Annotated in this window: 52 protein-coding genes and 2 pseudogenes; 35 read left to right on the top strand and 19 right to left on the bottom strand. The window is 70.6% G+C overall.

Going from position 1 to position 56,958, the window contains the following annotated elements:
• Nucleotides 1–392: 392 nt before the first annotated feature.
• The 3 genes from ABIA38_RS40490 to ABIA38_RS40500 form a co-directional block, all read right to left on the bottom strand.
• On the bottom strand, nt 393–1,061 hold the full coding sequence (locus ABIA38_RS40490; RefSeq protein ID WP_424643994.1) for an NAD(P)/FAD-dependent oxidoreductase: 669 nt from the start codon (nt 1,059–1,061) through the stop codon (nt 393–395).
• 196 nt (nt 1,062–1,257) lie between these two features.
• Nucleotides 1,258–1,743: a hypothetical protein gene (locus ABIA38_RS40495; RefSeq protein WP_424643995.1), complete on the bottom strand. Its 486-nt coding sequence runs from the start codon at nt 1,741–1,743 to the stop codon at nt 1,258–1,260.
• A gap of 314 nt (nt 1,744–2,057) precedes the next feature.
• Nucleotides 2,058–2,696: a TetR/AcrR family transcriptional regulator gene (locus ABIA38_RS40500; protein WP_424643996.1), complete on the bottom strand. Its 639-nt coding sequence runs from the start codon at nt 2,694–2,696 to the stop codon at nt 2,058–2,060.
• Between the two features lie 78 nt (nt 2,697–2,774).
• Between ABIA38_RS40500 and ABIA38_RS40505 the strand changes: the two genes are divergently transcribed.
• The gene (locus ABIA38_RS40505; protein ID WP_424643997.1) at nt 2,775–4,319 is read left to right on the top strand and encodes an MBL fold metallo-hydrolase; all 1,545 of its coding nucleotides are present in this window, start codon (nt 2,775–2,777) and stop codon (nt 4,317–4,319) included.
• A gap of 79 nt (nt 4,320–4,398) precedes the next feature.
• Here ABIA38_RS40505 and ABIA38_RS40510 read toward each other — a convergent pair.
• Nucleotides 4,399–4,704 (bottom strand): annotated as a pseudogene (locus ABIA38_RS40510) (transposase); the annotation flags it as partial.
• 324 nt (nt 4,705–5,028) lie between these two features.
• On the opposite strand from ABIA38_RS40510, the gene ABIA38_RS40515 reads away from it, so the two are divergent.
• Nucleotides 5,029–5,634, top strand: a complete 606-nt coding sequence (locus ABIA38_RS40515) for a hypothetical protein (RefSeq protein WP_424643998.1) — start codon at nt 5,029–5,031, stop codon at nt 5,632–5,634.
• Between the two features lie 1,043 nt (nt 5,635–6,677).
• Nucleotides 6,678–6,839: a hypothetical protein gene (locus ABIA38_RS40520; RefSeq protein ID WP_424643999.1), complete on the top strand. Its 162-nt coding sequence runs from the start codon at nt 6,678–6,680 to the stop codon at nt 6,837–6,839.
• A gap of 412 nt (nt 6,840–7,251) precedes the next feature.
• Here the strand turns inward: ABIA38_RS40520 and ABIA38_RS40525 are convergent, their stop codons facing one another.
• Nucleotides 7,252–7,554: a hypothetical protein gene (locus tag ABIA38_RS40525; protein ID WP_424644000.1), complete on the bottom strand. Its 303-nt coding sequence runs from the start codon at nt 7,552–7,554 to the stop codon at nt 7,252–7,254.
• Between the two features lie 411 nt (nt 7,555–7,965).
• Here ABIA38_RS40525 and ABIA38_RS40530 point away from each other — a divergent pair, with 411 nt between their 5' ends.
• The 3 genes from ABIA38_RS40530 (at nt 7,966) to ABIA38_RS40540 (ending at nt 9,429) form a co-directional block, all read left to right on the top strand.
• Complete coding sequence (locus ABIA38_RS40530) at nt 7,966–8,259, top strand: hypothetical protein (protein ID WP_424644001.1); 294 nt, start codon at nt 7,966–7,968, stop codon at nt 8,257–8,259.
• Between the two features lie 78 nt (nt 8,260–8,337).
• Nucleotides 8,338–8,565: a DUF6193 family natural product biosynthesis protein gene (locus ABIA38_RS40535; protein ID WP_424644068.1), complete on the top strand. Its 228-nt coding sequence runs from the start codon at nt 8,338–8,340 to the stop codon at nt 8,563–8,565.
• A gap of 546 nt (nt 8,566–9,111) precedes the next feature.
• Complete coding sequence (locus ABIA38_RS40540) at nt 9,112–9,429, top strand: helix-turn-helix domain-containing protein (RefSeq protein WP_424644002.1); 318 nt, start codon at nt 9,112–9,114, stop codon at nt 9,427–9,429.
• Between the two features lie 292 nt (nt 9,430–9,721).
• Here the strand turns inward: ABIA38_RS40540 and ABIA38_RS40545 are convergent, their stop codons facing one another.
• Entirely contained in the window at nt 9,722–10,741 is a 1,020-nt protein-coding gene (locus ABIA38_RS40545) for an ArsR/SmtB family transcription factor (RefSeq protein ID WP_424644003.1), read from the bottom strand.
• Between the two features lie 1,026 nt (nt 10,742–11,767).
• Between ABIA38_RS40545 and ABIA38_RS40550 the strand changes: the two genes are divergently transcribed.
• The 6 genes from ABIA38_RS40550 to ABIA38_RS40575 all read left to right on the top strand — a co-directional run bounded on the left by ABIA38_RS40550 (nt 11,768) and on the right by ABIA38_RS40575 (nt 16,748).
• The gene (locus ABIA38_RS40550) at nt 11,768–12,115 is read left to right on the top strand and encodes a hypothetical protein (RefSeq protein ID WP_424644004.1); all 348 of its coding nucleotides are present in this window, start codon (nt 11,768–11,770) and stop codon (nt 12,113–12,115) included.
• A 107-nt stretch (nt 12,116–12,222) separates the two neighbouring features.
• Complete coding sequence (locus tag ABIA38_RS40555; protein ID WP_424644005.1) at nt 12,223–13,164, top strand: hypothetical protein; 942 nt, start codon at nt 12,223–12,225, stop codon at nt 13,162–13,164.
• Nucleotides 13,165–13,480: 316 nt separating this feature from the next.
• Nucleotides 13,481–14,497, top strand: a complete 1,017-nt coding sequence (locus tag ABIA38_RS40560) for a DUF2716 domain-containing protein (RefSeq protein WP_424644069.1) — start codon at nt 13,481–13,483, stop codon at nt 14,495–14,497.
• A gap of 55 nt (nt 14,498–14,552) precedes the next feature.
• Nucleotides 14,553–15,002, top strand: a complete 450-nt coding sequence (locus tag ABIA38_RS40565; protein ID WP_424644006.1) for a hypothetical protein — start codon at nt 14,553–14,555, stop codon at nt 15,000–15,002.
• Nucleotides 15,003–15,361: 359 nt separating this feature from the next.
• Nucleotides 15,362–15,919: a hypothetical protein gene (locus tag ABIA38_RS40570; protein WP_424644007.1), complete on the top strand. Its 558-nt coding sequence runs from the start codon at nt 15,362–15,364 to the stop codon at nt 15,917–15,919.
• A gap of 511 nt (nt 15,920–16,430) precedes the next feature.
• The gene (locus tag ABIA38_RS40575) at nt 16,431–16,748 is read left to right on the top strand and encodes a YfhL family 4Fe-4S dicluster ferredoxin (protein WP_424644008.1); all 318 of its coding nucleotides are present in this window, start codon (nt 16,431–16,433) and stop codon (nt 16,746–16,748) included.
• Nucleotides 16,749–17,196: 448 nt separating this feature from the next.
• Here ABIA38_RS40575 and ABIA38_RS40580 read toward each other — a convergent pair.
• The 8 genes and pseudogenes from ABIA38_RS40580 to ABIA38_RS40615 all read right to left on the bottom strand — a co-directional run.
• Nucleotides 17,197–17,807 (bottom strand): annotated as a pseudogene (locus ABIA38_RS40580) (IS5 family transposase); the annotation flags it as partial.
• Nucleotides 17,808–17,911: 104 nt separating this feature from the next.
• Entirely contained in the window at nt 17,912–19,690 is a 1,779-nt protein-coding gene (gene ltrA / locus ABIA38_RS40585) for a group II intron reverse transcriptase/maturase (RefSeq protein WP_424644009.1), read from the bottom strand.
• 833 nt (nt 19,691–20,523) lie between these two features.
• Nucleotides 20,524–21,057, bottom strand: a complete 534-nt coding sequence (locus ABIA38_RS40590) for a barstar family protein (RefSeq protein WP_424644010.1) — start codon at nt 21,055–21,057, stop codon at nt 20,524–20,526.
• A gap of 18 nt (nt 21,058–21,075) precedes the next feature.
• Complete coding sequence (locus ABIA38_RS40595; protein WP_424644011.1) at nt 21,076–21,909, bottom strand: transposase; 834 nt, start codon at nt 21,907–21,909, stop codon at nt 21,076–21,078.
• A 27-nt stretch (nt 21,910–21,936) separates the two neighbouring features.
• Entirely contained in the window at nt 21,937–22,182 is a 246-nt protein-coding gene (locus tag ABIA38_RS40600) for a transposase (RefSeq protein WP_424644012.1), read from the bottom strand.
• Complete coding sequence (locus tag ABIA38_RS40605; RefSeq protein ID WP_424644013.1) at nt 22,125–22,655, bottom strand: transposase family protein; 531 nt, start codon at nt 22,653–22,655, stop codon at nt 22,125–22,127. The genes ABIA38_RS40600 and ABIA38_RS40605 overlap by 58 nt, the downstream gene beginning before the upstream one ends.
• Before the next feature lie 126 nt (nt 22,656–22,781).
• Entirely contained in the window at nt 22,782–23,159 is a 378-nt protein-coding gene (locus ABIA38_RS40610) for an Imm32 family immunity protein (RefSeq protein WP_424644014.1), read from the bottom strand.
• Nucleotides 23,160–23,757: 598 nt separating this feature from the next.
• On the bottom strand, nt 23,758–24,414 hold the full coding sequence (locus tag ABIA38_RS40615; protein WP_424644015.1) for a hypothetical protein: 657 nt from the start codon (nt 24,412–24,414) through the stop codon (nt 23,758–23,760).
• Nucleotides 24,415–24,838: 424 nt separating this feature from the next.
• Between ABIA38_RS40615 and ABIA38_RS40620 the strand changes: the two genes are divergently transcribed.
• The 22 genes from ABIA38_RS40620 to ABIA38_RS40725 all read left to right on the top strand — a co-directional run bounded on the left by ABIA38_RS40620 (nt 24,839) and on the right by ABIA38_RS40725 (nt 46,801).
• Entirely contained in the window at nt 24,839–25,222 is a 384-nt protein-coding gene (locus ABIA38_RS40620) for a hypothetical protein (RefSeq protein ID WP_424644016.1), read from the top strand.
• 617 nt (nt 25,223–25,839) lie between these two features.
• Nucleotides 25,840–26,370, top strand: coding sequence for a VOC family protein (locus ABIA38_RS40625; protein ID WP_424644017.1), 531 nt, complete (start codon nt 25,840–25,842; stop codon nt 26,368–26,370).
• A 123-nt stretch (nt 26,371–26,493) separates the two neighbouring features.
• A complete protein-coding gene (locus ABIA38_RS40630) occupies nt 26,494–27,633 on the top strand; it encodes a PucR family transcriptional regulator (RefSeq protein WP_424644018.1) in 1,140 nt (379 codons plus the stop codon).
• Nucleotides 27,634–27,818: 185 nt separating this feature from the next.
• Nucleotides 27,819–29,033, top strand: coding sequence for a cytochrome P450 (locus tag ABIA38_RS40635; protein WP_424644019.1), 1,215 nt, complete (start codon nt 27,819–27,821; stop codon nt 29,031–29,033).
• Nucleotides 29,034–29,036: 3 nt separating this feature from the next.
• Entirely contained in the window at nt 29,037–29,879 is an 843-nt protein-coding gene (locus tag ABIA38_RS40640; RefSeq protein WP_424644020.1) for a polysaccharide deacetylase family protein, read from the top strand.
• Between the two features lie 41 nt (nt 29,880–29,920).
• Nucleotides 29,921–30,877 carry a fumarylacetoacetate hydrolase family protein gene (locus ABIA38_RS40645; RefSeq protein WP_424644021.1) on the top strand — a complete coding sequence of 319 codons (957 nt, stop codon included), beginning with the start codon at nt 29,921–29,923 and terminating at the stop codon, nt 30,875–30,877.
• Nucleotides 30,874–31,188, top strand: a complete 315-nt coding sequence (locus ABIA38_RS40650) for a 2Fe-2S iron-sulfur cluster-binding protein (protein WP_424644022.1) — start codon at nt 30,874–30,876, stop codon at nt 31,186–31,188. The genes ABIA38_RS40645 and ABIA38_RS40650 overlap by 4 nt, the downstream gene beginning before the upstream one ends.
• Nucleotides 31,185–32,486 (top strand): NAD(P)/FAD-dependent oxidoreductase, encoded by a 1,302-nt coding sequence (locus tag ABIA38_RS40655; protein WP_424644023.1) that lies wholly within the window; start codon nt 31,185–31,187, stop codon nt 32,484–32,486. The genes ABIA38_RS40650 and ABIA38_RS40655 overlap by 4 nt, the downstream gene beginning before the upstream one ends.
• Nucleotides 32,487–32,626: 140 nt before the next feature.
• Nucleotides 32,627–33,742, top strand: a complete 1,116-nt coding sequence (pdhA, locus tag ABIA38_RS40660) for a pyruvate dehydrogenase (acetyl-transferring) E1 component subunit alpha (protein ID WP_424644024.1) — start codon at nt 32,627–32,629, stop codon at nt 33,740–33,742.
• Between the two features lies 1 nt (nt 33,743).
• Nucleotides 33,744–34,760 (top strand): alpha-ketoacid dehydrogenase subunit beta, encoded by a 1,017-nt coding sequence (locus ABIA38_RS40665; protein WP_424644025.1) that lies wholly within the window; start codon nt 33,744–33,746, stop codon nt 34,758–34,760.
• On the top strand, nt 34,757–36,091 hold the full coding sequence (locus ABIA38_RS40670; RefSeq protein WP_424644026.1) for a dihydrolipoamide acetyltransferase family protein: 1,335 nt from the start codon (nt 34,757–34,759) through the stop codon (nt 36,089–36,091). Before ABIA38_RS40665 ends, ABIA38_RS40670 begins: the two co-directional genes overlap by 4 nt.
• Nucleotides 36,092–36,192: 101 nt before the next feature.
• Entirely contained in the window at nt 36,193–37,905 is a 1,713-nt protein-coding gene (gene paaN, locus ABIA38_RS40675; protein WP_424644027.1) for a phenylacetic acid degradation protein PaaN, read from the top strand.
• Complete coding sequence (locus ABIA38_RS40680; RefSeq protein ID WP_424644028.1) at nt 37,898–39,118, top strand: thiolase family protein; 1,221 nt, start codon at nt 37,898–37,900, stop codon at nt 39,116–39,118. Before paaN ends, ABIA38_RS40680 begins: the two co-directional genes overlap by 8 nt.
• Nucleotides 39,115–39,864 (top strand): enoyl-CoA hydratase/isomerase family protein, encoded by a 750-nt coding sequence (locus ABIA38_RS40685; protein WP_424644029.1) that lies wholly within the window; start codon nt 39,115–39,117, stop codon nt 39,862–39,864. The genes ABIA38_RS40680 and ABIA38_RS40685 overlap by 4 nt, the downstream gene beginning before the upstream one ends.
• On the top strand, nt 39,861–40,715 hold the full coding sequence (locus ABIA38_RS40690; protein WP_424644030.1) for a 3-hydroxyacyl-CoA dehydrogenase family protein: 855 nt from the start codon (nt 39,861–39,863) through the stop codon (nt 40,713–40,715). The genes ABIA38_RS40685 and ABIA38_RS40690 overlap by 4 nt, the downstream gene beginning before the upstream one ends.
• Complete coding sequence (locus ABIA38_RS40695) at nt 40,706–41,533, top strand: enoyl-CoA hydratase/isomerase family protein (RefSeq protein ID WP_424644031.1); 828 nt, start codon at nt 40,706–40,708, stop codon at nt 41,531–41,533. Before ABIA38_RS40690 ends, ABIA38_RS40695 begins: the two co-directional genes overlap by 10 nt.
• Nucleotides 41,534–41,604: 71 nt before the next feature.
• A complete protein-coding gene (gene paaA / locus ABIA38_RS40700) occupies nt 41,605–42,591 on the top strand; it encodes a 1,2-phenylacetyl-CoA epoxidase subunit PaaA (RefSeq protein ID WP_424644032.1) in 987 nt (328 codons plus the stop codon).
• On the top strand, nt 42,588–42,893 hold the full coding sequence (gene paaB, locus ABIA38_RS40705; protein ID WP_424644033.1) for a 1,2-phenylacetyl-CoA epoxidase subunit PaaB: 306 nt from the start codon (nt 42,588–42,590) through the stop codon (nt 42,891–42,893). The genes paaA and paaB overlap by 4 nt, the downstream gene beginning before the upstream one ends.
• 16 nt (nt 42,894–42,909) lie before the next feature.
• The gene (gene paaC / locus ABIA38_RS40710) at nt 42,910–43,764 is read left to right on the top strand and encodes a 1,2-phenylacetyl-CoA epoxidase subunit PaaC (protein WP_424644034.1); all 855 of its coding nucleotides are present in this window, start codon (nt 42,910–42,912) and stop codon (nt 43,762–43,764) included.
• Nucleotides 43,761–44,276 carry a 1,2-phenylacetyl-CoA epoxidase subunit PaaD gene (gene paaD, locus ABIA38_RS40715; protein ID WP_424644035.1) on the top strand — a complete coding sequence of 172 codons (516 nt, stop codon included), beginning with the start codon at nt 43,761–43,763 and terminating at the stop codon, nt 44,274–44,276. The genes paaC and paaD overlap by 4 nt, the downstream gene beginning before the upstream one ends.
• Nucleotides 44,276–45,382: a 1,2-phenylacetyl-CoA epoxidase subunit PaaE gene (paaE, locus tag ABIA38_RS40720; protein WP_424644036.1), complete on the top strand. Its 1,107-nt coding sequence runs from the start codon at nt 44,276–44,278 to the stop codon at nt 45,380–45,382. Before paaD ends, paaE begins: the two co-directional genes overlap by 1 nt.
• A 96-nt stretch (nt 45,383–45,478) precedes the next feature.
• Nucleotides 45,479–46,801: a phenylacetate--CoA ligase family protein gene (locus ABIA38_RS40725; RefSeq protein ID WP_424644037.1), complete on the top strand. Its 1,323-nt coding sequence runs from the start codon at nt 45,479–45,481 to the stop codon at nt 46,799–46,801.
• Between the two features lie 439 nt (nt 46,802–47,240).
• Here the strand turns inward: ABIA38_RS40725 and ABIA38_RS40730 are convergent, their stop codons facing one another.
• From ABIA38_RS40730 to ABIA38_RS40740, 3 genes are all read right to left on the bottom strand, one after another.
• Nucleotides 47,241–49,976, bottom strand: a complete 2,736-nt coding sequence (locus ABIA38_RS40730) for a TniB family NTP-binding protein (RefSeq protein WP_424644070.1) — start codon at nt 49,974–49,976, stop codon at nt 47,241–47,243.
• Between the two features lie 1,160 nt (nt 49,977–51,136).
• The gene (locus tag ABIA38_RS40735; protein WP_424644038.1) at nt 51,137–52,171 is read right to left on the bottom strand and encodes a hypothetical protein; all 1,035 of its coding nucleotides are present in this window, start codon (nt 52,169–52,171) and stop codon (nt 51,137–51,139) included.
• Between the two features lie 76 nt (nt 52,172–52,247).
• The gene (locus ABIA38_RS40740) at nt 52,248–52,547 is read right to left on the bottom strand and encodes a hypothetical protein (protein WP_424644039.1); all 300 of its coding nucleotides are present in this window, start codon (nt 52,545–52,547) and stop codon (nt 52,248–52,250) included.
• A gap of 106 nt (nt 52,548–52,653) precedes the next feature.
• Between ABIA38_RS40740 and ABIA38_RS40745 the strand changes: the two genes are divergently transcribed.
• Nucleotides 52,654–53,433: a TetR/AcrR family transcriptional regulator gene (locus tag ABIA38_RS40745; protein WP_424644040.1), complete on the top strand. Its 780-nt coding sequence runs from the start codon at nt 52,654–52,656 to the stop codon at nt 53,431–53,433.
• A 66-nt stretch (nt 53,434–53,499) separates the two neighbouring features.
• On the opposite strand, the gene ABIA38_RS40750 is transcribed toward ABIA38_RS40745, so the two are convergent.
• Nucleotides 53,500–53,661 carry a hypothetical protein gene (locus tag ABIA38_RS40750; protein ID WP_424644041.1) on the bottom strand — a complete coding sequence of 54 codons (162 nt, stop codon included), beginning with the start codon at nt 53,659–53,661 and terminating at the stop codon, nt 53,500–53,502.
• Between the two features lie 1,052 nt (nt 53,662–54,713).
• Nucleotides 54,714–56,897, bottom strand: a complete 2,184-nt coding sequence (locus tag ABIA38_RS40755; RefSeq protein WP_424644042.1) for a hypothetical protein — start codon at nt 56,895–56,897, stop codon at nt 54,714–54,716.
• Between the last annotated feature and the right edge of the window lie 61 nt (nt 56,898–56,958).

Genomic DNA, 56,958 nt, shown 5'->3' on the forward strand with positions numbered 1-56,958 from the left:
CTCCGATTCGGGTTCCGCCGTCGATCTGCGATACCGGGCAACCCAGGTCCCGAGCGTGGTGTCGCGGATTCCCAACTCGCGTGCGACATGGGTGATGCCCCGTGACCGGCCCCGGCGGGGCTTGTCGTGTCCGTGCTCCGTTCGACGGGACACCGCGCGGGGTCGATGCCATGGACGGGGCCTCGAGGCAGGTGGAGGACCAGTGGCACGAGCAGTGATCCGTCCGATGCGTACCGGACTTCACGACGAGGGGGCGTATCCCGAGGCGGCGCGCCCCGGGGCGGGTTCCCGGAGGCGCTGCCGGATCTGCTGCGGGATACGGCGAGTGTCCAGGCGCAGTTTGAGGCTCTTGCGGAAGGACATGGCCCTGGGCAGTCGGAGCCGTAGTCCGGTTACGTCTGCCGGCGAGATCTCGTGGGCAACCTTGGCGTTGAGCCCGGCGGAGACGACGACTCGGTCGCGCGGGGGCGTTGCCGGGCGCCGAAGCCGAGGGCGCGGACGGCCTGGGTGAACAGTGGTTCGACTGGCTCGGTCTCCGGCTCGGACACGATCACGGGCATGATCGAGACCCTGAGGCCGACGGTCTTGGCGAGGTAGGGGGTCCATACGCCGGCAGCGACCACGACGGTGGGCGCGTGGGTGGTGCCGGCTGCGGTGGTGACGCCGGTGAATTGGCCGTCGGCTTCCAGGAGCCGAGTGGCCTCGACACCGTAGGCGACGTGCGCGCCGGCATCGCGGGCGCGCCGGACGTGGTACGCGGTGCCCTTCTCGGGCCGGCAGACCGCATCCGCGGGGCTCCGCATGGCGCCCCGGAGGGGGCTTGTCGCGCACGGGATGATCTCGCGGGTCCGGTCGGCGTCGAGGAGACGGACGCCGGTCGCGCCTGTGCGGCGGGCTTCGTCGACCGGGCCCTGCAGGGTGGGGAGTTCGTCGTCGGTGGTCTGGAAGTAGAGGTTCCCACCGTTGACCGGTTCGAAGTCGCCGTCCACGGCTGCCTCCTGCCACAGCTCGAGGGCTTCTCCAGCCGGCGGGAACTCGGCGCTGTGACCGTGTCGTCTCATCCGCGTTTTGTGGGTGCGGTGTTCCGACCTGGGGTGCGGCGCCGATTGAGAATGTCGTCCGTACTCGGCGGCCGTTCGTGTCGATTTGGACCCGCCTCCTCTCCGACGGCTGCCCCGGCGGGTGAGGCCTGGGCCTCCGCGGAAATCCGTCCGCGTTCGCGAACGGGCCGAGGCCGGGGTGTCGTCCCTGTGGGGTTCAGCCGAAGGACGCGGCGGCGCGGACGATGGTGACGATCCGGACTCCGGGGCTGACTTCGTAGCGCATGTTGACGCGGGCGAGGGAGACGTCGCGCCGGTCGGGGTCGCCGTGCATGAAGGAGGATTTGTGTCCGTAGGGGTCCCGACCGATCGTGCCGGCTACGGCGGATCCCACTTCCGAGTGCGCCTGCACCGGCTCCTCGACCACTGCCCGGGACTCCACCGCACCCACAACCTGGTCCGACAGTTCGCCGCCACGCTCGACACCCGCGACGGCACACCGCTGCCCGACTGGCTCGACCGACCCACCGCCGGCGAGCCGGGGCCTCTCGTCGGGGTCGCGGCAGCCCTGCGCGAACACCGGAGGGTAGTCGTCCGGGGGATCACCACCCCCTGTGACTTCGGCGTCAACGAAGGCCGCATCACCGATGTGAAACTCCGGAAACGCATCACGGCGGGACGCGCCGGCGTCCTTCTCCTTCACCGCGTCGTCCTGATCGTCACCTACGTCGCCGCTATGCGGCTCGGCCGACCATCGTGCCCGGATGACCCCCCGCCTACGAAAATCTTGCCCTTGCCACATCGATTCGGACGCCGACACCCCGACCCGTGTGACGTGGCCTACACGGTGGCCTACCACCACCGCATTCAGGAGGGTTGGGGCGACCTGCCATCCAGGGAGTACGCCGACATGGTCCACGAAGGATGCAGGATCGGGTCGCAGGACTGATGTCGCGCCGTGCGTGACGCCGTCCCCGCGGCGGCGTCACGCACGGTCCATCGGCCCCGCCCCGGCGTTCAGGCGCCGGCGTCGTCCGGCAGGCCGAAGCCGGCGGTGAGGAGGGCGAGCCTGGCGAGCAGGGCGTCGGCGAGGGGGAAGGCGCCGGCGCTGCGCAGCCAGCGGCTCAGGGTGGTCGTGTAGCTGTCGAAGACGAGGTCGGCGATGGTTTCCGGGTCGATGTCGGGGCGGATCTCGCCGCGTTGCCGGCCGCGGGTGACGGCGGTGAGGATCGCGCGGGGTGTGGCGGCGCCCAGGCCGAAGGCGGCGTGCAGTACCCCGCTGTCGTGGAGTTCCTTGGCCAGTGCGTAGTCCTGCTCGTTGAGTCGTGCGAGCGCGCGTAGTTCGTCCGCCAGCGCCTCGACGGCGGATTCGCCGTCCGCCGCGTCCCTGGCCTCCTGCCGGTCCAGCAACTCGTGTCGCTGCCGGACCCAGGCGGTCACGAAGTCCTCCTTGCGGCGGAAGTGGTTGAAGGCGGTCTGACGTCCGGTGTCGGCGCGTTCGGCGATGTGGTCGTAGGTGGTGGCCGCGTATCCGCGGGTGGCGAACAGGTCGAGGGCGGCGGTCAGGAGCCGCTCACGGGTGGCGTTGCGGCGTTGTCCGCGCCGGTCCTGTCGGTTGTGGTGTCCGGCCGGTTCCTGCGGCGCTGTCGATCTCACACCGCGAGTGTACTTGAATCCAAACTAAGACTGGAGTACATATTGGTACTCCAGTACATCCACTGAGGAGGTCAAACGATGACCGTCCCGTTCACCCCGGGCCTGCACGAGATCGCCGCGGACACCTACGCCTACCTGCAACCCGACGGCTCCTGGGGCTTCAGCAACGCCGGGCTGGTCGTCGCCGACGGCGAAGGGCTGCTCGTCGACACCCTGTTCACCGTCCCGCAGACCCGCGCCATGCTGGACACGATGACGCGGACCCTGCCCCGGCTCGCCATCCGCACCCTGGTCAACAGCCACAGTGACGGCGACCACTGGTGGGGCAACCAGCTGCTCCCGGACGCCACGATCCTCGCCTCCGAGGCCGCCGCGGCCCACATGCGCGGCGACCGTCTCCACGAGTTGTTCGCCTGCCCGGGCGCCGTCCCGCTCCCTCGGGTCGCCGAGGAGATGCGCAGGACCTTCGACTTCACCGGCATCACCCCGACCCCGCCGACCCGGACGTTCGGCGGCGAACTGGACGTCGCGGTGGGCGGGCGCACCGTCCGACTGATCGAGGTCGGCCCGGCGCACACCGTCGGCGACGTGCTGGTCCACGTCCCGGACGTCGCGGTGCTGTTCGCCGGGGACATCCTGTTCATCGGCGGTCACCCGGTGGTTCACAGCGGCCCCATCGCGGGCTGGATCGCCGCCTGTGACCTGATCCTCGGCCTGGACGTCGAGACGATCGTGCCCGGCCACGGCCCGGTCGTCGGCAAGCCCGAGGTCCGTGCCTTCCGCGAGTACCTGGAACGGGTCCGCGACCACGCCGTGCGTGCGCACCGCGCCGGCACACCCGTTCTCCAAGCCGCCCGGGAGATGGACCTGGACGGCTTCGCCCACTGGGACGACCCCGAACGGCTGCTGCTCAACATCGGCGCCGTCTACCGTGAACTCAACGGCGACGGCACCCCCGACGAGATCGAACTGATGGACCGCCTCGACCAATACGCCGCCCCGCACCCGGCCGACACGGCACCGCTTGCCGTCGATGTGGCGCCGCGCATCGTGCCGCGGCCCGCGTCCGAGATCGCAGCCCTGGCCGGACGGCTGGAGGGCCCGGCGGCGCAGATTCTCGCCGGCGGCGCCGGGCCGTTGGCGGGCCGCCCCGTGCTCAACGTCCTGGCGACCATCGGCAACCACCCCGACCTCCTGATCGCCCTGGCGCCCCTGCTCACCCAACTCGCCCAGGGACTGCTCCCGCCTCGTGAACGGGAACTGGCGATCCTGCGGACGGCCCACCGCACCGGCGCGGCCTACGAGTGGCACCACCACACCCGCCTCGGCGCCGCCGCCGGCCTCACCGGATCCGAGATCGCCCGCGTCCTCGACGGGCCGGACGACCCCGGCTGGCACGAGGCCGACCGGGCCCTGCTGCGAGCCGTCGACGAACTGTGCGACGACCACGTACTGTCGCCGGCCACCCGGCGGGAACTGGCCGTCCACCACTCCACGCCGCGACTGCTGGAACTGCTCGCCCTCGTCGGCGCCTACGCGTTGATCGCCGGCATCCTCAACACCTGCGAAGTCCCGCTCGACGATTGGCTCACCCCATCCACGCAGGCCGGCACGACCGGCTGAACGCAGTCGCCCGCCGCGCAGCACACGCGAGTCGGTCTGTCCGTCGAGATACCGAGGATCGCCCCCCGGGCCCCGGTGAGGGGGCGTGTCCGGGCCAGGCCCGCCGCCCGGTCCGGACGATCGCCGGGTAACGAACTCCCGGGTCCGGGACGGCGAACTCGTCCAGCGCCTCGGCGGCGGCCTGCTCGGTCGGGGCGGTGTGGATCGCCTTGAGGGCGGTGACGAGTTCGGTGTGGTCCTTCCTGGAGGTGAATCGCAGCGAGGCCCGGATCAGGTGGATCACGCACGTTCGGATCGTCGCCTTCGGCCAGGTCGCGGTGACCGCGTCGGGCAGGCCCTTCAATCCGTCGCAGGCGACGATGCACACGTCTGCGCGCCGTCGGTTCGGGTCGTCACGACGCGTCAGGGTCGGGGCCGGCGGGGGACGAGCCCCGGGTCGCGTATCGACGCGCGGACCGGTTCCGGGGAAACGGTCTCGCCGGAGCGGGCCGGGACGGCGTGGACGCGTCGACATCCGTGGGTCTCGTGATTCGCCGTGTTCGCGCCTGCGGTGCGACACCCACTCCGCCGGTGCCCACCCCGCGCCGGCGTCGGCCTCGCCCACCGCGCGTGGAAACGATGATCCGGCTGCTCGGCGGAGCCGCGTGGCGTGCGCGGAGGTGGCGGCAACAGCCGTGGCCACGTTGCCGATCCGGTGACGGAGAGGCCGTTGTCCGTCTCCCTGCGTAGGGTTCCGGGCATGGTGCCCAAAAGCTTCTACGATGTGAGGTTCGGCGTGTCTCCCGGCGGAGCCAGGAAGGACGCGCACCACATCTGCGGCAGCCTCGACGAAGCCGTCGCCGCGCTGGCCTCCGAATTCGACGATTCCCTCAACGTATGGCTGGTGTTCGACTACGGCCACGGTGCCGATCTGGCCCTGGACGTGTATCAGCGAGGCGAACGAGAGCGTTCCATCGATCTGCACCCGTTCGTCACGATCCGGATCGACGGCTACCCCGACATCACCTTCCTCGGATCGGGCGAACCGACCGGCCATGCCGTCGGCGCGGATGATGCGGAAAGGGTGAGGGCGGAGCTCTCCGACGGGTTGTTCGAAGGCAGGTTCGAGGGCAGGTTCCAGGTCACCGTGGACTGGGACGCCGCCCTCGTTCCGCCACTCGTGGGTGAGATCGCCGAGCCCGGCGATCACGTCATGCTTGGCGACGGCCCCGCCGATGACCTCTGCGACCTGGACGGGCTCGACGAGGACGAGTTGGAGGACGAACTGATCGACCGGGGCTACGTCGAGTACGGGGATCACGATTTCGAGGCGTGAGCCGGACGGGAGCGGCCTGGACCGACCCGGCCCACGGCCGGGCCCCGGGCCGAGAACGCGGATGCTGTTGGTCGATTCGGGGCCGTGCGTGACGTCGGCCTTCAAGACCTGGTCGTGGTCTTGAAGGCCGACGTTGTCGTATGGGGTGAGTGCCTCGGGATACAGATCCTTTTCGAGTTCGGCGTATTGATCCGGAGTGAGGGCGGGCGTGAATCCCGCGGGGAATCGGTGCATCAGGCGCGTGGGCCCCGATGTTCTCCGGGCCGTGCACGGAGCACTCCGACGCGACGAGATGCTCTCCCTCGCCGCAACCCCCCGACGTAGGCGCGGTCGTGGGTGAGGCACATGTACCCGAAGGACACACACGGATCCGTCTCGGACGGCTCGTGGAGCGACGGATCCCGCACCACCTCGATCACGATGTCCTGCGGGTCCAGGCGGGGGATCGGTCGCGGGTCACGCCACAGCAGTCTCGGAGGGAGCATGCCGTCATCATCGCGTGCGCACGTGTTCCGCCCGGAGGTGGTGTCGGCGGCGGATGCGGGGATTGCGTCCTACCGGTGGCAGGGTGGGGCAGCGGTGTCCCGGCCCGTGGCTCAGCACGATTTGAGAACCTCGCGTGGTACGTGCGCGTGGCCTGCGGACGGAGACGCCGTTTTCGGCCCGGAGCGGTCGACCTGCGGCGCCGCAGGATGTGAGAAGGCCGGGCAACGCCCCGGATCCACAACCGGGACCGAAATCGTCCCAGCTCGGGGAACGGGCGGTGTCAATGGTGGAACTCCCGGAATTCGTTGTGCGCCTGCACGCCCCCGATACGCAACGCTGCGCTGACAGTTCGGTGTTGTCAGCTGGGAGTTGTGTGAGGACGATCCGGAACATGGGGAGATCCCGGATCTCGACGACCCACGTGTTGCCGACGCCGGCGAGCGCGAAGGAGCGGCCCTCATCCTTGTCTACTCGGGCTAGCCAATCATGGCTGGTTTGAATAGACAACGGGTGGGAGGCGAAAGCGGGTTGCGCGTCCGCGACGATTCTCGGGCGTAGTGGACGAACTCTCGTCGATCACCTCGGACGGTGTCGGGCGTTTCCTACGGCGTTGGTACGGCGCCCTGGAGTGTGTGGTCGAGGTCCGCGTCGACGCCGATCCCCGTGTGCCCGCCGAACCGGTCGTGTGGCGTGCGGCGGCGCTTGTCGCGGGCCCGTGACGTTCCACGACCGGCTCGTCGCGCCCAGGGATCCGGCGCCGGACTCTCGCGGTTCCTTGCCCCCGGCCCGCTTGTCGTTCGCCCGTGCTCCGGCGGCAGCCACGGCCCGCCATGAACCCGCCTCCGTGTCTGCGCCCCGGCGAGCCCACGAGGCTCCGTGCGTAGGTGCATCGGGTCGCGTGCCTGAACGGCACCACCCGGCACGCGGGCTCGTGACGAGTGGGGGCGCTGTCGGGCGACCATCCCGACAACGCCACCGGGGCCGGCCGCCTCGGTCCGAGAGCACAGGTCCCTGCACCCTGTATTCGTAACTTCACGGGCCACTGCGGGCCTTGGGCCTGCGAGCGGGGCCACCCGCCGAGGGGGCGCACCCGCGACCGCACCCGGGTCCGCGTGGCTCGACGCCACGAGCTCAGCCGACTGCGGCATCCGGCGCGAGCACCAGGCCGGCTGCCGCGAGGAAGTCCTCAAGGTCGATCTCGCCGCCGTCGGTGCCGTCGTCCCATTCGACCAGGAGCCCGGACAGGCCCTCGTTCCACGTCTCGGGCGTGTCGTCCGCATCGTCCGGGCCGCGGTGCCATTCGACGCTGCCCTCGCCGTGTCGGTAGCGGAGATACAGGTACCGGCCGGTTGCCGTCCAGGCGTTCCACTGCGAGGGAAAGCCGTGACAGGTTTGTACCACGCGCACCAGCGTCCGGTTCTCGTCCGTTTCCATCCGAGGATGTTCGCGCATCGGCAGGACCTGGGCAATCACTCGCGAGGGACGGACCGGACCGCTACAGGCCGGAGATCGGCGAGTGGGTCTGCAGGATGTTTCCGAGGGTATGCGTCACCTCGTCGAGGCGGCGTCCCGTCCGTCCAACAGCACGCTTGTGCACAGCCACATGTCCGCCGTGTTCCCGGCCGCGGTGGTGGCCGCGCCGTTCCTGCCGGACATCGCCGAGCACGGACGACCCCAGGCCCGCGAGGCGGCGGTCACCCTCCTCCGGGGAATGGTGTGCTCCACGCCGATCCCGGGATTCGACCGCGTTCGCACAGCGGCCGGCCACCACGCGCCGCTGTGCCGCGCCGTGGCCGCGGTCGTCCGCGGTCGCCGGGAGGTCCTGGCGGTGCCGGGAAGGTCGGGATGGGACCTGCCCGGTTCGGCCGCCGCCCATGGCGGTTCGACGTCCGCGAAGCCGTCGCGACCGAGGGCGGGACGATCGCGTTCGGGATCCTGGACGGCGCGCTCCCCGCCGAGCCACCGCGAGGGGAACTGCACCCCGCGGGCGCAAGGGTGTCGATCGCGTCGGTGGTGGTCGAGAACCCGCCGGTGGAGGAGTGCGGGGATGCGTGCGTGCGCCTGGTGGGCGCACCGATCGGGGAGAGTGTCGACGGTGGTGTCGTCCGTCCGGCGGAGTGCGGCGAACGAGGACGCTGATCCGTCGACCCAAGCGCGAGATCTCGAAGGCCCGCGGTCCATGGCCATACCTGGAACATCCGCCTCGGCAACGCGGAGATCGCCGAGGCGCTCTACGCGCAGCCGACGCTGCGGGTGTACTTCCCGTTTTTGTCGCACGGTGGCTTCGGTCTGTTGAGCAGCACCGCCGACCCGTACCGGGAAGTGGTGCCGCGGGTCACCCCGGCGGGCGATGGCCTGTGGAACGTGGTGACGCCGTGGTCGCCGGAGACCCCGTCGCGCACGTCGGGCGAGCGGGGGAGCGCGGGTTCGGGATGCGCGCGATGACCGGTTTGTTGTCCTCGTCGGACCACTGGTCGCCGGCCGCGCGATCCGGTCGCGCAACCGCAACGCGAACTCGCCCCGGGTGATCGCGGGTTCCAGCGTCGGCGTGGCCTTCGGCGTCGCGTCCGCGAGGACGCGGGCACCGCACGCGGTGCCCGCAGTGGCCTTCGACTCGACCAAGGCGACGAACGCGTCCATTCCCAGGCCGCCGGTCGGACGTTCGGTCGTCAGCTCGACGGCGACCGCGCCCAGGACGGCCCCGACGTCGTCGCGCCGCGCGTCCGCCAGGGACGTCGATTTCAGATCGCCGGCATTCATCGGTGTCGGCTCCTGTTGGAGGCAGGTGTCTGGCAGTCCGGCCCTCGCACGCATGCGCTCAGGCCCGAGGTTGTTGGCTCGGTTTGCGACACCGAGCCGTTCATCAGCCCCGGAACCTCGCGTGCGACCGCGAGGGCCGGGGCTTTTGTGCTGAGCAGCCTGGGCCGCTTGTGAGCACTGTAGGGGACCCCTACGGTGCCGGCAGGCGCTCCGCCGAATGAAGGGGTCGACTTGTCGGACGAGGAGGTGCGCCGGGTGTCACAGGCTCTTGACGCCGTTGAGCAGATCGGCGACGTCGAAGCGCGGGTTCGGGCGAAGAGTCGCATCATGGCCGACCAGGTGCGGCGAAACCGCGAATGGTCGGCGGAGCGGAAGGAGTTGATCCTTCGTCTCTACGATGACGGACAGGGGTTGTCGTACCGTCAGCTCGCCGCGCGCCTCGACATCAAGCTGGGCACGGTGCAGGACGTGTTCCGCGACTACAAGGGGTCGGGAACCACCCGGCCGAAAACATCGACGCCGAAGGCAGGGGATCCTTCAGCCGAGTGAGAACCGGCCGCGCGATGTGCCAGACCGGTCCCGGGCAACCTGCGGGCAACGTGTGGATGGCGCGACGAAGGCCTCCATTCCACGGCGGTGTTCGTGGCGTGAGGGCCTTCGTCGCGTCCGGTGCTACCCCGCAAGCCGGCGGTGGCGATCATCGACGGCGGGACGGTGGCCCGTAGCAGGAGACCCAACCCGGCCGGTCGCGGTGGCCTGGGCCGCGGTGATGTTCTCGACCTGCTTCTGCAGGACCTCGAACAGGTCGGCCCCCGTCGAGGTTCACGCCGCTGCGCCATCGTCAAAGCGTTGGAGTGTGTCTTTGGAGGAGGGATAGACCCAGCGGGGTGAGGGTGTGCCAGACCTTGTTTCCGTCGCGGCGTGAGGCGACGAGTCCTGCGCGGCGGAGCATGCTGACGTGTTGGCTGGCCGCTGCGGTTGTGACGCCGAGTCGTCGGGCGAGCATGGTGGTGTTGGCGGTGACGGCCAGCTCCGCGAGGGCGGTGGCGCGTGTTCGCCCCAGCAGCGCGGTGAGTGCGGCTGATGAGCCTGCGTCGGGGGGTGCCAGGATCGAGCTGATGGTGGCCGCGTCTTGGCCGGCTCGGTACATCAGGATCGGCGCTGCGTCGTCCAGGGTGGGTGTGAAGATTTGCGGTTCGGTGGGGCAGAACAGGGAGGGCGCGAGGATCAAGCCGCGGCCGTCCAGGTGGGCGTCGGTGGTCTGGTTGATCCAGGGCTTGTAGGTGGGCAGTTCCAGCACCGGGGGATTCCAGACCAGCAGGGGATGCAGCTCCCTGAGCAGTTTGTCGACGCCGCCCTCGATGGCCTTGCGTGCGCCCGCCATGCATTCGGCTTCCAGGTGCAGGCGTAGTCTCGGCCAGACCGGGCCGATGAACGCGTCGTGACATTGCCGGAGCGCGCCGAGGAAGTCCTCTCGGGCGCGGCGGTCCCTGGTGACGGCGGGGCTCAGCCAGGGCGGCATCCGCCGGGCGATGCCCGGGATCGCGGCGAACTCCCCGTGCATGCGTTCGGCGGGGAGAGACCGTAACTGCTCCAGCCCCGCAGCCAGAGTGTCCACCCTGCCCGCCAGGGTGAACAGGTCGGTGGCGCCGCTGTTGTGTGGCGCCAGGAATCCCGCCAGTGAGGCGGCGGTCGGCGGCGCCTGCCGCAGGACACGCGTGCGCCAGCCTGCGAACAGGGACGCGCCGGGTGTCTGCTGTCTCAGGATCCGCAGGCTCCACTGCGTCTCGGCCAACGGCCCCAACACCCACACCCGGACCCTCACGAGGTCCTCAGCCGTGAAATGCAGACGCAGCACCACACCCCCCAGTCCCCGGCAAGCCCCCGCCGTGTCCAACCGTCACGTCCCGGATCGCGCTGGGAAGGACTGTCCTCGCGCCGACTTCCCCCCAACAGCGACCTCACATCACATGATGCCTGACATACGGTTGCCCGGTTTGGTGACGAGTGTCGTTATTAAGTCCAGGCGGTAAAGACTTCCAGACGCCCCTGGGCGCCTGCCAGCGTTGGTCACGCACCCGGACACCACCGGGCTGCGACCGGCCAACCCGGGTTCGGGCCGAGGTTCGGAGACTTGCACGGACTTGTACGGAAAACGAGACTCCACACGGCCACCCGAGGCAGCCTGATCGACCCGCCGGAACAACTCCCACAATTCGTCCGGCACCAGATGACTTCTCAGTGGGAGCAGGATCACTCGGCGCAAGGAGCGTCTCGTCATGCACGACCGGGCATCCACATCCGCCTGCCGCAGCTAAGGGCGCCCACCCTGACGACGGCTGCGCACCGAAAGGACCCCAACTACGAAGGCCGGCAAGACGATCGGCGCGCTCGTCGCCTCCGCGGCCCTCGTCGTCGGCTTCACCGGCATCGCTCACGCGAGCACCGTAGGCGGAACTGCCGTGCCATCGAGGTGGCGATGCAGGCCTTGGTGAACCGTGTCCACGACGCTCCGAACCCGAAGGCTGCTCTCAACGCCCTCTCACCCAAGGAGAAGATGGAGCCCACCTTCGCAGCGGCGCGGAGGCCCCGTGCCGCGTTCTCGGCATGTACGACCGCTTCAGGAATCTGATCTTCGTGGCTTCCGCGGCAACCGATGACCCACACGGGAACTGGGCCCCGGTGTACTTCATTCGAGTCTGCTGACCGACCTCGCGGAGTCCGCTCACCGCTCGGCCCACGCCAGGGACGGCGACCGCCGAGATCGCCCGTGGAACTTGGACCCGATCGCATCGTTCGACGGTCGACCGGAATCCGATCCACCGGATCCGGGCCCGTTGCCCGGGATCCACGAATCACACCTTCGACCACCGATCCGGAGGACATCATGACTATTCGCAGGAAGCTCGCAGCGCTCGCCCTCGCCGGCGGTATCCTCGCCGCCGCCGTGGCCGCGGCCTCCCCGGCCGGCGCCATCACCAACGTCGGCTGCAACAACAACACCCTGCACGAATGGAGCCACACCCACGACTACTGCTACGCCGGTCTCGGTGACGGCTGGGCCAACATCTCCGAGGTCTGGGCAACCAGCTCGGGCAATTCGGCCAGCGTTACCGACATCAGCATTCGGGGCCGCAATTACAACGAGTTTCTGCCCATGGGTGGAAGCCGCAACTACGAGCAGGCCTACGGCAGCTGGGGGAACGTATACGGCGTACACATCGTGAACAGCTGACGGCTCTTCACGGGTGGGGCGGACACCGGATCGTTCGGTGCCCGCCCCTTCACAGTGCGGTGCCTTCCGAACGACCGGCCGTCATCGGATATGAACAGGGGCAAGCCATGACGACAAACACACGGAGAATCACGGCGGGGCTCGCGACGCTCCTGACACTGGTGGCGTCCGGTTGTGCCGGTCGCGATCCGCAGGAGCAGCCCTCCGTACCGCCGCTGGGGCCCGTTGCCACGGTGACTTCGGTCGACGCGATATCGCTCCCGATCGACGCGTACACGCCGACGCCCGCACAGTACGTGGCGATTCAGCGGGCGATCGATGTCGTTTCGCGGCGGTGCATGCGGCGTTACGGATTGGCGTATCACCCGCCGGTGTTGCAGGGATTCGACGACGCGATCCGCCAGAACAGGATGCGCTCGGTGGTGTACGGATTCTTCGACCTCGACACGGCACGAAGCAAGGGGTACGACACACAAGCCCGACCGTCGGGAAATGGCGACACCCCCGAGGAAGCGCCCTACAGTCCGGTGGAGACCGGTGTGCTCGAAGGCCGGGACCTGTCGGGGGCTGCGGTCACCACGTTCAACGGGCAGCACGTTCCCGTCGGCGGCTGTCGAAAGGAAGGCGTCGATGCCGTCGGTGGCCTCCCGCCCGTGCCGGCCGCGACGGCACTTCCCGACGGCGGCCCCAAGGTTCCCGCGAACGATCCGCGCATGGTGGACGTGAACGCCCGATGGGCGGAGTGTATGCGCGCGAAGGGTTTTTTCTACCCGAATCCGTGGGCCGCTTACACCGATCCCAAATGGAGTGCGTCGCGCCCCGGGCCGACCACGCTGCCCTTCGGCCACTCGCCGGAGGAGACGGCGACCGCGACCCTCGATGTGGAGTGCAAGATGTCCACGAATCTGATCGGCGTCGCGATTGCGGTGGAGACCGCCTACGACAACCGATACATCACCTCGCATGCCGGTGCCCTGGCCACGTTCAAGAGGCGGCTCGACGACCGCCTCGCTACGGCCGCTCGGCTCACCGCCTCCCCTGCGGGGTGACGTCGGCCCGACGCCGGCCGCGGTTGCCGACGACGTCGCCGCTCGGCGGCGACGAGTCTGCGGGTGCGGTGTCCTTGGGATGTTCGCCTCTGCCGATCGGGGGTGCGGCGGAGGGGGGTTGATGCGATCCGACTCGGACGCCGGCGGGTTTGGGACGGTGTTTCGGGCGTTGGGGTGACTGGGCGGGTCGATTGCTCCGTCCCGGCTGCTTTGAAAGTTCTTGTCGGTTGATCATGTGTTGGCCATTGGGTTTGCAGGATCTGGGATTTGGTTCGTGATCGTGTGACCTGTGAGCTTCCCCCGTTGACACTGGAGTCTGGACGCGTCGCACGACGATCCCGGCGATCGGGACCTCGACCGTCTGGTCGACGTCGTCCAGGACGGGCTCGCCCGCTGTTGCCGGCCGGGGGAGTGGCTGAGGGTCCTGGACTGGCAGCACACCTGTTACCGGCTCCGCCCGGACGTCCCGGAGACCGACATGTTCCTGCCGCGTGTGCTCGAGGGGCGCTCGCGCGAGGGTTGGCCGTTCGGCCCGTACCCCGAGGGCAACTACCACGTCTTCCTCGCGGAGGACCTCCGCTTCGGCACCTTCGGGCATCCCTGGGAACACACCTTCTGCGTGTTCGGCGCGGAACTCCTGGCCGCGATCGCACGAAACGCGCCCGTGTACCGAATCGGATCCCCACACACCCTGCAGGGCACCTCGGGCAGTTCTCCGCGGGCCATGCCGATCATGGTCTCTTCCAGGATCTCGCGGTCACGTTGCTCCTCGGCCGACCTTGTCATGAATGCTCACCCGCCCCAGGGTCGAAGTCCGCCGGATCGCCCCGGCAGGCTCGCGGCGAACCACGCGGCCGCGCGACGAGTGTTCCGTTCCTCGGGTGGTTTCGACACCTGTGACCGGGTGTCGATACCACTCGGGCGAACATCCCGGGCACGCCACCACGAGGCCCTCGCCCCGAGCCCGCGCCCGGATCGGGGAACGCCCACCGCACCATCACGCCGCGCGGCCGGCCGCGTGCCGTTCCGGGCGACACCGGGCCCGCCGGTCCCCGATGTCCGGCGTGAGCGGCCGCCGGGGATGAACCGCCCGAGATCGAGATACCGTACGCAACCTCCCCACGCCGATTCCTCGTCGGCCGCTCGGTCGACCGATGGGCGACCACTCGTGGCCGCGGCGACGGGAGCCGCGTGGGGCGGACCGGACGACGCCGACGAACGCGGACCCCGGGCCGGCGTATGCGTCCGCCGCCGCGTTGCCGTCGGGGTGTCGCGCCGTCTTCACCCCGGGCCGGTGGCCTCGTTCGTCGCGGGGTGGTCGTGGTGGGGATGATGGTGCGGTCGTGGGGGTTCACGGACATCGGCCGTGGTGTGGGGGAGGGTTCGGGGTGAGGTTCGAGTCGGGTGGGTTTCCGTTGGTGGTGCCGCAGTCGCCGCTGCAGTTGTGGGACTGGGACGCGAGTCGTTCGAGGATGGTGTTCCGTCGTCGGACGCAGTACGGGATCCGTTACGAGGACGATCGGGTCCTGGACGTGTGTTTTCGGGATGTGCGGACGGCGATGATCGAGCCGTACGTTCCCGGTGCTGTCGTGCGTCCGCTGGATGTGCCGCCGCCGGGTGAGGCGCCGGTGCCGGGACACCGTCGGGCGGGATATTTCTCGATCACGGGCGTCAGCGCGCTGCACGGCGGCGCCGCCGATCACTGGGTCCTGTGCGGGAGCGTGATGTGGGCGTGGCTGGACATCGGGTGGGACGATCCCAGCCCGTTCACGAACGACGCGTTGATGGACTCCCTCGACACGGTCGCCTGGCGCGACCGGGTCCACCCGCCCGCGTGAGCCTGCCGCGGGCGTCCGATGCCGGGTGTCGGTGGCGCCGGCTGTGCCGCGCGTCCGCCGCCCGGGGGCGTGTGACAGTGCGTCGAGGGTCGCGGTCGCGCCGGGCGGGGGATCGGGGCCTCGGTGCGGGCGGGCGGTTCGCGTCTCCGTGGGATGGTGGAGCCGGATGTGGGTCCGCGCATCGAGCCTCCACCGATCCTCACACCGATGCCCGAGGAGCGACGACGCGGCGTTCGTGCTCTGTTCCCGGCCGAGGGCCGCCGGCGTCGCCGCGGCGGTCGCACGGTGGTTGCGAGGATCGATCCGACCGGCGCCGAGCGTGTGCCGGTGCCGCCCGTACTCGACCCGCGGGAGTGTCGATGCCGCCCGATCACCGTCCTCACACGACCGAGGCCCTGCTGCCGCACCTGCTCGGGCGGTTGAACCTGCCCGGCGACTTTCCCCTCGCCGATCTCGACGTCCGCGGCGTGTGCGACGTCGCCGCACTCGCCGCGGCCCACTCCTCCTCCTACGCCGCCGGCGCGCATCTGTTGACCCTGTGGGCGGTGCTTCCCGATCCGGGCGGCCCCGACGACTTCCGGGTGCGGTTGTGGAAGGCGTCCGACGACCCCCATCTGTTGCCGGCCAACGTCAAGGGCCTGGTCCTGCGCGCGCTCTCCGGCGACGGCGCCGGGCCGGCCGGACAGATCCTGTCCTTCCTCTCCGGGATCGCCGGCGACCGCCGCGTCGCCACCGCGCGTGTCGTGGGGCGGGCACTGGTCGACGCCCTCGACCGCGTCGGCTCGGAAGCCGCGATCCTGGGCGAGGCGTGGTTGCGCGACGTCGAACTCGCCGCCTGGCGCGCCCTGCTCGCCGCCCGACCCGACGACGACCCGGCCGGCCGCGAACGCTTCCGGCGGGCGTGGCGCGACGCCTGAACCCACGCCCGCCGGCGCGGGAGCCCTGCGTCCCCGACGTCGCCGACGCGGGGAATACGGACTCGACGTGGGTGGCGCCGCGGTGCCTCGGGCCGCGCCCGGGGCGACGCCCACCCTGGTCGCCGCATCGCCCCGCCGGCCGTCGGGTCGTTCGTCCCGGGACCCGTCGGTCGGGGCGATGCCGAAGTCACGGCTCAGGACGCGGTGTTCGTCGTGCGTCGCGCCGGGACCGGCGGCGGTGATCCACCACCGTCGCCCCCCACATCGGGGGATGTTTGCACGACGGCGGATGAGCGCGGCTCGTGGGACTCGTGGGCGCCAGGGGCGACCGGAGCGACCCGTGTTCCGAATTCTCTCCGTACCTGTTTGCATTCCTGGGGCCGGCTGCGTCCGGTCGGGTAGGCGGTCGTCTGCGGTCGCACGGCGTTGGCCTGACGGCACGTGTCCCCGCCGCGGTCACCTCGCGGTGACTCGCTCGTTGGGCACGGCGAGACTCGAGGACGGGAGCGATATGGCCATCATGATCACCCAGGACTGCATCAACTGCGGTGCCTGCGAACCCGTGTGCCCCACCCAGGCGATCACGGGCGAGGGAACCGCGGGCACGATCTTCGTGATCGATCCCAAAGCCTGCACGGAGTGTGTCGGGCACCACGGCGAACCCGCGTGCCAGTCCGAGTGCCCGGTGGAATGCTGCCTGCCCGACGAGAAGAACATGGAGACCGAGGAGGATCTGATCGCCCGGGCCCTGCGCCTGTGCCCGGACGACGAGGAACTGCGCGCGCGCGTGGACTCCGGCGTCTACCCCAGTCGCTTCAGGACCGAATGAGCGACCGGGTGCCGGCGTACGTATGAATGTGCTCGGTGTCCGTGTTCAAAGGTGGGAGGCGTAACCACACTGTTGGAGCAGTCAGGCCGCGGTGGTGTGCTCGTTGATCGAGGGATGGACCATCAGCCGCCGATCGAGCTTCCTGAGTGGGCGTGCGAGCTCGTCTCGGCCCCGGACCCACCACCGCGGGACCGTGACGCCTGCTTGCTGTGCGAGCAGCCCATGAGTATTTGTTCTCGGACTGGAGGCCGTGAGACGCGTTGATGGCGCGCTTGTTGAACGCACCGGTTCGTGGCTTCCGGTGGTGCCGATCGCCCGGTGCGTCGAGGTGTGTTCTGGGAGAGTGGGAGCCGGAAACGTGGTGGGGTCTCGGGGTCGTTGTTCCGGATGAACGTCAGTCCCTGTCGTTCTCGCGGGTTGCCGGTTGGTTCGTCCGCTGTGATGGTCTGCGGGTGATGCGCCTGGTCATGAGCGTGATCGCGGCCCCGGCGATCAGTGATTCCGAGTGCTGGACGAGCCGTTCGTAGTCCCGGGCGTGTCGGCGGGCGTGCATGACCCAGGCGAGCGAGCGTTCGACCACCCAACGGCGGGGCAGGACGACGAACCCGATGGCGTCCTTGGGCGGGCTCACGGTCTTGAGGGTCAGGTTCAGGTGGTCCTTCGCGCAGGTCACCAGCTGTCCGGCATAGGCGGAGTCCGCCCAGACGATGGCGATCTCGGGGTGCATCAGCCGCAGTCTGAACAGCACTTCCTTGGCCGCGTCGCGGTCGGTCAGGTCGGCCGGGGTGACCAGGACGAACAGCAGCAGCCCTTGGTGTCCACGACCAGGTGCCGCTTGCGGCCATTGATCCTTTTCGCCCCGTCGTAGCCGCGCGAGTCCTTGCCGACGGTCTCCGCGGCTTTGACGGACTGGGAGTCGATGACGGTGGCGACCGCCCCGGGGGACCGGCCCATCCCGCGCCTCACGCGCTTGCGGAGCTGGTCGCGGATCTGTCCGACGACGCCGGCCGCCGCCCAGCGGGCCATGAAGTTGTAACAGGTCCGCCAGGGCGGGAAGTCTGTGGAAGGGGTCGGGTAGCCGGAGCACATTACTGTGCTCCGGCCCCCTCAGAACCGGCCATGCCCGCTTTCCAGGCAACCGGCTCAAGCAAGCCCCACGGGCATCACAGGTCTTGCCTTCGGGGCCGTCTGCCATCGATGGCGTGATGTTGCCGATGGCATTCGGCGTGCACGAGACGCAGGTTCTTCTTCTCGTCCGACCCGCCGTCGCGCCGATACTCGAAGTGGTGCTTGTTCAGCATCTTCATCGAGGCTGCGAACCAGTTGATCCACTCGCGTGGGTTGTCCGGCTCGTATTCGGCTCCGGCGATCAACGTCTGGCGGCATAGGGGACAGAGCCCCCGTTGCCGATGGGCCAGGGACAGGCTCACCTTGTCCATGGGAGGCGGCGTTGTCCGTCGGCGACGGTTCTCCCAATAATCGGTCAGGGACGGGTCGTCGAGCGACGCCGCCCCCTTGACCAGGGTGTGTCGGGCGATCCCGGTCCAGGAAAACTTGACGAGATAGGCGCCGCTTGGGCGGTCGCCGAACACCCATCGGTCCTGCCGGGCCTTGTTGAACCGGCCGAAGTACCGTTTGACGATCCAGTCCTTCGACTTGCGCGGGTGGGCATGCTTGGCCCACTTGTAAGTGAGCACCCACATGTAGTTGTCCAGGTCGGTAAAGGTCCTGGACGACATCACCGTCCGGTAGTAGGCGGCCCACCCGCGGATGATCGGGGCGAGCCTTCTCAGGACTCCTCCGGCGTTGGCCCCATAAAGTGCCTTCACCTCGGCCTTGAGCCGTTCCCGGATTCTCGCGACAGCGTCCTTGCTGGGCTTGATCAGCAGCTTGTCCCCGCAGCGCCGGATCCCGAATCCGAGGAAGTCGAACCCCTGCGTCACATGGACGATCCGGGTCTTCTCCCCGTTGAACCTCAGCCCTCTCGGCTCCAGCCACTGTGCCAGCTCGGACTTGATGCGGTGCGCTTCCTCCTCGCCGTGGCACATGACCACGAAATCGTCCGCGTACCGCACCAGGACAGGGGCGTCCCGGGCCGTGTATGTGCCACGATTTCCCGGACCGGCGTACCGGTATCGACTTCCTGCCGCTGCCTCCATCCCGTGAAGCGCGACGTTCAGCAGCAGCGGACTGATCACTCCCCCTTGGGGAGTTCCCTCGTCCGTCCGTGTGAGGCGGCCGTCCTCGACCACTCCGGCCCGCAGCCATCCTCGGATCATGCTCCGACCAGGGAACATGCCAAGGGCGTCCAGGAGCTTGGTGTGGTTGATCCGGTCGAATGCCGCCGCGAGATCCGCGTCGAGCACCCACACACGCGTGGCACGCTTTTGCCCCACCGTGTTGTAGATGGCCTCGATCGCATCGTGGCAGCCCCGACCGGCACGGAATCCGTATGACCTCGGTTCGAATCGCGCCTCCCACTCGGGCTCCAGAGCGTTTTTCACCCGGCTTTGGAGCACGCGATCCACGATCACCGGAATCCCCAGAGGTCGCCGCCTTCCGTCTGCCTTCGGGATGAACACGCGCTTGACCGGCCGGGCGTGCCAGGGATGCTCGGACCGTTGGATCCGGGCCGCAAGGCGGCCCCGTTCCCTCGGCGTGAGCGCCGTTTCCCCGTCAATGCCAGCGGTCTTGCGCCCCGCGCTCTGCTGGGTCACCCTCCTGACGCTCACCAGCGTGTTGGAGCGGCTTCGCAGCATGAGCTTCTGCAAATTGCGGACCTTCTTCAGGTCGCCTTCCTGTGCTGCCTTGAAGATTCTTCGTCTCAGTCGCCGTACGTGATCCTCGCACTCGGCCCAGTCGATGCCGTGCCAGTCGAGTCGTACGTCCTCCGGTCCGTTCGCATGGGCAGTGCGACACGGCTGACTGTTCCGTCGTGTCATCAGCACCTCCCTGCGTCCAACTTGCCCTTCGGCTCCGGCGCCATCACCAGATCTCTGCAAAGGCTCACCCGGCCCACGTGGGCGCCCTTTCGGGCCGGGCCACCTGGACCCGTATCCGACGGGTTATACGGCGGCAGGAGCCGCTCGCTTTCCCCTGGCCTTTCGGCCTGTCGGCCTTCGCTTCTTGGGCCATCCTGTTCCCGCCGGGGAATTGATCCTTCCTCACGGTCGGACTACCGGGCAGTCCCGGACCCCGACGGGGTTTCCACGTTCCGCACTGACAAGATGCGACTGGGGTGGGCGCCTCCTCTACCCCGGGACCGGTGGTGTCCTGCCCCCGCCGGCGAGTCCGCGAGGGTCACCTGGCGCTCTTCCGCGCCGAGTCCTGGGCCGCCGCATGCATCACCATCGCGCGGCTTGCAATCACGAGGCATAGCCGGAGATTCGCTTTCGCTCGCCCGTCCAGTCTTCCCCTTTGCTTGTTGCCTCCCGATGGCCAGGAAGCTCTTGAGCGTGATCGTCCGGCTTCACACCCCGCCGTTGCCAGCGACGCATGCGGACGCAGGGGACAGGCCACGGACACTGGCCTGGGCTCTACCAACTCCCTTCTGTCGTCTTGCCACTTGATCAGTGCGACCTCGTGTCGCACCCCGCCATTTGCAGCCGGTGTCGACGACGTAGCGGATCGCGTCGACGATCTCCCGCCGTGGGTGCTTCTCCGGCCGTGTCAACGGCCTCTCAGTTCGGCTCTGATCCACATTTCGGGATCACCCAGCGTGAGCAGGGGCGACATTGCTCCGTGACGCTTGTGCGTCGTTGCTGGTCGGCCCGGGTCAGCTCATTCGTCGGCTGGCGTGGGCTTGTTCCGCGCCGTTCCACGAGATGGGCATGGCGCCGACTGATGCGAATTCGATCTGCGGGTCGGAGCTGTGGACCAGGCACATCACGCGACGTCCGAACAACGCAGCCCGGCGGGCGTTGTCGGCGATGATGTCCAGGGCGATCTGCGCAGTCTCCGGATCCGCTGCGGCGAACGTGTCGAAGTCGGTGAAGACCAAGACCAGGCCGGTGGCCTCTGGGGGGATCCCGTAGGCAGCGTAGGAAGCGACATCGCCGAAGCAGTCATTGAATGCGTCGAGGCTGCGTCCGTGGTAGTCGGGGAAGTCCAGGGCGGCTCCGACATCCTTGAGGAGGTCTTCCTTCGATGTCCAGACCGCCGCATCCAGAGTCGCGACGTGGTAACCGTGTTCGTCCAGCCAGGCTGTGCTGTCGTCCAGCAGGTTCCGGCGCCGGAAGAGCGTAATGAAAGTGTTCGCCATGAGCCGGAAGTCGAGGTCCCGCTCGGCGTCAGGGGTGAAGGCGGCCATGCCGTTGACCCTAGTCGGTCAGGCTGTGAGCAGGATGCGGCGTCGGAGGAGGTCGAAGTTGGCACGTCCGTAGCCTTGGCGTTTGAGGAATTTGACCCGGTTGACATGGCCCTCGACCATGCCACTGGAGTAGGGCAGGGTCAGGCCGGCGGTCACGGCGTCGAGGTCCTTGCTGAGGTTGCCGGCGAAGTTGCTCAAGGGCGGGAGCTCGCTGGCCTGGGCCGCCTTCATCCAGCGCGGTGGCAGGTGGCCGTGGAGGTTCGTCATCATCGTGGCGAAGTCCTCGATGTGTCTGCGGAGATCGGCAAGTTCTGGGCAGCGGGTGAGGATGCGCTTGAGGCGGAGCTGCCGGCTGGAGGTGAGGTTGTCGGGGTGGCGGGTGAGCCGGCCGACGACCTGCCGGATGGTGGGTGTCTCGGACCGCTTGGGCGTCGGGGCCTCAGCGGACCGCAGGGGCTCGAGCCACCGCCGGACGCTGCGGCTACTGCCGCCATATCCGCGCTGCCGGATCTCCCGGAAGAGGCGTCCGCCGTCGGTGCAGCCCTCCTGCCGGCGCATATTGAGGTACTCGGCCCAGGACTGCAGCATCCGTCGGCTCTGCCGCGGTGGCGCGAGCAGATCCTCGACAGCCCTCGCGTGGGCGTACTTGCGGACCGTCTTGCGGTCCATCCGCAGCGACTTCGAGATCACTTCGATGGCGACGCCCTTGTCGTACATCTCGTGCACCGCCGTGAAGTGGCGGCGGGTGTTCGACGCCCGTTTGCCCTCGGTCGCCGGTGGCCCGGCAGGCGGCTCCACTACTTCGTCATGATCCGTCCTCGGGCGGGACGAGACAGCGGCGGTGAGCGACAACGCACTTCTCCGCCGTCTTGCACAGGTTCAGCCACAAACGAAAGCGATCCGCGATCTGGACCGCGTCCGGCGCCGCGGTGCGGACGGCCTCGGCGTAGGCGCCGGCCCGGTCGCGGCACACGATCTCGGCCCCGGGGTGCTGTGGAGCCACGCGGTGAAAGTCTCGGCGGTCCGGTCGGGGAGCACGTCGACGGGACGGCCGGTCTCGATGTCGATCAGCACGGTGCCGTAGACGTGCCCGCGTTTGAGAGCGAAGTCATCCACCCCCGGCACCCGCGGGCTCCGTTCAGGTGGGTCGGCGGCAGAGCCCGCACCCGGCGGAGCAGGGTGTTCGGGCTCACCGGGCAATACAGCATGTCGGCGAGACGGGCACCAGCCCGGCCTGCCGGGAGGCGGCCGATCGCTTCCAGCGCCGCCTGCTGGAGCCGGCTTCGGCGACCGTAGCGAAAGGTCAGGCCCTCGGCCTGTTCCGCGAAGGTACGGCGCGGGCAGTGTGCGGCATCGCAGCGGAACCGGCGCACGGTCAGGGCTATCGTCACCGGTCGACCGCCCACTGCGAGATCGCTGAGCCGCCGTCCGTAGCGGTCGTGGACCCGGCGCGTACTGGTACCGCAGTCCGGGCAGCGTGCCTCCTCCCCAGCGGTACGGGCCGTGATGCACAACCTTGCCTCGATCTCCCGTACGTCCAGGATGAGCACACCCCTCGGATGCGGAAGGAGCAGGTCAAATATCTGATCACGTAACACACCTCATCAGATATCAACTTGACTACGAGTCACGCTGGGTGATCCCGAAATGTGGATCAGAGCCGTATCCACTGACCGCTGTCACTGGTCGCCTACGATCACTGATCGCATCGAGCTGCCACCCGCTCACCGAGTTGGCATGCCCCCGTGCGGGCTGTTTACCACCAACGGCAGAGACCCATCAACAAGGTAGTCGTGCGCGGGGTACTCGACGTGGAGGTGACCGCCGTCCCCGGCGGATGCCATGCCGCGCAGGTTGTCCGCGAGCACTGCCCTGCCGACGGAGTCACCGCTGATCACCAGGAACTGCTGCTCGGAGTCCAGGTGGATAAGGACGCCGGGACCGGGAGTGTCCTTGACCTCAACCCCTGCCAGGACGCCGCTGCCCGGGGAAGAGGTGAATAGCCCCTCGCCCTGGGCCACCGCGTCTGCCAAGCGGTTCAATTCCTCCGCCGACGCGGAGAGATCCACTTCTTCGTATGCGGGATCACAGGCAAGTCTCACGCGGTCAGCACTCCTTCAAGATCGGCCCCCATAATGCCAGCCGGCTGCCAGACGCGATCTGGCACTTGGGATCTGCTCGTCTAGGTCTGCGGGGTGTCCGGCCGCCCGGCGCGCCGGGTTGGGAGCGTACTGCCGTGGCGTGGTTGTACGACCTGTGCCCGCCCGCCCATCGAGGTGAGGATGTGCTGCGCAAATCCCCGGTACTGCCGGCCCGGATGGCGCGCCGGCACGTGGCGGCGGCGTTGGCCGCCGCCCGGTACGGCTACGGCACGGCGCGCTTCGACCTCGCACGCGCCGACCTGTCGGGGCCCGTCCGAACACCCGGGGCAGGTGGCTCCCGACCGAAGACGCCCGCGTCCTCGACGTCCGACGTCCGCCGGTTCGGCGCGTCGACGATCGCGCCGGTCGGACCCGTCGCGTCGGCGATCACGTCGAACGTCGTCGCCTCGACACCGACGAACCCGGGCCCGCCGGCGCCGAGGAGTCACGACATGCCTGCGGAGGTCGGCGTCGACGTGCGCGCCCGGGCGCTCGGCCCCGATGCCGAAGGCCCACGCGGGTGGGGTCGACCCGCACCCGCTCGCCACCGCCGTCGCCTTCACGGCCGGTCGGCGACGCCGCCCGCGACCGCGGCGACGTGCGCCCGGGCCATCGGTATCAAGGCCAACCCGGGCGCGATCCGCGTCGCGCGGCGGATCGCCTTCTCGGCTTCGGCGAGATCACCGAGTTCCGCGAGACACACCGCGATCAGCACGTCCGCGTTCGCCCGCGTCCGCCGATCACCCAGCAGTGACGCCCGCCGGTGCCGGCGCAGGCGCGAGAGGGCCTGCTCGCTGCGCCCCTCCTGCACGTCCAGTGCCACCGTCACCGGACACGCGGGCGATCGCGTCGGGTCCGCGGCGGCGGCAGCGGCAGCGGTCCGAAGTAGCGGCGATGTCGCGGCCGCGGGGAACGCGCCCGCGAGGAACCCGACGGCCGCGTAGTCGGCGTGGGCGTGCTCGAGTTCGGATCGAAACGGATCCTCCGCCGCAGCCGTGTCCAACCAGCCGCGGACGACGTCGAGGGCAGCCGTGTACTCCCGCTGCCGCGCGTACAACATCGCCCGCCCGAGAACCCACCTGATCCGATCCTCCCGCTCCTGCGACAACCCGTCCATCAACCGGTGTGCCCAGCCGAATTCCCCCCGCGCCACCGCCCCGCAGAACGCCGCGGCCCACTCGTCGATCCCGTCCCGACCCCACCCGCCCGTGCCCATGGGGCGAGTATGCCGACCCCGGCCCCTCGCGAGGCGACCGTCCCAATCCGGCCGGCGCCCCGCCCGCTGGGCGATCGCGGTGCCGCGCCGGTGGATCGGCGGTGCCCGCCCGGCGTGCGCGAACGATGTCGAGGAGCCGGTCGCGATCCCCGTCCTCCGACCGGTTCGGCCTCACGGTCGATCCGCACGGCGAACATGCCTGGCTCGACACACCCGAGTACCGACTCGGCGGGCGGCGCCGATTCGCATGACTCTGCGGCGCTGTCCCCGAAGATCCCGGCGAGCCAGTCCACCGGCCCTGACCGGCCTCGACCCCGCCGACGGCGAAGCCCGGCAGCCCAACGGCGAATGGAGTGAAGGCAGTTACGGGGTGCCGCCAGGTACGCCGACCCCGGACCACCATCGACCCTGCGATCACGGACGGATGCATGACGTCTTCCATACCCGTGTCTGCGATGCGCGGTCACCGACGCGTGGTCTGGCCGCTGCGGGCATCTGGATCGCCTGTTGCCTGGTATCGGCCCCCTGGCAGTTCCTCTGCATGGGGCCGTTCGGCTTCGTCTCGGCCTGGAGCGGGATCCTCGCAGGCGTGACGGCCCTGGTACTGGCCCGGCACAGGGCCGCGCTCGGTATTCTGCTGATCAGCCTGAGTCTGTTCGTCCACGGTGTCGTCATCCTGGCGATCATCCTGTGGTATCGGGCGGACTTCTCCGATTCCGTCGTCGACGCCGTACTGACCGTCTTCGGTGCCTTCGCCCTCGGAGGCTGCCTGACCACGTTGCTTGCAGCAATGGTCCGACGTCGCTGAACCTGGTGCCCGATGCCCCGGTCCGTCCGCAGGCCGCGTGACCGACGAGGTTGCGGGCCGGGTGCCGGCGCGGTTCGTGGGTCGGCTACGAAAGCGGAGGCTTGGACTTTGACTCGATGCTCCACGCCGTGGAAAACCGGCACAGAATTCCTCACAACATCCGACGCGAATTCCTACCCACTCGACGTCGACGGTAGGTAGTTGGCCATCTCGATTCCCGGCCGGCCGGTCGAGCCGGACGATCACATGACCCGGGGTTGTCGAGGGATGTGTTGTTTGGTCGGGGTTGGGTGGTGTTGGTGGTGGGTCCGGTGATGCGTACGGGGGATTCCGGCATCGGCAACCCTCGGCCGCTTCACCGCCCCGCCCCTGCCGCACCTTTGCCTTCAGCGGGTGCGCCGTCACCGGTTCGGATCCCCACACGCCGCCCACCGCCGTGCCGTCAACCACGATCTCGGCCTCGGTTGCGGGCTGTCGTGGATCGGCATCGTTGGTGTGAATCACCAGGCAGAACGAGGCGTTTTTGGGGATTCACCGATGACGAGAGCCTGTTCCGGAACCTATGGTCCCTGCACGAGCTGCAACTGCGGCTCGCATGCTCACCCAGGGAGCCGTCCATGTCCGCCGCCGAGTCCAGCCAGGTTGCTTCGTCGGTCCTCGGCGAGGTCTTCCACGTCGCGTACGCGGTCGGCGACCTGACCGAGGCCGCCGATTCACTGATCGCACTCAACGGTGGAACCGTCACCGAGCCGGTTCCGATCGAGGCGTTGGTCGTGGCGCCCGCACTGTCTGTGGACCCCGTGCGTGTCGGCGGACGTCTGTGCTGGATGCCGGCCGCCGAGCCACCGGTCGAGCTCTGGGAGGGTGGCGCGGAGTCCCCCTGGTCCTGTCCGGCCGGCGGCATGCGGTTCCACCACATCGGCTACTACGTCGACGATCTGGACGCGGCTGCTCGCGGCCTCGAGGAGCAGGGGTTCACTCTCGACCTGACGCCGTACCACGACGGCGAGGGCATCCTCGGGTTTGCCTACTTCCGCAACCCGGGCGGCCTGCGCATCGAGATCCAGAACATCGACGACAAGCCGGCCATGGATGCCTGGCTTCGGGGCGAGCCGCTGCAGGTGCGCTGGTTCGCCGAGCTTCGGTAGGCCGGCCGGTGTACGCGGCGGACGTCGTGGTCTCGCGGCGGCCGGCCCATGCCGGCCGCCGCGACGCAGTTCCTGTCGCTTCCTACCGCGGCGGCACGGATGTGCCGCAATACGCTGGGGATCATGACGCCGGACCCCACCGCGATGAGCAGGCTGTGTGACGCGGTCGCCCTGCGGCTCGAACACGAGGATCCCGACCTGACGGCCCGGATCCGTGCCGAGTTGCCCTCGTACGAACACCTGCCGGAACTCGAACACCGGCGCACCGTGCACGACCTCACCCGCCGCATGCTGGTCAGCATCGCGTCCGGGCAGGGGCCGATAGCCGAGCATCTCCAGTTCACGCGGCGCTCCGCACTGCGGCGGACGCAGTTGGGCGTGTCCGCCTACGACGTGCTGGGTTCGTTCCACATCGTGCGTCGCGAGGTCTGGGCGGCCCTGCAGTCCACGCCCGAGGCCACCAACGACCTGCTGCTCCGGTTGGTCGAACCGCTCGGCAGGTGGACCGAGGCCATGAGCACGGCGGTCGTCGACGCGTTCGTCGCGGACGCGCCGGGCACGGCCGTACAGCACGCCGAACTGCGGCAGCGATTCCTGAACGAGCTGGGCGATCGTTCCCTCGGGGAGCAGGTCACCGAGAGCGCGCGTGCGCTGGCGTTCGACGTGGAGGGGCGGTTCCAGGCGTTCTGCGCGACCCGTGCGGCGTGGCCCCGACCGGAGGTGGAGAACCTGCAGCGCGCGACCCGGCGACTGTCCGGTGTCGTGCACTGCGGAGTGCGCGGCGACGTCATGATCGCCATCGCGCAGGACTGCGATCCGGTACTCGTGGTGCGCACCGTGCACGGGATCGCCGGCGACCGGTCCGCAGTGGGGGTCGGGTTGCCCCGTCGGGGCCTGGACGGCGCACATCTGAGCATCGTCGACGCCGAGCGCGCGTTGCGAACGGCGCAGCTGTGGAACGAGCCGTCGGTGCGTTTCGCGGATTCCTGGCTCGAGGCGACGCTGCTCGACAGTCGATCCCGGCTGACGCCGATCCTCGCCGACATCCAGCAGGCCCAGCGGGACCACCCCGACCTCGCCGCCGCCGTCCTGGCGTTCGCCGACTGCGGATTCTCCCTCTCCGACGCCGCCAGGCGGCTCAACGTGCACCCGAACACCATGGGCTACCGACTGACGCGATGGCACGAACTCACCGGCGCCGACCCTCGGACATTCGCCGGGCTGGCCCGGTCCGTGCTCGGATGCCGGTCGGCGCCACGGTAGAGGGCCGGCGGGAGCCAGGAGCGTCGAGGACATGTGAGCGCTTCCGGGGGCTTGTGTAAAGCACAGGAACCCGGCACTCAAGCTCATGTTTTCCCCAAAGACATGTTGGTTTGGTCGAACGTACCGTCGTGGCAGCAAGAAGAGGCGCCACCCACAGCGACGGCAACGACTCGACGAGGAGCCCCATGTCCGCCCAGGAGTATCTGAGCCTCGGCGATCCCACGATTCGCGCGGATCGCTTCGCCACCTACCGGCGGCTGCGCGACCACAACCCCGTCGCCCGGGTCGAGCCCGACGGCGCGAGAGTCGTTCTGACCCGCTACGCGGACGTCGAGCGGATCTTCAAGGATCCGTTGATGCGGGTGCAGCCGAAGGCCGGCGAGTACCCGGCCGACATCGGCACCGGCCCCGGCGCCACCTTCCACAAACTGTCCCTGCCGGACATGGACCCGCCGACGCACACGCGACTGCGCAAGCTCGTCTCGCCCGCGTTCGCGCCGCGGGCGCTGGCCCATATGCGGTCGTGGGTCGAGCGGATCATCACCGACAACATCGAGGCGCTCGCCGCCGTCGACGGCGAAGTCGACTTCGTCGAGCACTTCGGCACGCGTGTGCCCGCGGAGATCGCCTGTCGACTGCTGCACGCCCCCGCCGCCGACGCGGCGACGGTGCTGCGGCGGATGCCCGCGCTCAACGCCGTGTTGACCCACACGCCCATCACCCCGAGGCAGCTCGCCGCAGCCGACGAGGCCGCGCAGTTCTACTTCGACTACATCGGCGAGATCGTCGACTCGATGCGCGGAAACCTCGGCCCCGAGGACCCGGTCGGCGCACTGATGCTGGCCGAGGAGGAAGGCGGACGGCTCAGCCGGGACGAACTGATCGTCACGCTCGTCGGATTCTTCATCGCCAGTTACCACACCACGATGGTGGCGATGACCAACGCCGTCCACGCGCTGCTGTCCCACCCCGATCAGATGCGGCTGCTCGCCGCCGACCCGGACCTGGCGCCGGCGGCGTGGGAGGAGGTGCTGCGCTGGCAGTCGCCCGTGCACTTCATCTCCCGCTACGCCGGCTACGACTTCGAGCTCCACGGCGAGACCATCACCGAGGGCACCCAGCTCATGCTCGGGCTCGCGGCGGCCAATCGCGACGAGCGCCGCTTCACCGATCCGGACACCTTCGACATCCGGCGCACCGGCAACCGGCACCTGGCCTTCACTGCGGGCGGCCACTTCTGCATCGGCGCCCCGCTGTCGCGCCTCGAGGGCGACATCCTGCTGCGGCTCCTGCCCCAGCGGCTGCCCGCGATGACGCTCACCGATCCCAACCCCCCGTGGAACGACGAACTCGTGTTCGCCTCGATGACCGCGCTGAAGGTCGCACCGAAGGGGGTGTAGACGATGACCGAAGGAAGGTGGCCCGGCGGGCGCCGAGCCGCGGCCTGTGTCACGTTCGACCACCTCGGCGAGGCCGCCGAGATCGGCACGCAATCCTGGCCCGCCGACGTTCCGGTCGGCAGTCACCACAGTGTCTCCGTCGAGCTCCCGAACATTCTGGCGATGCTGCGCGATCGGCCGGTGCGATCGACGTTCTACGTCGAGGCGTGGAACATCGACGTCTACCCGGACGCCGTGCGGTGCATCGCGGACGCCGGACACGACGTGGGGTGGCACGGCTGGTTGCACGAACCGTGGTCCCGAACGGGCGAAGTCGCCCTGCGTACCGCCCTGGACCGCAGCTTCGACCGGTACGACCGGCTGGGAATCCGGCCCATCGCGGCCCGTCCTCCCGGTGGCCTGCTCGGCGACCACTCGCCGACGCTGCTGCGCGAGTACGGGTTCGAACTCGCCTCGTTGGCCGGCGACGTCCACGGCCTCCAAGATGGGCTGGCCCTGCTGCCCTACCCCTGGGCGGGTGTCGACGGCGCCTACTACATCGCCGGCTTCACCCGGCTGCGCACGGAGGAGCCGGGCGATCATCCGGTCGGGCCGGACGTCCTGCTGCGCGCGCACGAGCGATCGCTCGAGGAGGCCGTCGAAGCCGCCGGCTTCGCGTCGCACGTGTTCCACGTGTGTTGGCAGGACACCCCGGACAAGGTCGCCGCCATCGGCGCACTGATGGACCGACTCGACGCCGACGACCGCGTGTGGCACGCCCGGTCGACCGAGATCGCGCGGTGGATGCACGCGCACCCCGAACACTTCGCGGGGGCCGCGCACCTCGACGCGCCCCCCGCGTGGTGACCACGCCGTCCCCGTCAGACATCCCTCTTCTTGGAGGCGACATGCGTATCGTCAGCTTCGGCGGACCCGGCGGCGAACAGCCGGGGGTGCTGGTCGACGATCACACGATCCTGCCCCTTGCCCCGGTTCTCGCGCCGCTCGGGCTCCCCGCTACGGACACCACACACATCCTCGCGCTGTGGCCGACCATCCGGCCCCTCGTGGAAGCGGCACTGCACGACACGCACCGGCACATCGCCCGCGCGGGTGTGCGTCTGGGGCCGCCGGTTCCGCGCCCCGGCAAGGTGATCGCCGTCGGGTTCAACTACCCCCTGCACTCCAACGCCGTGCTCGGCGACGTCACCCCGCCCACCGAGCCCGTCATGTTCGTCAAGCTGCCGGGGAGCGTGTGCGGGCCGTACGACCCGCTGATCAAGCCACCCGAGACGAAGGCGCTCGACTACGAGCTCGAACTGGCCGTCGTGATCGGCCGGGCCGGGCGGCGGATCGCTCCCGACGACGCCCTCGACCACGTCGCCGGCTACATGATCGCCAACGACGTCACCGCGCGGGACGTGGCGCTGGGCGCCGGAATCCACTCGCCGTTGCAGATGCAACTCGTCCGCGGCAAGGGGTTCCCGTCGTTCTGCGCCACCGGACCCTGGCTGCTCATGCGCGACGAGCGCGACGAACGCCTCGACGCGATGCCGCTGAACCTGAAGCTCTCGGTCAACGGCCAGGCCCGCCAGGACGGTTGGAGCAGCGACATGCTCTTCGACATACCGGCCCTCATCGCGTCGATCAGCAGCACCACCGATCTGCTCCCCGGCGACGTGATCCTCACCGGCACCCCGAGCGGCTGCGGATTCGAACTCGACCCGCCGGCCTACCTCGTCGACGGCGACGAGATCCGCGGCACCATCACCGGACTCGGCGAACAACACCAGCGGGTCACGGACGAAGACACCACCAGCCGCGAAATCCCCGTCACCCCCACCACCGTTCGGACAGCGTCATGACGAAGATCGACTACATGCAACCGGACGGTACCCGTATCACCGTCGACGCGGCCCCCGGCGACACGGTCATGTCGGCCGCCATCGCCGCCGACGTGGACGGGATCGTCGGCGAATGCGGCGGCAACATGATGTGCGCGACCTGCCACGTCTACGTCGACGAGGCGGTGGCCGCGCGGCTCCCGGCCATGACCGACGACGAGGACCAGATGCTCGCCTGCACCGAGGCGCCGCGCACCGCCCACAGCCGACTGGGGTGCCAACTCCCCGCCGACGAACCGATGGTCGTGACCGTACCGGGGACCCCGACATGAAGCCCGACGCCACCGTCGTGATCGTCGGCGCGGGCCAAGGCGGCTTCCAGGTCGCGGCATCGCTGCGCGAACGCGGACACGCCGGTCCCGTCGTCCTCGTCGGTGACGAACCGGGCCTGCCCTACCAACGGCCGCCCCTGTCGAAGAACTTCCTGCTGCACGCCGAGACGCAGACCGAGTTGCGCCCCCGCTCGTTCTACGAGCGCCGCGACATCCAACTGCGCCACGCACGCGTCGACTCCATCGACCGGTTCGGCCGGCGGGTGCGGCTGGCCGACGGACACACCCTGGCCTACGACCACCTCGTCCTGGCCACGGGAGCGCGCAACCGCACCCCGCCCGTCGAGGGCATCACCCTCGACGGGGTCGTCCAGGTCCGCACCCGCGACGACGCGCAACGCCTGCGCGCCCGGCTGTCGGCCGCCACGCACCTGGCGATCGTCGGTGCCGGGTTCATCGGCATGGAAGTGGCAGCCGCCGGGGCGAAGAGGGGAATCGCGACCACCGTCGTCGAGGCGCTCCACCGCCCGATGGCCCGGTCGGTGTCCGTGGCGACCTCGACACACATCGCCGACCTGCACCGCGCGCAGGGCACCACGCTGCGCATGGGACGCACCGTCGTACGCCTGGACGGCGACGGCACCGGAGCCGTCACCGGCGTCCGTCTTCACGACGGCACGCTCGTGCCTGCGGACCTCGTGGTCGTCGGAGTCGGCGTGGCACCCGCCGTGGAACTCGCGACCGACGCCGGCATCGACGTCGGGGACGGCATCCGGGTCGACGCCCAGTTGAGCACCAGCGATCCGCACATCTCCGCCATCGGCGACTGCGCCGATTTCCCCAACACCCACACCGGAACCCGAACCCGACTCGAATCGATCCAGAACGCCGTCGACCAGGCCCGCTGCCTCGCCGCCCGCCTGACGGGTACGCCCGCCCCCTACACCGCCGTTCCCTGGTTCTGGACCGAACAGTTCTCCACGAAACTGCAGATCGCCGGCATCGGGCAGGGCCACGACGACAGCACCGTCCTCGGCGACCCGGCGACCGGATCGTTCTCCACCCTGTTGTTCAAGGACGATCTCCTCACGGCCGTCGAGTCGGTCAACACACCGGCGGACCACACCGCGGCTCGCCGCATCCTCGCCTCCGACCGGCCGTTGCACCGCGAGGAGACGGCCGCCGACGGATTCTCGCTCAACCAATGGGCCGGCCGACAGCGCCGCGCCCAGGACCGCACCGAGGCCGCGCACGACACGGTCGACGCCCGGGTCGGCCACACCGCCGACGCCCACTGAGCCAGACGGGCGGGCAAGTCGCCACGGCACACCCGCAACACCACGCACGCGCGCCCTGAACCGGCCCACGCGCAGGGAACCTCCACGTTCCTCGCCGGGCCCGTTCACGGGTCACACGTCCAACGAAAGCGAGCCTCCCGATGTCCGTGATATCCGCGAAGACCCTGCGCCGATCGATGCAGAGCTTCCTTCCTTCGCTCGCGCCGGTGCGCTTCGTGGCCGAGGACGGCACACCGGAGAAGCCACCGCCCGGCTACCACGCGCCGGACGACACGCTGCTGCGCGAGGCATACCGACGGATGGTGCTCGGGCGACGGTTCGACACCCAGGCGACGGCCCTGACCAAGCAGGGCCGGCTCGCCGTGTACCCCTCCAGCCGGGGCCAGGAGGCGTGCCAGATCGCCGCGGCGCTGGCGTTGCGCGAGGACGACTGGTTGTTCCCGACCTACCGCGACTCGATGGCCCTGGTGACGCGTGGCGTCGACCCCGTCGAGGTGCTGACGCTGTTGCGCGGGGACTGGCACTGCGGTTACGACCCGATGGCGACCCGGGTGGCGCCCCAGTGCACACCGCTGGCCACCCAGGTGCTGCACGCCGCGGGCATGGCCGAGGCGATGCGGCGCAAGGGCGAGGACGGCGTGGCCATGGCGTTGATCGGCGACGGCGGGACCAGCGAGGGCGACTTCCACGAAGCGCTCAACTTCGCCGCCGTGTTCGCGTCGCCGGTGGTGTTCTTCGTCCAGAACAACAAGTACGCCATCTCGGTGCCGCTGGCCCGGCAGAGCGCCGCTCCCGCGTTGGCGTACAAGGGCGTCGGATACGGCGTGCGGTCGGAACAGGTGGACGGCAACGACCTGGTGGCGGTGTTGTCCGTGTTGACCGCCGCCGTCGAGCACGCGCGCGCCGGCGGGGGCCCGTTCCTGGTGGAGGCACACACCTACCGGATGGACGCGCACACCAACGCCGACGACGCGACGCGCTATCGCGAGCCGGCCGAGGTGGAGCGGTGGCGGGCGGCGGATCCCCTTGCCCGGTTGCAGACGTACCTGCGGGCGCGCGCCGTGCTGACCGACGACGACATCGAGGCCGGCCGGTCGGATGCCGAGAGCCTCGCCGCAGCCCTGCGCGCGCGGATGAACACCGACCACGAGGGCGACCCACTGGAGCTGTTCGACCACGTCTTCGCCGAGCCCACCCCCCAGTTGCGCGAGCAACGCGCCCTGCTCGCCGCCGAGTTCACTGCCCAGGAGGACTGACATGGCGACCGTGACGATGGCGCAGGCGCTGAACACCGCGCTGCGCGACGCGTTGACCTCGGACGAACGAGTGCTGGTGTTCGGCGAGGACGTCGGCCCCCTGGGCGGCGTATTCCGCATCACCGACGGCCTGACCCGGGACTTCGGTGAACAACGCTGCTTCGACACCCCGCTCGCGGAGGCCGGCATCGTCGGCCTCGCCGTCGGGATGGCCATGGGCGGCTTCCGGCCCGTGGTGGAGATGCAGTTCGACGCCTTCGCCTACCCCGCGTTCGAACAGATCGCCTCGCACGTCGCGAAGTCGCGCAACCGGACCCGAGGGCGGGTGTCGCTGCCGATGGTGATCCGCATCCCGTACGCGGGCGGAATCGGCGGCGTCGAGCACCACTGCGACTCCAGCGAGGCGTACTACGCGCACACGCCCGGCCTGAAGGTGGTCACCCCCGCGACGGCCGAGGACGCCTACTGGCTGTTGCGCGACGCGATCGCCGACCCGGACCCCGTGGTCTTCCTGGAACCCAAGAAGCTGTACTGGTCGAAGCAGGACACCGACTTCGGCACGCGTCATGCGCAGCCGTTCGGTCGCGCGGTCGTGCGCCGCGAGGGAAGCGACGCGACGCTCGTGACCTACGGCCCCTCCGTACCGGTGGCGCTCGAGGCGGCCGAGATCGCGGCGCGCGAGGGACGCAGCCTGGAGGTCGTCGACCTGCGCACCCTGGTGCCGTTCGACGACGAGACGGTGGCCGCGTCCGTGCGACGCACGGGCCGCTGCGTCGTGATCCAGGAAGCCCAGGGATTCGCCGGTGTGGGCGCCGAGATCGCCGCCCGGGTGCAGGAGCGCTGCTTCCACTCGTTGGCCGCGCCGGTGTTGCGCGTCGCCGGGTTCGACATCCCCTACCCGCCGCCGAAGTTGGAGCACGCGCACCTGCCCGGCGTGGACCGCGTCCTGGACGCGGTGGACCGACTGCAATTCGACGACGCGCCCGACGTCCGGCACCTGATCGTGGGAGCGGCATGAGCACCGGCACGCTCGAAGCGCAGGTCTTCCTCCTGCCCGATCTGGGCGAGGGGCTGACCGAGGCGGAAATCGTGGAGTGGAAGGTCGCGGTCGGCGACGCGGTGGAGGTCGACGACATCGTGGTGGAGGTCGAGACCGCCAAGGCCGCCGTCGAAGTACCGGTTCCCTACGCCGGCACGGTCCTGCGCCTGCACGCCGACGCCGGCACGGCGCTCGCGGTGGGGCAACCGCTCATCTCGGTCGGCACGACGCCGACCGAGACGCGGGCGGAAGGCCCCACCGCCGCCGAGCGATACCGCGCGGAGGAGCAGGCCGGATCCGGGAACGTGCTGATCGGATACGGCACCGGCCACGCGCCGCCCTCCCGCAGGCGTCGCCGGCCCGCACCGACGCCGCCTCCCGCGCGCGGCGAGGCCGTGGAAGGTGTGGGCAGCGTGCCCTCACCCGAGGGGAGTCGGCCGGAGGTGGCGCTGGTGATATCCCCGTTGGTGCGCAGGCTGGCCCGCGACCACGATGTCGATGTCGCCCACCTGGCACCGCGCGGAACCGGCGGCGTGGTCCGGCGCCAAGATGTGGAACAGGCCATCGCCCGAGACGAGACGCCGGCGGCCACCCGCGCCGACGCGGTCGCCGGCGTTGCGGAGGAGCGGATCCCCCTGCGTGGCCTGCGTCGCGCGGTCGCGAGCAAACTCGCGCGCAGCCGTACCGAGATCCCCGACGCCACGACCTGGGTGGACGTGGACGCGACGGCACTGTTGGACGCCAAGAACGTGCTCCGGGCCGCCCACCCGGATCGACGCATCGGCCTCTTGCCGCTGCTCGCCCGCATCTGTGTCGCGGGGCTGCGGCGATACCCGGAACTGAACTCCACCGTCGACACCGAACGGGAGGAGATCGTCCGCTTCGCGCACGTGAACGTGGGCTTCGCCGCTCAGACCGAGCGCGGCCTGATGGTCCCCGTACTGCGCGACGCGCACACCCTGACGACGGCGCAGATCGCCGCCGAACTGGGCCGACTGACCGACCTGGCCCGCTCCGGCGGCCTTCCTCCCGAGGCGCTGACCGGTGGGACGTTCACCCTCAACAACTACGGCGTGTTCGGCGTGGACGGCTCCACCCCGATCATCAACCACCCCGAGGCCGCGCTGCTCGGGGTCGGCCGGATCGTCGACAAACCCTGGATCGTCGACGGCGAACTCGCCGTCCGCAAGGTCACCCAGCTCTCGCTGAGCTTCGACCACCGGGTCTGCGACGGCGGCGTGGCCGGCGGTTTCCTGCGCTATGTGGCCGACTGCGTCGAGCGTCCCGCGACGTTGCTGGCCGACATGTGAGCGACCCGAGGCCCGCCGCCTCGCCACACCCGGTGCCGGCGCCCGTGCCACGGCGCCGGGCCGGCGCCGCAATCCCGACATCCCCCACGAGGTGAGAACACATGGTGCACGACACCCCCAGCACGCCCGACTTCTTCGCCCGACACCGTGAACTGCTCGACCGAGCCGTGGCCGGCACCGCGAACCGCGAGTACTGGTCGCCCTATCCGGAATCGCCCAGCAACTCGGTGTACGGCGGAGAAGCCCCCAAACAGGGCGAAACCACCTTGCGGGAACAGCTCGGCAAGGCCTTCGTCCTCGAAGGTCACCCCCACAGCGGCACCGTGAACCCCGGTGAAGTCTCCCCGTACGGGCTCGCGTTGGACGTCGACTATCCGAGGCTCACGCCGGACGAGGCGATCGCGGCCACGACGGCCGGCATCGGCCCGTGGCGTGCCGCCGGCCCCGACACCCGCGCCGGGGTCGCCGCCGAGATCCTGGCCCGGATCAACGCCGCGAGCTTCGAGATCGCGCACGCGGTGCAGCACACCACGGGTCAGGCGTTCGTGATGGCCTTCCAGGCGGGCGGCCCGCACGCCCAGGAACGCGGCCTGGAGGCGGTGGCCTACGCGTGGGCCGAGCAAAAGCGCCACCCCGCCGCCGCGCGCTGGAGCAAGCCACAGCGCAAGGGCGAACCGCTCGCCCTGGACAAGAAGTTCACCCCCGTCGGGCGCGGCCCGGCACTGCTGATCGCCTGCAACACCTTCCCGACCTGGAACGGCTACCCGGGCCTGTTCGCGAGCCTGGTCACCGGCAACCCGGTGATCGTCAAGCCGCACCCCGGCGCCGTGCTGCCGCTCGCGATCTCCGTACGCATCGCCCGCGAGGTCCTGACCGAGGCGGGCTTCGACCCGAACCTGGTGCTCCTCGTGGCGGAAGGACCCGAGGACCGCATCGCGAGTGTCCTCGCGGTGCGTCCCGAGGTGCGGATCATCGACTTCACGGGCTCGACCGAGTTCGGCGACTGGCTGGAGGACAACGCCCGCCAAGCCGTCGTCTACACCGAGAAAGCCGGCCTGAACACGGTCGTGCTCGACTCCACCGACGACTACCAGGGCCTGCTGCGCAACCTGGCCTTCTCGCTGTCCCTGTACAGCGGGCAGATGTGCACCACCCCACAGAACCTGCTCATCCCTCGCGACGGCTTCACCACCGACCAGGGAGTGCGGTCTGCGGCGGAGTTCGCCGGCGACCTGGGCGGCGCGCTGGACAAGCTCCTCGGCGACCCCGCCCGCGCGGCCGCCACCCTGGGCGTGATTGTCAACGAGGGCGTGCACGAGCGTTTGGCGCAGGCGGCGAAGGTCGGCCGCACGGTGCGCCGGTCGACGTCGATCGAGGACCCCGATCACCCGGAGGCGGCGGTTCGGACACCCTTGGTCGCGCTGCTGGACGCCGAGGCCGATGACCAGACGTACACCCGCGAGTGGTTCGGCCCGGTGTCCTTCGTGATCGGGACCGACTCCACGGCACACAGCCTGCGGATCTTCCGCGACACCGTGCGCGAACACGGTGCGCTGACCGCCGCCGTCCACTCCACGTCCGAGGACGTGTTGGCCGAGGCCGAACTGGCCGCACTGGAGGCGGGCGTGCACCTGTCGGAGAACCTCACCGGCGGCGTCTTCGTCAACCAGTCGGCCGCGTTCAGCGACTTCCACGGCAGCGCCGCGAACCCGGCGGCCAGTGCCACGCTGTCCGATCCCGCGTTCGTCACCGGCCGCTTCGCCACGCTGCAATCGCGGCGGCCCGCCCGGCGCCCGGAGGTCGGCGATGTCTGAGGTCTATCTGATCGACGGGGCCCGCACCCCACAGGGCCGCTACGGCGGTGCCCTGGCGGGAGTCCGCCCCGACGACCTGGCCGCCCTCGTGGTCGCCGAGGCGGTGCGCCGAGCCGCGATCCCCGGCGACGCGGTCGACGAGGTGATCCTCGGCGCGGCCAACCAGGCCGGCGAGGACAACCGCGACGTGGCCCGCATGGCCGTGCTGCTCGCCGGACTTCCGCACACCGTGCCCGGCTACACGGTGAACCGACTGTGCGCGTCCGGCCTGACCGCCGTCGCCTCCGCTGCCCAGGCGATCCGCGCCGGCGAGGCCGACCTGGTCGTGGCCGGCGGCGTGGAATCGATGACCCGCGCGCCCTGGGTCATGGCCAAGCCCGGCACCCCCTGGGCCAAGCCCGGCGAGGTGCACGACACCGCGCTCGGCTGGCGCTTCACCAACCCGCGATTGGCCGCGGCCGACCGCGCCGTCCCGGCGGGCGCCGGCCCCGAGAGCGTCAAGACGACGCTGTCGATGGGCGAGACCGCCGAGGAGGTCGCCGCCCTCGACGGCATCACCCGCGCCGAGTCCGACGCCTACGCGCTGCGCAGCCACCGACGCGCGGTGGCGGCCCAGGACGCCGGCCACTTCGACCGGGAGATCGTGCCGGTGCCGGTCCGGGACGGCCGGCTCACCCGCGACGAGGGCCCACGCCGGGAAACGAGCCTGGACAAGCTCGGCACGCTGCGTGCCCTCTTCCGCCCCGACGGCATCGTCACCGCAGGATCCGCCTCCCCTCTGTCGGACGGGGCCGCCGCCCTCGTGGTGGCAAGCGAGGCGGCCGTGGCCCGCTACGGCCTGGCGCCCCGGGCCCGAGTGGTGACGTCCGCCTCGGCCGGGATACAGCCGAACCTGATGGGCCTGGGCCCGGTGCCCGCCACCGAGAAAGCCCTGGCCAAGGCCGAATGGCAGCGCGGCGACCTGGACGCCATCGAACTGAACGAGGCCTTCGCCGCCCAGGCGTTGGCGGTGATGCGCCGACTGAAGCTCGACGAGGACCGGGTCAACGCCGACGGCGGCGCCATCGCGTTGGGCCACCCGCTCGGCTGCTCCGGCGCCCGGATTCTGCTCACCCTCCTGGGCCGGCTCGAACGCGAGGACGCCCGCCGGGGATTGGCCACGCTGTGCGTGGGCGTCGGGCAGGGCGTCGCGATGCTGGTGGAGCGGGTATGAGCGGCTCCTGGCAGACGCTCCTGGTCGACGAGCGCACCGACCGGGTGGTGGTCACCCTGCACCGACCCGAGGCCCGCAACGCGATCAGCGCCCGGATGATCGACGAACTGCACGACGTGTGCGCCCGGTTGGAGCGCGACCCGCGGCTGCTGTTGCTGACCGGCCACGCCGGGGTCTTCGCGGGCGGCGCCGACATCGCCGAGCTGCTGCACCGCGGCCGCGACGAGGCGCTCCAGGGCATCAACAGCCGGCTGTTCGAGCGAGTTCACCGGCTGCCGATGCCCACGGTGGCCGCCGTCGACGGCTGGGCCCTGGGCGGCGGAGCCGAGTTGGCCTACGCGTGCGACATCCGGATCGCCGGCCCCGACGCGGTCTTCGGCAACCCCGAGCCCGCCCTGGGCATCCTGGCCGCGGCCGGCGCCTGTTGGCGGCTGCCGGAACTGGTCGGCGCATCCCTCGCCAAGCAGGTGCTCCTGGCGGGCCGCACCCTCGACGCCCCGGCGGCCCTCGCGGCGGGGCTGGTCATCGACGTCGTGCCGGCCCCCGTCCTCCTCGACCGTGCCCACGCGTTGCTGGACCGGATGGCACGGTCCTCGGCCACCGCCCTGCGCCTGACCAAACTCGTCGTCGACGCGCCGGGCGCCCATCCGCCGGCCAACGACCTCGCCCAGGCCGTGCTGTTCGAGGGCTCGGACAAAAAGGAACGTATGACCCGGTTCCTGGCGAAAAAGGAGAGCACGCCATGAGCACCACACCCGCCGTCGTCGGCGTGATCGGCGGCGGCCGAATGGGCGCCGGCATCGCCCAATCCTTCGCCGCCGTCGGAGCGTCCGTCACCGTCGTCGAAAGCGACGAACGCGCAGCGGCAGCAGCACTCGAGCGCATCGCCGCCGGACTCACCCGCGCCGCCGAACACGGCAACCTTCACGAGCCCTTCGACCGAGTACTCGACCGGGTCACCACCACGGACTCCGTGGCCGCTCTACCCGCCGACGCCGACCTCGTGGTCGAGGCCGTCTCCGAGGACGCCACCCTCAAGGCCCGACTGCTCGCCGCAGCCGAACGCGTCGTCGGCGAACAAACCATCCTGGCCAGCAACACCAGCTCCCTGTCGATCGCCGAACTCGGCGCGGCCCTGACCCACCCGAGCCGGTTCCTCGGCATGCACTTCTTCAACCCCGTCCCCGCCTCCGCCCTGATCGAACTCGTCGTCGCACCCACCACCAGCCACCAGACCTTGCGGACCGTATCGGCCTGGACCCATGCCCTGGGAAAACGGGACGTGATCGTCAAGGACTCCCCGGGCTTCGCCAGCAGCCGCCTCGGCGTGGCACTGGGCCTGGAGGCGATCCGCATGGTGGCGGAAGGGGTCGCCGACCCGCAGGCCATCGACGACGCGATGACCCTCGGCTACAAGCACCCGATGGGCCCGCTGCGCCTGACCGACCTCGTCGGTCTCGACGTACGTCTGGCCATCGCCGACCACCTGCACGCCACCCTCGGCGAGCGCTTCGCTGCTCCCCGACTCCTGCGCGACAAGGTCGCGCGCGGCGAACTGGGCCGCAAGAGCGGAAAGGGCTTCTACTCATGGAAATAGACGACGACCATGGGATCGACACCGAACCGGCACCCGGCGTCGACTACTCCCTGACCGACGGCGTGGCCGTCGTCCTCCTGCGCGGCTCCGCACCGGGCAACGCGCTCGACGCGGCCCTCAGGAGCGAACTCCTCGCCGCCGTAAGCCGGGTGCGCAGCGACGGGAACGACGTCCGCGCGGTCCTGCTCGCCGCGCGAGGCACGTCCTTCTGCGTCGGCCAAGACCTCAAGGAACACGCCCGCGACCTGGCGGCCGACCCGGAGTCGGCGTTCGCCAAGGTGCGGACCGACTACAACCCGCTCGTCGAAGCCCTGTACGCCCTGCCCATGCCGGTGGTCGCCGCCGTCGAGGGCGCCTGCGTGGGGGCCGGGTTGGCCCTGGCGCTGTGTGCCGACGTGCGGGTCGTGGCCGAGGGCGCCCGCTTCGCCACCGCCTTCACCGGGATCGGGCTCGCGGCGGACAGCGGGCTGAGTGCGACGCTGACCAGGGCACTGGGCTCCTCACGCGCGGCGGGACTGTTCCTGCTCGGAGACCGCTTCGACGCCCGGGACGCGCTGCGCTGGGGCCTTGCTCACCGGGTCACCACGGACGGGGCCGCCACCGCGGCAGGGCTTGCCCTCGCCCACTGCCTCGCAGCGGGGCCCACAGCCGCCTACCGCGAGGTCAAGGCCCTGCTGCGGCACACGGACGACGCCGCTTCGAGCACGGTCCTCGAACGCGAAGCCGCCGCCCAGGAGCGGCTCGGCGCCACAAGGGACCACCAAGCCGCGGTGCGGGCGTTTTCGGCCCGGGACAAGCCCACGTTCCACGGTTGTTGAGCCGCTACCCAGCCGGTGCCACGGGCCGCTCCGAGCCATCGAACACCCCATCAGGAAGGAACTTCGGGATCATGACCACACCGGAGACCACATCTTTCGAAGACAGTGGCTTCGAACTGCGATTGCAGGAGCAGTTCGACGACACGATCGCCCGCGACCAGCGGATCGAACCGCGTGACTGGATGCCGGACGGCTACCGCAGGACGCTGATCCGCCAGATCGCCCAGCACGCCCACTCCGAGATCATCGGCATGCAGCCGGAGGGGGACTGGATCACCCGGGCGCCCTCGCTGCGCCGCAAGGCGATCCTGTTCGCCAAGGTGCAGGACGAGGCCGGCCACGGGCTCTACCTCTACTCGGCGTCCGAGACGCTGGGCGCGGACCGCGCCGACCTGACGCAGCGCCTGATCGAGGGCCGACAGAAGTACTCGTCGATCTTCAACTACCCCACCCCCACCTTCGCCGACGTCGGGGTGATCGCCTGGCTTGTCGACGGCGCGGCCATCTGCAACCAAGTCCCGCTCTGCCGCAGCTCGTTCGGACCGTACGCACGTGCCATGGTCCGGGTGTGCAAGGAGGAGTCCTTCCACCAGCGGCAGGGCTACGAACTCCTGTCGACGATGATGCGCGGCACCGACGGCCAGCGTGTGGCCGTGCAGGACGCGGTCGACCGGTGGTGGTGGCCGTCCCTGATGATGTTCGGCCCGCCCGACGGTGACTCGCCCAACTCCGAGCAGTCGATGGCCTGGAAGATCAAGCGACACACCAACGACGAGCTGCGGCAGCGCTTCGTGGATATGACCGTTCCGCAGGCGGCCAAGCTCGGCGTCACGTTGCCCGACCCGGAACTGCGCTGGAACACGGACCGCGGTCGGCACGACTTCGGCACCCCGGACTGGTCCGAGCTGCACCGAGTGATCGCCGGCGACGGGCCGTGCAACACCGAACGCGTCGCGCGTCGCCGCGCGGCCCACGAGGACGGCGCCTGGGTGCGCGAGGCGGCAAGCGCGCACGCGGCCAAGCAGGCCGCCCGCGCCCGGGAAGGAGCAGCGGCATGACCGACGACACACAGCAGACGAGGGCTGGGTGGCCGCTGTACGAGGTCTTCGTCCGCGGCAAGCGCGGGCTCAACCACGTCCACGTCGGCTCCCTGCACGCCGCGGACGCGCGCATGGCCCTCACCCACGCCCGCGACCTGTACACCCGGCGCAACGAGGGCGTGAGCATCTGGGTCGTGCCCTCGGACCGGATCACCGCCTCCACGCCGGACGAGCGGGACCCCTTCTTCGCGCCCAGCGGCGACAAGGTCTACCGCCACCCCACGTTCTACGACATCCCCACCGACGTCCCCCACATCTGACAGCCAGGAGCAGGTCATGAACGACGACCACGTCTACCTGTCCCTGAGCGAGGGACACCCCGAAGGCGACGGCCAATGGGCCTTCGGCACCGGCTTCGAGGACCCCCTGCACGGCGCCGACACCACCGTGCCGGACGGGATCGACGCCGAGGAACTGGCCTCCTGCTGCCTGATGTTGGCCGACGACGCCCTGATCGCGGCCCAACGACTGGCCCAATGGTGCATGTGCGCGCCGGAGTTGGAGGAGGAGGTCGCACTGGCCAACATCGGCCTGGACCTGCTCGGCCAGGCCCGGCTGCTCTACGCCCGGGTCGGCCGGGTCGACGGCACCGGCCGGGGCGAGGACGCGTACGCCTACTTCCGCGACGCGGCGCGGTTTCGCAACGTGCGGCTCGTCGAACTGCCCAACGGCGACTTCGCGTTCTCGATCGCTCGGCTACTGGTCTTCTCCGCATGGCGGCTGGCGCTGTTCGAGCGGCTGACCGACGCGGCGGATCCGATCCTCGCCGCCATCGCGACCAAGGCGATCAAGGAGCTCGAGTACCACCGGCTGTACGCCGCGCAGTGGGTCCTGCGCCTGGGCGACGGCACGACGCAGTCACGGCAGCGGATGCAACGCGCACTGGACGAGATCGCACCCCATCTCGCGGAACTCTTCACACCACACGCGAGCCTGCCCGTGGACCCCACCTCGGTACGCGAGGAGACGACCGCGGTGGTGGATCGGGTCCTCGACGCGGCCGGCCTGGTGCTCGCGCAGACCGCATCGGCCGCCGGAAGGGGCCGCGACGGACTCCACACCGAGCACTTGGCCGTGCTGTTGGCCGAGTTGCAGAGCGTGGCCCGGGCCGACCCGCAGGCGACCTGGTGAACGCGACCCGCCTCGACGCCCGGCACGCCCGGCGCATCGCCGAACAAGCGCCGGACCCGGAACTGCCCATGCTCACCCTCGCCGACCTGGGCGTGTTGCGCGACGTCGAGGTCGACGCCCACGGCACGGTGACCGCGACCCTCACGCCCACCTACTCGGGCTGCCCGGCCATGGCCGAGATGCGCGCCGACGTGGCCCGCCGCCTGTACGCGGCCGGCTTTCCCGAGGTCCGGATCCGCACCCGCCTGGACCCGCCCTGGACCACCGACCGGATCACACCCCAGGGACGACGCCTCCTCGCCGAACACGGCATCACCCCACCCGCACCCGCACCCCGGCGCGCTCCCGGACCGGTGCCGCTGCTCCTGTCCACCGCCCCACCCACCGTGCGGTGCCCACAGTGCGCATCGATCGACACCGAGGAGACCTCCCGCTTCTCCGGCACCGCCTGCAAGGCCCTGTGGCGCTGCCGCACCTGCCGCGAACCCTTCGAGTACCTCAAGGAGATCTGATGGCCCCGCCCACCGCACCCGCCGCCCGGCCGCCCCGTGCGCGCCGCCGCCCGGCGTTCCATCCCCTGCGGGTCGCCGCCGTCGAACCGCTGTGCGCGGACGCCGCAGCCATCACCTTCGAGATCCCCGAACACCTCGCGGCCGAATACGCCTTCACCCCCGGGCAGTCGCTGACCCTGCGCCGGACGATCGACGGCCGCGACGAGCGCCGCTCCTACTCGATCTGCGCCGCAGCCGGCTCCCAACCCCGGATCGGCGTGCGCGTGGTGCCGGGCGGGCTGTTCTCCTCCTGGCTGGTCGACGAACTGCGCCCCGGCGACACCGTCGAGGTGACGGGTCCCACCGGGACCTTCACACCGGACCTGACCGAGCCCGGCCGGCACGTCCTGATCGCAGCCGGCTCGGGCATCACCCCGATGCTCTCGATCGCCGCGTCCGTCCTGGCCGCGGACCCGGCGTCGCGGGTAAGCCTGTTCTACGGCAACCGGCGCAGCGACAGCGTGATGTTCGCCGACGAACTCGCCGATCTCAAGAACGTCCACCCCGCCCGCCTCCAACTCGTCCACGTCCTCTCCCGTGAGCCCCGCGAGGCCCGACTGCTCTCCGGGCGGCTCGACCCCGAACGGCTCCATGCCCTCCTCACCGCCCTGGTCGCGGTGCCCGACGCCGACCACTGGTGGCTGTGCGGTCCGCACGGCATGGTCGAGGACGCCCGACGGGTCCTCGCGGACCTCCACGTCCGAGCCGATCGGATCCACCGGGAACTGTTCCACGCCGAAGGCGACACTCCACGGACCGTCCAGCACCCCGACGCCGCCCCGACCGGCCCGGTCAGTCGAGCGACCCTCACGCTCGACGGCCGGACCACATCGGTCCCTCTCCCGCGTGATCGGTCCATCCTGGACGGCGCCCAACTCGTGCGCTCCGACCTGCCGTTCGCCTGCAAGGGCGGCGTCTGCGGCACCTGCCGGGCCCTGGTGAGCGGCGGCGAGGTCGAGATGCGGCGCAACTTCGCCCTGGAGCCGGCCGAGGTCGACGCCGGCTACGTGTTGACCTGCCAGACCTACCCCGTCTCCGAAGTACTCGCCGTCGACTACGACAACTGAGGACGAACACGCCCGAGCGGACCCGATGTCGTCGCCGAGCGTCGTACCCCGCCGTTTCGTCGACCGCCGCACGTCACCACGCCAGGAGGACCACCTGTGACCACGCAGCCCATCACCGGCCCCACCCCCGCCGCCGCGCTCCACGACGACGCCGAGCGGATGAGCCGCGAAGAGATCGCGGCGCTGCAACTGACCCGGCTGCGCGCGACGCTGCGCCACGCGTACGCCCACGTCCCCTTCTACCGGCGCCGGTTCGACGCGGCCGGCGTCGCCCCCGACGACTGCCGTACCCTCGCGGACCTGGCCAGGTTCCCGTTCACCACGAAGGCCGACCTGCGCGAGAACTACCCGTACGGCATGTTCGCCGTGCCGCAGGCCGACGTCCGCCGCATCCACGTCTCCAGCGGCACCACCGGCCTGCCCACAGTCGTCGGATACACCGAGCGCGACCTGCACACCTGGGCGAGCCTGGTCGCGCGCTGCATCCGCGGGGCCGGGGGCAGACCGGGGCACAAGGTCCACGTCGCCTTCGGCTACGGCCTGTTCACCGGCGGGCTCGGCGTGCACTACGGCGCGGAACACCTCGGCTGCACCGTCGTCCCCGCCTCCGGCGGCATGACTGCTCGCCAGGTCCGACTGATTCAGGACCTGCGCCCGGAGATCGTCATGGTGACCCCCTCCTACATGCTCACCCTGCTGGACGAGTTCGACCGCCAAGGCGTCGACGCGGCCGCCTCCTCGCTGCGGGTGGGCATCTTCGGCGCGGAGCCGTGGGGCGAGGGCATGCGTCGCGAGATCGAGGAACGCGCCGGGATCGACGCGGTGGACATCTACGGACTGTCCGAACTCATGGGCCCGGGCGTCGCCGGCGAGAGCGCCACGACCAAGGACGGCCTGCACATCTGGGAAGACCACTTCCGTCCCGAGATCGTCGACCCGCTCGGCGAACGGAACCTGCCCGACGGCACCACCGGCGAACTGGTCCTCACCTCCCTGACCAAGGAGGCCGTGCCGATCATCCGCTACCGCACCCGCGACCTGACCCGACTGCTCCCCGGCACCGCCTGGCCGGGCATGCGCCGGATGGAGCGGGTGACCGGGCGCAGCGACGACATGATCATCCTGCGCGGCGTCAACGTCTTCCCCACCCAGATCGAGGAACTCGTCCTGCAAACACCCGGCCTGTCCCCGCACTTCCAACTCGTCCTGGGCCGCCGGGACCGGATGGATCACCTGGTCGTGCGCGTCGAGGCGCGCCCCGACCTGCCGACGGACGCCCGCGCCGCCGCGTCCGCTCGGCTGGCCCGGGCCGTCAAGGACGGAGTCGGCGTCACCGTCGAGGTCACCGCGGTCGACCCCGACACCCTGGAGCGCTCCATCGGAAAACTCCGCCGCGTGGTCGACACCCGCGAGCACTGACCGACGTGTGGGGGAGCATTGTGGTGGTGGGGTGGGTTGGTGGCGGGTCCGGGGTTTGGTGTGTTGGTTGGGAATCCTGTGGTGGGGCCTGGTCCACAGGAGGTCGTCGGGCGCGACCGCCAGGCGGGGAAGTTCGAGGTGGTCGGCAATATATTCCAGAACCCGGGTGTGCCCGTAGGCGTGAGCCGGCCCGTGGGGTGTGTCCCGCGAACACGGTGGGGGAGCGTGGTCAACGCGCGGGCGAGGGCGACGGTTTCGGGACGGGTGACCACCACGCGGGCCGGGAGTACCACCGAGACGCCGCCGCCGGTCGCGGTCAGGGCGGGGTTTTCCCGCAGTGAGCCGGCCCAACCGCCCCCGCCGGCGCCGCGCCGAGTGGTGTCCGCGGTCGTTGCCGGCGGGTGGTGACAGCCCGGCCCGGGCGTACGCGGCTGTGTCGTCACGGTGTCGTGTCAGGCGCCGGTGGACCCGGTGCGCGAGGCCGATCTCCGGTAGCCCACCCGTGTCGAGGGGGCCCGGCAACCGGACCTCGCTCACCCACCCAATACCGGTGGCGGGGACACCACATGCGGTCCGCGGGCGGACACGTCCACGCCACATCGCCGACCCCGCAGATTCGACGGCGTACGCACACCGGGCAGGCCCGGACGCCTTGCTCGTCGGCATCAAGGACACGTATCCGCCCGCCCGCCGCCCCCGGCGCCGCCACGTCCTCCTCACCGGTGCCGGTCGTGCCCATCCTGTCGTCGGCGCCGGTCGTGTCCACCCTGTGGGGTGACCGGGTCGGGCCGGGACCGGGCGCGGTGATCGGACGAGGCAGGGGCCTGTGCCGGGTGGTCGTGGGGGATCCGGGTGAACGCGGTCGGACGCCCTCGCGCCTCGGTGTCGAGGCGAACCTCGATGCGGGGCGCCGCCGGTCCCGGTCCCGTCCGCCATCCCGGCCGGTCGAGTTCGATACCGATGCCGCCGGCAACTGCGCCACCCCCAGGCGGTAGGCGCCCGCGAGGCGCCCCAGGTACGAGGCGGTCGACTCGAACGCCACGGGCGCGACCCCCAGGACACCCCAGGACGGGACCCGCGGGTATCGCCACGTCGGGCCCGGGCCGAGGCGCTCCCCACCGCTCCCGTCGCCCTCGCGTCCCCTCCCGGCGCGCGCCTTCCCGCTCCCGCGCGCCTTTCCGTTCGCGTTCACCGGACGCGTCGAGCCGCCACGCCGGCGGGCGGTGTGCGCGCCCGAGCGGGGTCGCGGGGCCGGTGGTGTTCCTCGGCGAGGTGATCGAGCCGCACGGCGTCCAAAGAGGCCTCGGTGATGCGTTCGGTGCCGTCGAGGATCGCGCCGATCGCGGCCCGGCGGATCAGCCGGGCCAGGCTCCCGATCCGCCCGGCGGTGCGGGCGCGGGGGATACGACACCAACCGGGGCAGCGTCCCCGCCCGATGCGCCCGCAGATCCAAAGCGCTCTCCATCGCGGCGACCAGGTCCGGGAACGGCTCCGCCCCACCCACACGCGCGGGGAACGCCCCACACTCGACCGGACAGGCCCGCCCGGCGAGTTGCGCCCCACGCACACCCGCGAACAACGGCGTGCCGGCCACGTCGATGCCCGCGTACACGAACGTCGCCCCGATGCGCTCGGTCAGGTCCTTCAACAGGTCCGCGGTCTCCGCGCCGGCAGTGGTACGCGGGCCCCGCCGGCGGATCTCGTCGATCATCACCAACCGCACCCCCGCCTCGCCATGGACGTGGCAGACGGCGTCGACGATCCGCGCCTGGATCATCCGGTCGGTGATCGGCACACCGAGGTAGCGGGCGAACTCCGCCGCCGGGGTCTTCGCGGTCGCCGCGGGCGGCACGAGGACGTACGCGACCGGCACCCGTTCCGAGATCCCCGTCCGGCCGCGTGCGGCATGGGCGAGGTGGCAAGCCCGTCCGACCTGCAGCAGCGTCGTGGTCTTTCCCGCAGCAGCGGGCCCGGTGACGATCAGCCCGGGGCGTGCGGTGACGTCCTGGTGCCGGCCCAGGATCATCAGGGTGCGCACACTTTTCGCGAGCGCGTCGATGGTGGGGGCGCGCACGGTGACGAACCGGGAGGGGTAGGCGAGGCGTTCCTCGAGGCCACGCGGTTCGGCGCCGGGCGGGAGAGGAGCGGGAACAGGCGCGGCGACGAAGTCCCGCCCGCCCTCCCAGGTGGTCAACGACCGTTGCCCTGCCTCGTCACCCCCTCCGCCGCAGGACACGCGGCCCCGCTCTCGGCGCCGGACCCACGTGCCGCCCTCGCCGCCCCCGCCACGGGCGGCGATGCACAACGGCCCGCGCCGGCCGGGGTGTTCACCACAACTCTGCCTCGGCCTGCGTGTCATACAACCCGAACCCGGCCCTCGGCGCGGCCGACGAGGGCCGGCTCCGCCCGTCCTCCTCCTCGCCCTCACCTGCGCTCTCGGCGTCGGGATCCGTGGGGGCGAGAGCGTCGAGGCTGTCGCCCCACCCCCCCCGTCCGGAACAGGACCTGCCCCCGAGGCCTGCGCAGTCTCGACCGGCCCCGATACCGGCGCCCGGGCCACCGCCCGACGCAGCCCCGGCCGGTACCCCCGCGCCCTTCCCGTGCACGTCGTCCGACCGGCGAGGCACCGGCGGCCCGGTGGGGCCGGCCCCGGGAGCACGGCCGCGGTGTCGGGAGCGGTAACAGGGCCCCTGCGGCCCCTTTTCCTCGGCAGCGTTCCGGCGGTGTTCCGCATGCGGCGCATGAGCTGGTCGAGAGCCTCGGCGGGTTCCGCCTCGTGCCGCTCCCGATCCCTGTGCCCGTCGACACCCGCCCTCACCCGGCGCCAGATGTGGTCGTCGAACGGCCGATGGACATGATCACGGTGGATCCACGGGATCTCCGTCAGCTGTGTCGTCTCAGCGGGGTTGTGCGGATGTGGTCCTCTGACCTGGGGTGCGGCACGGATTGAGAATGTTGATTCGTGTTTCGTGGCCTGGGGTTTCGGTGTGTGGTGTCGGGTGTGTCTTTCGGTGGGACGTCGGTTGACCTGCGGTGCTGCAGGGTTTGAGACGGCCGGGCAACGCGGTTGAGAATTCCCTTTGGCGTTCCTTCCGTTGGGCGCATGTGCGAATCGGGTCCGGGTCTTCGACGCGCTCGGCTGCGAGACCTCGTCGTTCTCCGTCGGGGACGCCATCGAGTGTCTGCTCGTGGACGAGGCGGGCCACGTCCGGGTCGGGCACTTCGGCGAGAACCCGGCCGGAGTCCGCCGCCGGAGTGCCGCGGGTCGGCTCGCCCGGACGTCGGACGGTGCCCGCCTCCCCGGTCTGTTCGACTGCTACGCCCTGAACGTGTCGGGCATCGCCGCCCGGGCGTGCCCGTGCACGGACTTTCCGCTCGTAGGGTTACGCTCCGACCGCCCGGACCGGTCGGTGACGGTGCGGGCGAGCCGTGTACGGGGCGCCAAGGCGAGGAGCGGGACCGACTCGCCCACGGAGAGCTCACCGAAACATCGGTCGAGCCGACGGACGTCGGCCTGCTCACCCTGTCCGACGGCTCCGCCCCCGGCCGCCGGCGGGTTGTCGGCCGGGGAAGCAGGATCTACGTCCGGGCCGGACCGTTCACCGCGTGGGGCGTGTTCGACTTCGACAACTGATGCGCGCTGTGGGCTGTCGCCGGGCGTCGATCCCCGGCGTCGTCGACCGCCGAGATCGTCGGTCGCTGTTCGTCCGTCGGGTCGTCGGACCAACCTGTCGGTGCACATCCGGGAGCCCGAAGCCTGGCCCCGATCGAAGCGGCCCCGCGTCCTCGACCTCCGACACCGCCGCCTTCTTGCGTTCGCCCCTTCGGCCCGGCGCCGGTCGGGAGAGGCGTCGGCCGCACGCGCGCGGTCGACACCTTCCGGGTTTCCGTCGCGGGGGCACAGCCCGCACAGCCCGCCGCGAGGCGGAATGTGTGGACCCCCGGGAAGGACACCCCGCCCACCCTGCCGGCAACCACCCACCCACCGCACGCACTTCACGCGAACGAGACCCGGCCGTCACATCGCCGCCCGACCCCACCACGCCCACGGCCTCGACCCTGACTCGCCAGGACGTCGAGGCACCCGCGCCCGCGACGGGCCACCGCTGCGCCGATCACGGGCTCGGGCCGAGGTCCTTTCGTCCCACGGTCCGCGATGGCTTTCCCCGAGTCGGGTCACGCCGGCCGCGGCCGACCGCACGGGTCGCGGCAGTCGAGGCGAAGACCCGCGCGGCGTTCGCGGACGCGTGCCGCCTCCCGGCCGGCGTTGCCGTTTGCCCGTCCCCGGACGCCCGACCCGGTGGCCCCGCCCCGACGCACGTACCTCGCCGTGCGTTACGCGGGCGGATGAATCGCGACGGCGGCTTCGGTCGGGAAGTCGATTTCGTCTTCGTCGAGGCGCAGTTCGTCCAGGGACAGGAGGTGGTGCAGGTGATGTACTCCCGCGTTCGTGCCGACCGCGGCCCGGGCGGCCCGGACCGCCACCGCGGCGGTGGCCCGGGATTGGGAGCGTCCGGAGGCCCACGCGGTCACGGAGCCCCCGACCTCGGCGGCGCCCCCGGTCCCGATCCCCGTCCGGTGCCCGGTTCGGCGTGCCACGCCCGTTCGACGACTCCGGGCGACGACCGTCCAGCGGTCGCTCCCCGGCAGGTGCAGGCCCCGTGGCGCCCGTGATCCGCCGGGGATGCGGGTGAGTGTGGCGAGGGCGAGGGTGGCGAGCCGTGAATCCAGGCCGAAGTACGTTCGCACCGGCACGCCGAACTCGCGGGTCAGCGTGTGCTGATCGGAGAAGTCGGCACGGTACAGGCGACGCCGGGTTCCGCCCGGAAGGTCGATCACCGCGGGGCGGCTGTAGTTGCGGACCGGCGGGCCGTCCTCCGCGTCGGGGAAGGTGCGGCCGAGCAGTCCGTAGCTCCACTCCGTGGCGGCGGCGCCGTGGCGTTCGCCCGCGCCGAGCACGATCGCCACGTCGACGGGTCGGCCGGGCGCGGCGTCGAGGACCGCCGCGGCGAGGAGGGTGGTGAGGCCGGGGGCGAGCCCGATCCCGACGAGCAGCGGGGCGGCGGGGGAGAGCGCTTCGAGGCGGGCGACGTACGGCGTCGTCGCGGTCACGTCCACGAAGGCCGTGCCTCGGGAACACGCCGCCTCGGCCAGTGCGGGGTCCTCCGCGCCCGCGGCGTTGACCACCACGTCGACGCCGGCGAGCGCGTCGAGGTAGGTGCCGCCCGCCCCGTCGCCGAGGTCGACGACCCGGTCCGCCCGGCGCGGGTCGCGCCCGGCCGCGTACGCGGCGTCGCCACCCGCTCGCAACGCGTCCACGACATGGCGCCCGACCGCCCCGTAGCCGCCGAGCACGAGCACCTTCATCATACGAACTCCCCTTTCCGAAGGCCCGGTTGCGCTGTCGCCGAGCGGGCCGGCCGATGCCTGGCGGATCCTGCGGTCCCTAGTCGTGCCGCTCGTCGACGATTTCCGCTTCCTCCGCGACCACGTTCGTCGTGAGCGCGAACGCGGCACGGACCTCGGGGATGGTGTCGGCGACGGCGAACGCCGCGAGGGCGGCGTCGCGCGACGCCCACACCCACATGTCGACCCACGTGCCGTCGGCGAGGCGCGTGAGCCGCGTTTCGCCGAGGCCCGGGCAGGTGGCGCGGACGACGGACAACATTTCCGCGCGGCGCGACAGCATCGCGTCGGCGTCCTGTGCGGCGGTGGTGAAGCGGACGGTGCGCAGCATGGCGGCCATGAGCGGCGACCTCACTCTCTCGGTACGGAACTCTCCGTGAGCGAACTCTCTGAAGCTAAAATCTAGAGCTCGACTCTAGTGATATCTCTAGAGCTACACTCCAGTCATGTCCCAGGTCAAGAAGGAAGCGCCGGACGCGGCGGAACGCGGCACCGCGGAGGACGGCACGGCGAAAGACCGCACGGAAGCCGGCCTCGACGGCGGCGTGGACGGGCGCGCGCCGATTACCGGGCCCCCGCCGTCCCGTCCGCGCGGTGGCAAGCGGGCCGAGAAGGCACGGCAGACCCGCCGAAGGATCGTCGAGGCGGCTCGCGAGCAGTTCCTCGCCCGGGGCTACGGAGCCACGACGCTCCAGGAGATCGCCGCGGGCGCGGGCGTCGCCGTGCAGACCGTCTATTTCGTGTTCGGCAACAAGCGCGCGCTGCTCAAGGAACTGGTCGATGTCACCATCGCGGGCGATGACGAGCCGGTCGCGACCATGGACCGCGCGTGGTTTCGCGACGCACTGGCCGTGCCGACCGCGGCCGACCACCTGCGCGCCCACGTCGCGGGGACCGGCGTCGTCCTACACCGGGTGGCCGCGATCAGCGCCATGCTCGCCGCGGCGGCCGCCGCCGACCCGGACGTCTCGACACTGTGGCCGACGCGCGAGGACCCGCGCTACACCGTCCAGCACACCGCCGCGGCCTCACTGGTGACGAAGCCGGGCGCCCGCCCCGGCATCACCGCCGACGAGGCCGCCGATCTGCTGTACGGACTCCTCAGCACCGAGCTCTACTTGCTCTTCGTCCGGGAACGCGGCTGGACCCCGGACCGCTGGGAGGCATGGGCGTACACAACCCTGCACGACCGGCTGTGCGAGCCGGGGGAGCGACGCGGCGGCTGAACGACGGCCCACACGACGGGAGTTGCCTGAGTCGTGCCTGCGCGTGGCGTGACGGCGGCCCTGCCGTCACATCCGCAAGGCCGCGGCCACGTCGCCGTCGGTACCCGTGTCGGTTCCGCAGTTCTCCGGACCATCGAGTGCGGGGTACGCCGGCAACAGCCCCTGTCCGTCCATGTTGTCGGTACCGTCGACGAACATGACGTGGTGCCACTGCCTCCCGATCCGCACCCGGTCCGTCTCCCTCCGCGATCCCGGGCCCTACGCCCACCGTCCGCAGCTCCTCGAAGAGGAGCTGTTCCGGTGGGGACATTTGAGTACCTTGCCTGCGGGGCGGGGTGTCCCGCTCCCGGCTCGGGCCGCACGATCCCGCCGCGGAGCGGCAGTTCCGCCGCCGCCTGCGGAATGCGGGCGACCGGCCCGCGTTCACGGTGCCCCTGTCCGACGGCCTGCGCCTGCACGTGGTCTACGAGAACGCCGACGAGGACACGAGCGTGGAATACGTGGCCCACCACCCCGCATGGGAGGAGGCCGAGGCCCTGGCCCGCGACGCCGGACACTGGCGAGGTCCGGGCCTGTCCTGGTCCGAGCTGACCCAGGCGACCGACAACGCGCTGCCGGGCGGAACGACCACCGACCCCGACACCCGGCTGCTCCTCCTGTTGCCCGCACTGGGCGATGCCGACCTGCCATCGGGGGCGGGCGCACGGCTCGCCGCGGTCCTGCGCGACCGCCTCGGCGCCGCGCAGCCCGGTCGGCTCGCCGCCTGCATGCTCCGCCGCCAAGGAATGGGAGGCCCTGCCCGTTGGAGCGCCGGCGCGGACGGTGTTCGGGTCAACGATGGCCGCTACTCCTTGAGGGGCCTCGCGTTTTTCGGACAGGGACCGGCTGTCGGTTCATGCGGCCGGTCGCAACTCTTCGAACTCGGCGCGTACTTCGCGTGGCGGGCGGTCTCCCACGGCCGAGTGAAGGCGTTTGCGTTTGTACCGGAATTCCATGTACCGGGTGATATCCCGTCGGGCTGTGTCGCGAGTCGGGTTGACTCACGGGTGAGACCCGCTCGTTCTTCGATACCCCGAAGAAGGATTCGGCCACGGCGTCGGCGTGTCCTGGTCCGGGTCGACGGGCCACGACGGCGTGCGGGCCGCTCCACCTCGGACGCGCCCGCCACCTCACCCACAACCACCACGTCCCGACGGCCACGCAGCAGCGGAATGTCACTCGCCGTGGATACCGTCACCGGCGTTCGAGCCGACGGCGGCCCGGGTATCGGGCGCCGGGAATCAAGGGGGCCAAGCGTGTCGGACGGTGCGTCGGAAAACGGGGTCGGGCCCGGGTCGACCGTCGAACTGCTCGTGGCTGTCGGGCGTACGGACTATCTCGGCGCCGCCCTCGATCGTGAGACCCAGCGGTTCCTCGGGCTGTCGGCGAGCGGTGTTCCGCCGCTCAGCCTGGTGGACGCGATCATCGCCGCCCACTGGACGCCGGGCCTCAAGGTCCTCGTACACAACGAGCAGGCCCTCGACGGTGTCCCGGGTCTGCGCGATCGGCTCACCACCACCGGGGATCCGCGGCTCGCACTCGCCGTACTCCAGGGGAGGACGTGGACCAAGCGCGATCACCGACAGGTGCTGGCCGGTGCGGACCCGCGGCCGCAGTGGCGGGACCTGTGGGCCTCGGTGCGCCGATGGCTGATCGACGGCGACGCCGGTCCCGCCCTCGCCGCGGCCGCGGTGTGTCCGTTTCCCGACGTGCCCACCCATCTGCTGTCGGAACCGGAGGTCCGGCTGAGCCGGGCCGAACTGCTTCGCGCGTTGTCGTCCCTGCGTACGCACGGTGGTGAAGACGCGCTGCGTCGGGTGTTCGACGCCCCGCGGGTGGGTCTGTTTCCCGACGTCCGGGAACTGCTCGAAGCGGCCGTCGGCGCGGGTGTCGACGTGCTGCGGGCCGCGGTGGTCGAAGCCGAGGGCACGGTAGGTCTCGTCGAGGAACTGCGCCACGCGGACACCTACTCCGAAGCCGCGGACAGTCTCGTCCGGCGCGCCGACGTCGACGCGCCCACCCTCCTGACGGCGCACGAGCAGGCACCCTTCGGGCCGCACACGGCCCAGGCACTGGCGGAACGCCCGGACTGCCCACCGGAATTGCTGATCGCGCTGTGTCGGACCCACCCTCGCCCCGACCAGCTCCTGAGGTCCTCCGTCACCACGCCACCCGTCACGATACTCGGCGAACTCGCGCCGCAACGCGTCACGGCGAAGGTGCTGGAGGTCCTGGTGGAGCGTTGCGCGGACGGCGGCCCGATCGGCGAATACCTGTTCACCCATGCCCGCCCGGCCAAGGCCGTGCCGGCACTCGCGCACAAAGTCGACCCCTTTGCGCCCGGGCCCGTATGGGAGGGATTCCACGTCCGCCTCGCCGAAGTCGTCCGCGCCGGACTGGGAGCCGACGCGGCGGCATGGCGCGCGGTGGCCGAACTGCTGCACCGATTCCGAGGCACCGTGACCGAACTGGTGGACAAAGGGGTCCGTCAGGCGACCACGAACGCCGTCGCCTCCACCCCGTGGCCCGCCGCGGCGGACGCACCCGGCCATACCGAGCCACCACGCCTGGACGTGCGCCGCCGGGCGTTCATCTCGCTTGCCGACGCCGCCGCCGATCGGACCATGGACGCGCTGACACCGCACATGGACGACCGGACCGCGTACGACGTCATCGTGCACGGCCGATGGCGCCCCGCCCGCCTGGCGGAACTGATCGCCGGCGCCCCGAGCCGTGAACTCGCCCTCACCGCCCGCCACCCCCGCCTGCCCGCCGACGCGGTGGCCCCCCTCGCGGCACTGGACGACCCGGAGATGAACGCCGGGCTCGTCTACCAGGTCCACGCCAACGGCCGCCTGCTCCACGACATCGTCCAAGGCATCCCGCGACGACCTCACCCCGACGGCACCCGCCTCGCGCTCTCCCCGGCACTGCGCGCCGAACTCCTCCCCGAGGACGGCAGGTACCTCCCACGGCAGTGGCTGACCCCGTTCGTCGGCTCCGGAGACCCGGAACTCCTCGCCGCCGCACTCGGCGTCGTACAAATAAGCAGCCGGCATCTGCAACTGAAGATGGTATTGGGCCGGTGGGAACGCGCGGGTCGTGACGCGGTCGAGGTTCCCCACAGGTTCTCCGACACCACCAAGACCCTGATCGCCAAGCTTCGCGCCGATCCCGATCAGCGAGCCGCGCTGGAAACCCTGCGCGAACACGTCCACGACGCCGAGTCCGCCGAAAGCCTCGCCAAACGTCTGCGCACCACGACCACGCGTTCCCTGCCCCAACTCTGTACGGAACATCTTGAGGTACACGTGTCCGTACTTCGTCCGCACCCGCAGTATGGCCACCTCGTCCAAGACATGTTCGGCGTATTCGTACAATACCAGGGCGAGTTGTCGTCGGTCGGTGTCGTCGAACCCGGTCATCGCCCCACGGTACCGGCGCCGCCGGGCGGGTCGCGGTTCCCGAGTGACGGCGAGAACGAGG

It is taken from the genome of Embleya sp. AB8, from assembly GCF_049739465.1.
In the GTDB taxonomy this organism is placed as follows: domain Bacteria; phylum Actinomycetota; class Actinomycetes; order Streptomycetales; family Streptomycetaceae; genus Embleya.

Excerpts from the sequence above, each read along its gene's own strand:
- ABIA38_RS40490 (WP_424643994.1), bottom strand. The coding sequence starts at position 1,061 with ATGAGACGACACGGTCACAGCGCCGAGTTCCCGCCGGCTGGAGAAGCC.
- ABIA38_RS40505 (WP_424643997.1), top strand. The coding sequence starts at position 2,775 with ATGACCGTCCCGTTCACCCCGGGCCTGCACGAGATCGCCGCGGACACC.
- ABIA38_RS40525 (WP_424644000.1), bottom strand. The coding sequence starts at position 7,554 with ATGGAAACGGACGAGAACCGGACGCTGGTGCGCGTGGTACAAACCTGT.
- ABIA38_RS40530 (WP_424644001.1), top strand. The coding sequence starts at position 7,966 with ATGGGACCTGCCCGGTTCGGCCGCCGCCCATGGCGGTTCGACGTCCGC.
- ABIA38_RS40550 (WP_424644004.1), top strand. The coding sequence starts at position 11,768 with ATGACTATTCGCAGGAAGCTCGCAGCGCTCGCCCTCGCCGGCGGTATC.
- ABIA38_RS40555 (WP_424644005.1), top strand. The coding sequence starts at position 12,223 with ATGACGACAAACACACGGAGAATCACGGCGGGGCTCGCGACGCTCCTG.
- ABIA38_RS40570 (WP_424644007.1), top strand. The coding sequence starts at position 15,362 with ATGCCGCCCGATCACCGTCCTCACACGACCGAGGCCCTGCTGCCGCAC.
- ABIA38_RS40575 (WP_424644008.1), top strand. The coding sequence starts at position 16,431 with ATGGCCATCATGATCACCCAGGACTGCATCAACTGCGGTGCCTGCGAA.
- ltrA (WP_424644009.1), bottom strand. The coding sequence starts at position 19,690 with ATGACACGACGGAACAGTCAGCCGTGTCGCACTGCCCATGCGAACGGA.
- ABIA38_RS40590 (WP_424644010.1), bottom strand. The coding sequence starts at position 21,057 with ATGGCCGCCTTCACCCCTGACGCCGAGCGGGACCTCGACTTCCGGCTC.
- ABIA38_RS40615 (WP_424644015.1), bottom strand. The coding sequence starts at position 24,414 with ATGGGCACGGGCGGGTGGGGTCGGGACGGGATCGACGAGTGGGCCGCG.
- ABIA38_RS40620 (WP_424644016.1), top strand. The coding sequence starts at position 24,839 with ATGCATGACGTCTTCCATACCCGTGTCTGCGATGCGCGGTCACCGACG.
- ABIA38_RS40625 (WP_424644017.1), top strand. The coding sequence starts at position 25,840 with ATGTCCGCCGCCGAGTCCAGCCAGGTTGCTTCGTCGGTCCTCGGCGAG.
- ABIA38_RS40630 (WP_424644018.1), top strand. The coding sequence starts at position 26,494 with ATGACGCCGGACCCCACCGCGATGAGCAGGCTGTGTGACGCGGTCGCC.
- ABIA38_RS40635 (WP_424644019.1), top strand. The coding sequence starts at position 27,819 with ATGTCCGCCCAGGAGTATCTGAGCCTCGGCGATCCCACGATTCGCGCG.
- ABIA38_RS40640 (WP_424644020.1), top strand. The coding sequence starts at position 29,037 with ATGACCGAAGGAAGGTGGCCCGGCGGGCGCCGAGCCGCGGCCTGTGTC.
- ABIA38_RS40645 (WP_424644021.1), top strand. The coding sequence starts at position 29,921 with ATGCGTATCGTCAGCTTCGGCGGACCCGGCGGCGAACAGCCGGGGGTG.
- ABIA38_RS40650 (WP_424644022.1), top strand. The coding sequence starts at position 30,874 with ATGACGAAGATCGACTACATGCAACCGGACGGTACCCGTATCACCGTC.
- ABIA38_RS40655 (WP_424644023.1), top strand. The coding sequence starts at position 31,185 with ATGAAGCCCGACGCCACCGTCGTGATCGTCGGCGCGGGCCAAGGCGGC.
- pdhA (WP_424644024.1), top strand. The coding sequence starts at position 32,627 with ATGTCCGTGATATCCGCGAAGACCCTGCGCCGATCGATGCAGAGCTTC.
- ABIA38_RS40665 (WP_424644025.1), top strand. The coding sequence starts at position 33,744 with ATGGCGACCGTGACGATGGCGCAGGCGCTGAACACCGCGCTGCGCGAC.
- ABIA38_RS40670 (WP_424644026.1), top strand. The coding sequence starts at position 34,757 with ATGAGCACCGGCACGCTCGAAGCGCAGGTCTTCCTCCTGCCCGATCTG.
- paaN (WP_424644027.1), top strand. The coding sequence starts at position 36,193 with ATGGTGCACGACACCCCCAGCACGCCCGACTTCTTCGCCCGACACCGT.
- ABIA38_RS40680 (WP_424644028.1), top strand. The coding sequence starts at position 37,898 with ATGTCTGAGGTCTATCTGATCGACGGGGCCCGCACCCCACAGGGCCGC.
- ABIA38_RS40685 (WP_424644029.1), top strand. The coding sequence starts at position 39,115 with ATGAGCGGCTCCTGGCAGACGCTCCTGGTCGACGAGCGCACCGACCGG.
- ABIA38_RS40690 (WP_424644030.1), top strand. The coding sequence starts at position 39,861 with ATGAGCACCACACCCGCCGTCGTCGGCGTGATCGGCGGCGGCCGAATG.
- ABIA38_RS40695 (WP_424644031.1), top strand. The coding sequence starts at position 40,706 with ATGGAAATAGACGACGACCATGGGATCGACACCGAACCGGCACCCGGC.
- paaA (WP_424644032.1), top strand. The coding sequence starts at position 41,605 with ATGACCACACCGGAGACCACATCTTTCGAAGACAGTGGCTTCGAACTG.
- paaB (WP_424644033.1), top strand. The coding sequence starts at position 42,588 with ATGACCGACGACACACAGCAGACGAGGGCTGGGTGGCCGCTGTACGAG.
- paaC (WP_424644034.1), top strand. The coding sequence starts at position 42,910 with ATGAACGACGACCACGTCTACCTGTCCCTGAGCGAGGGACACCCCGAA.
- paaE (WP_424644036.1), top strand. The coding sequence starts at position 44,276 with ATGGCCCCGCCCACCGCACCCGCCGCCCGGCCGCCCCGTGCGCGCCGC.
- ABIA38_RS40730 (WP_424644070.1), bottom strand. The coding sequence starts at position 49,976 with ATGGCGTCCCCGACGGAGAACGACGAGGTCTCGCAGCCGAGCGCGTCG.
- ABIA38_RS40735 (WP_424644038.1), bottom strand. The coding sequence starts at position 52,171 with ATGATGAAGGTGCTCGTGCTCGGCGGCTACGGGGCGGTCGGGCGCCAT.
- ABIA38_RS40740 (WP_424644039.1), bottom strand. The coding sequence starts at position 52,547 with ATGGCCGCCATGCTGCGCACCGTCCGCTTCACCACCGCCGCACAGGAC.
- ABIA38_RS40745 (WP_424644040.1), top strand. The coding sequence starts at position 52,654 with ATGTCCCAGGTCAAGAAGGAAGCGCCGGACGCGGCGGAACGCGGCACC.
- ABIA38_RS40755 (WP_424644042.1), bottom strand. The coding sequence starts at position 56,897 with ATGACCGGGTTCGACGACACCGACCGACGACAACTCGCCCTGGTATTG.